The organism is Mycolicibacterium mageritense (assembly GCF_010727475.1).
In the GTDB taxonomy this organism is placed as follows: Bacteria; Actinomycetota; Actinomycetes; order Mycobacteriales; family Mycobacteriaceae; genus Mycobacterium; species Mycobacterium mageritense.
On sequence record NZ_AP022567.1, the window covers coordinates 7,897,604 to 7,954,506 of the forward strand.

Annotated in this window: 52 protein-coding genes and 3 tRNA genes (1 of these 55 cut by a window edge); 21 read left to right on the forward strand and 34 right to left on the reverse strand. The window is 67.0% G+C overall.

Features of this window, described 5'->3' with window-relative positions; genetic code table 11:
• Nucleotides 1-29: 29 nt before the first annotated feature.
• The gene (locus tag G6N67_RS38150; RefSeq protein WP_036443320.1) at nt 30-1,337 is read left to right on the forward strand and encodes a glycosyltransferase; all 1,308 of its coding nucleotides are present in this window, start codon (nt 30-32) and stop codon (nt 1,335-1,337) included.
• 79 nt (nt 1,338-1,416) lie between these two features.
• Here G6N67_RS38150 and G6N67_RS38155 read toward each other — a convergent pair whose 3' ends face one another.
• The 10 genes from G6N67_RS38155 to G6N67_RS38200 form a co-directional block, all read right to left on the reverse strand.
• Nucleotides 1,417-2,301, reverse strand: coding sequence for an ROK family protein (locus tag G6N67_RS38155; RefSeq protein WP_036442548.1), 885 nt, complete (start codon nt 2,299-2,301; stop codon nt 1,417-1,419).
• Nucleotides 2,298-3,287, reverse strand: coding sequence for an SIS domain-containing protein (locus tag G6N67_RS38160; protein WP_036442546.1), 990 nt, complete (start codon nt 3,285-3,287; stop codon nt 2,298-2,300). Before G6N67_RS38160 ends, G6N67_RS38155 begins: the two co-directional genes overlap by 4 nt.
• Nucleotides 3,287-4,804, reverse strand: a complete 1,518-nt coding sequence (locus G6N67_RS38165) for a GMC family oxidoreductase (protein ID WP_051579302.1) — start codon at nt 4,802-4,804, stop codon at nt 3,287-3,289. The genes G6N67_RS38160 and G6N67_RS38165 overlap by 1 nt, the downstream gene beginning before the upstream one ends.
• 10 nt (nt 4,805-4,814) lie before the next feature.
• Entirely contained in the window at nt 4,815-5,573 is a 759-nt protein-coding gene (locus G6N67_RS38170) for a DeoR/GlpR family DNA-binding transcription regulator (protein ID WP_036442543.1), read from the reverse strand.
• Nucleotides 5,574-5,597: 24 nt separating this feature from the next.
• Nucleotides 5,598-7,022 carry an APC family permease gene (locus tag G6N67_RS38175; protein ID WP_051579301.1) on the reverse strand — a complete coding sequence of 475 codons (1,425 nt, stop codon included), beginning with the start codon at nt 7,020-7,022 and terminating at the stop codon, nt 5,598-5,600.
• Between the two features lie 200 nt (nt 7,023-7,222).
• Nucleotides 7,223-8,503: an ATP-dependent Clp protease ATP-binding subunit ClpX gene (gene clpX / locus G6N67_RS38180; RefSeq protein ID WP_036442541.1), complete on the reverse strand. Its 1,281-nt coding sequence runs from the start codon at nt 8,501-8,503 to the stop codon at nt 7,223-7,225.
• Between the two features lie 244 nt (nt 8,504-8,747).
• Nucleotides 8,748-9,407 carry an ATP-dependent Clp protease proteolytic subunit gene (locus G6N67_RS38185; protein WP_036442539.1) on the reverse strand — a complete coding sequence of 220 codons (660 nt, stop codon included), beginning with the start codon at nt 9,405-9,407 and terminating at the stop codon, nt 8,748-8,750.
• Nucleotides 9,404-9,988, reverse strand: coding sequence for an ATP-dependent Clp protease proteolytic subunit (locus G6N67_RS38190; RefSeq protein ID WP_036442537.1), 585 nt, complete (start codon nt 9,986-9,988; stop codon nt 9,404-9,406). The genes G6N67_RS38185 and G6N67_RS38190 overlap by 4 nt, the downstream gene beginning before the upstream one ends.
• A gap of 121 nt (nt 9,989-10,109) precedes the next feature.
• Nucleotides 10,110-11,516, reverse strand: a complete 1,407-nt coding sequence (gene tig / locus G6N67_RS38195) for a trigger factor (protein ID WP_036442535.1) — start codon at nt 11,514-11,516, stop codon at nt 10,110-10,112.
• Nucleotides 11,517-11,557: 41 nt separating this feature from the next.
• Nucleotides 11,558-11,631 (reverse strand) — tRNA-Pro (locus G6N67_RS38200).
• A 126-nt stretch (nt 11,632-11,757) separates the two neighbouring features.
• Here G6N67_RS38200 and G6N67_RS38205 point away from each other — a divergent pair.
• The 3 genes from G6N67_RS38205 (at nt 11,758) to G6N67_RS38215 (ending at nt 13,363) form a co-directional block, all read left to right on the forward strand.
• Nucleotides 11,758-11,831 (forward strand) — tRNA-Gly (locus G6N67_RS38205).
• A 277-nt stretch (nt 11,832-12,108) separates the two neighbouring features.
• Complete coding sequence (locus G6N67_RS38210; RefSeq protein ID WP_036442533.1) at nt 12,109-12,981, forward strand: hypothetical protein; 873 nt, start codon at nt 12,109-12,111, stop codon at nt 12,979-12,981.
• Between the two features lie 52 nt (nt 12,982-13,033).
• Entirely contained in the window at nt 13,034-13,363 is a 330-nt protein-coding gene (locus G6N67_RS38215; protein WP_131524877.1) for a hypothetical protein, read from the forward strand.
• Nucleotides 13,364-13,444: 81 nt separating this feature from the next.
• Here G6N67_RS38215 and G6N67_RS38220 read toward each other — a convergent pair whose 3' ends face one another.
• Together G6N67_RS38220 and G6N67_RS38225 are read right to left on the reverse strand one after the other, a co-directional pair.
• Entirely contained in the window at nt 13,445-13,948 is a 504-nt protein-coding gene (locus G6N67_RS38220; RefSeq protein ID WP_163642461.1) for a hypothetical protein, read from the reverse strand.
• Nucleotides 13,949-14,105: 157 nt separating this feature from the next.
• Nucleotides 14,106-14,279, reverse strand: coding sequence for a hypothetical protein (locus G6N67_RS38225; RefSeq protein ID WP_163642463.1), 174 nt, complete (start codon nt 14,277-14,279; stop codon nt 14,106-14,108).
• Nucleotides 14,280-14,349: 70 nt separating this feature from the next.
• On the opposite strand from G6N67_RS38225, the gene G6N67_RS38230 reads away from it, so the two are divergent.
• The 4 genes from G6N67_RS38230 to G6N67_RS38245 all read left to right on the forward strand — a co-directional run bounded on the left by G6N67_RS38230 (nt 14,350) and on the right by G6N67_RS38245 (nt 17,863).
• Nucleotides 14,350-15,324, forward strand: a complete 975-nt coding sequence (locus tag G6N67_RS38230) for a helix-turn-helix domain-containing protein (protein ID WP_036442527.1) — start codon at nt 14,350-14,352, stop codon at nt 15,322-15,324.
• A gap of 99 nt (nt 15,325-15,423) precedes the next feature.
• Nucleotides 15,424-15,675, forward strand: a complete 252-nt coding sequence (locus G6N67_RS38235; RefSeq protein WP_081812865.1) for a hypothetical protein — start codon at nt 15,424-15,426, stop codon at nt 15,673-15,675.
• A 124-nt stretch (nt 15,676-15,799) separates the two neighbouring features.
• Nucleotides 15,800-16,984: a serine hydrolase domain-containing protein gene (locus tag G6N67_RS38240; protein WP_036442525.1), complete on the forward strand. Its 1,185-nt coding sequence runs from the start codon at nt 15,800-15,802 to the stop codon at nt 16,982-16,984.
• A 51-nt stretch (nt 16,985-17,035) separates the two neighbouring features.
• Nucleotides 17,036-17,863 (forward strand): DUF1542 domain-containing protein, encoded by an 828-nt coding sequence (locus G6N67_RS38245; protein ID WP_036442523.1) that lies wholly within the window; start codon nt 17,036-17,038, stop codon nt 17,861-17,863.
• Nucleotides 17,864-17,877: 14 nt separating this feature from the next.
• Here the strand turns inward: G6N67_RS38245 and G6N67_RS38250 are convergent, their stop codons facing one another.
• The 4 genes from G6N67_RS38250 to G6N67_RS38265 are packed head-to-tail and all read right to left on the reverse strand — an operon-like array spanning nt 17,878 to nt 21,467.
• Complete coding sequence (locus G6N67_RS38250) at nt 17,878-19,569, reverse strand: cation:proton antiporter (RefSeq protein ID WP_036442521.1); 1,692 nt, start codon at nt 19,567-19,569, stop codon at nt 17,878-17,880.
• 57 nt (nt 19,570-19,626) lie between these two features.
• Complete coding sequence (locus tag G6N67_RS38255) at nt 19,627-20,421, reverse strand: Fpg/Nei family DNA glycosylase (RefSeq protein WP_036442519.1); 795 nt, start codon at nt 20,419-20,421, stop codon at nt 19,627-19,629.
• A gap of 2 nt (nt 20,422-20,423) precedes the next feature.
• Nucleotides 20,424-20,903: a ribose-5-phosphate isomerase gene (locus G6N67_RS38260; RefSeq protein ID WP_036442518.1), complete on the reverse strand. Its 480-nt coding sequence runs from the start codon at nt 20,901-20,903 to the stop codon at nt 20,424-20,426.
• Between the two features lie 18 nt (nt 20,904-20,921).
• The gene (locus G6N67_RS38265; RefSeq protein WP_036442516.1) at nt 20,922-21,467 is read right to left on the reverse strand and encodes a TetR/AcrR family transcriptional regulator; all 546 of its coding nucleotides are present in this window, start codon (nt 21,465-21,467) and stop codon (nt 20,922-20,924) included.
• A gap of 86 nt (nt 21,468-21,553) precedes the next feature.
• On the opposite strand from G6N67_RS38265, the gene G6N67_RS38270 reads away from it, so the two are divergent.
• Nucleotides 21,554-22,480: an aldo/keto reductase gene (locus G6N67_RS38270; protein WP_036442514.1), complete on the forward strand. Its 927-nt coding sequence runs from the start codon at nt 21,554-21,556 to the stop codon at nt 22,478-22,480.
• Here G6N67_RS38270 and G6N67_RS38275 read toward each other — a convergent pair.
• The 4 genes from G6N67_RS38275 to G6N67_RS38290 form a co-directional block, all read right to left on the reverse strand.
• Nucleotides 22,433-23,392 carry an isopenicillin N synthase family dioxygenase gene (locus tag G6N67_RS38275; RefSeq protein WP_163642465.1) on the reverse strand — a complete coding sequence of 320 codons (960 nt, stop codon included), beginning with the start codon at nt 23,390-23,392 and terminating at the stop codon, nt 22,433-22,435. The genes G6N67_RS38270 and G6N67_RS38275 overlap by 48 nt on opposite strands.
• The gene (locus G6N67_RS38280; protein WP_036442507.1) at nt 23,389-23,829 is read right to left on the reverse strand and encodes a nucleoside deaminase; all 441 of its coding nucleotides are present in this window, start codon (nt 23,827-23,829) and stop codon (nt 23,389-23,391) included. Before G6N67_RS38280 ends, G6N67_RS38275 begins: the two co-directional genes overlap by 4 nt.
• On the reverse strand, nt 23,826-25,223 hold the full coding sequence (locus tag G6N67_RS38285) for a purine-cytosine permease family protein (RefSeq protein WP_036442503.1): 1,398 nt from the start codon (nt 25,221-25,223) through the stop codon (nt 23,826-23,828). The genes G6N67_RS38280 and G6N67_RS38285 overlap by 4 nt, the downstream gene beginning before the upstream one ends.
• 91 nt (nt 25,224-25,314) lie before the next feature.
• Nucleotides 25,315-25,992 (reverse strand): GntR family transcriptional regulator, encoded by a 678-nt coding sequence (locus tag G6N67_RS38290; protein WP_051579299.1) that lies wholly within the window; start codon nt 25,990-25,992, stop codon nt 25,315-25,317.
• Between the two features lie 209 nt (nt 25,993-26,201).
• Here G6N67_RS38290 and G6N67_RS38295 point away from each other — a divergent pair, with 209 nt between their 5' ends.
• Genes G6N67_RS38295 through G6N67_RS38320 form a run of 6 tightly spaced genes read left to right on the forward strand, consistent with a single transcriptional unit; the run spans nt 26,202 to nt 31,910 of the window.
• Complete coding sequence (locus G6N67_RS38295) at nt 26,202-27,014, forward strand: transporter substrate-binding domain-containing protein (RefSeq protein ID WP_036442500.1); 813 nt, start codon at nt 26,202-26,204, stop codon at nt 27,012-27,014.
• Between the two features lie 33 nt (nt 27,015-27,047).
• Nucleotides 27,048-27,710 (forward strand): amino acid ABC transporter permease, encoded by a 663-nt coding sequence (locus G6N67_RS38300; RefSeq protein ID WP_036442499.1) that lies wholly within the window; start codon nt 27,048-27,050, stop codon nt 27,708-27,710.
• Nucleotides 27,710-28,417: an amino acid ABC transporter permease gene (locus tag G6N67_RS38305; protein ID WP_036443305.1), complete on the forward strand. Its 708-nt coding sequence runs from the start codon at nt 27,710-27,712 to the stop codon at nt 28,415-28,417. The genes G6N67_RS38300 and G6N67_RS38305 overlap by 1 nt, the downstream gene beginning before the upstream one ends.
• Nucleotides 28,414-29,142 (forward strand): amino acid ABC transporter ATP-binding protein, encoded by a 729-nt coding sequence (locus G6N67_RS38310; RefSeq protein WP_036442497.1) that lies wholly within the window; start codon nt 28,414-28,416, stop codon nt 29,140-29,142. Before G6N67_RS38305 ends, G6N67_RS38310 begins: the two co-directional genes overlap by 4 nt.
• Before the next feature lies 1 nt (nt 29,143).
• On the forward strand, nt 29,144-30,733 hold the full coding sequence (locus tag G6N67_RS38315) for an N-acyl-D-amino-acid deacylase family protein (protein WP_036442494.1): 1,590 nt from the start codon (nt 29,144-29,146) through the stop codon (nt 30,731-30,733).
• Between the two features lie 40 nt (nt 30,734-30,773).
• Entirely contained in the window at nt 30,774-31,910 is a 1,137-nt protein-coding gene (locus tag G6N67_RS38320; RefSeq protein WP_036442491.1) for a mandelate racemase/muconate lactonizing enzyme family protein, read from the forward strand.
• A 21-nt stretch (nt 31,911-31,931) separates the two neighbouring features.
• Here the strand turns inward: G6N67_RS38320 and G6N67_RS38325 are convergent, their stop codons facing one another.
• Nucleotides 31,932-32,540: a mycothiol-dependent nitroreductase Rv2466c family protein gene (locus G6N67_RS38325; protein ID WP_036442489.1), complete on the reverse strand. Its 609-nt coding sequence runs from the start codon at nt 32,538-32,540 to the stop codon at nt 31,932-31,934.
• Between the two features lie 256 nt (nt 32,541-32,796).
• On the opposite strand from G6N67_RS38325, the gene G6N67_RS38330 reads away from it, so the two are divergent.
• Both G6N67_RS38330 and pepN read left to right on the forward strand, forming a co-directional pair.
• Nucleotides 32,797-33,180: a DUF732 domain-containing protein gene (locus G6N67_RS38330; RefSeq protein WP_036442487.1), complete on the forward strand. Its 384-nt coding sequence runs from the start codon at nt 32,797-32,799 to the stop codon at nt 33,178-33,180.
• A gap of 38 nt (nt 33,181-33,218) precedes the next feature.
• Nucleotides 33,219-35,792, forward strand: coding sequence for an aminopeptidase N (gene pepN, locus G6N67_RS38335; protein ID WP_036442485.1), 2,574 nt, complete (start codon nt 33,219-33,221; stop codon nt 35,790-35,792).
• 204 nt (nt 35,793-35,996) lie between these two features.
• Here pepN and G6N67_RS38340 read toward each other — a convergent pair whose 3' ends face one another.
• The 3 genes from G6N67_RS38340 to G6N67_RS38350 are packed head-to-tail and all read right to left on the reverse strand — an operon-like array spanning nt 35,997 to nt 37,399.
• A complete protein-coding gene (locus G6N67_RS38340; protein WP_036442483.1) occupies nt 35,997-36,482 on the reverse strand; it encodes a DUF5130 domain-containing protein in 486 nt (161 codons plus the stop codon).
• Nucleotides 36,469-36,702, reverse strand: a complete 234-nt coding sequence (gene ctaJ / locus G6N67_RS38345) for an aa3-type cytochrome oxidase subunit CtaJ (RefSeq protein ID WP_036442481.1) — start codon at nt 36,700-36,702, stop codon at nt 36,469-36,471. Before ctaJ ends, G6N67_RS38340 begins: the two co-directional genes overlap by 14 nt.
• Before the next feature lie 52 nt (nt 36,703-36,754).
• Complete coding sequence (locus G6N67_RS38350) at nt 36,755-37,399, reverse strand: HNH endonuclease (RefSeq protein WP_036442477.1); 645 nt, start codon at nt 37,397-37,399, stop codon at nt 36,755-36,757.
• A 142-nt stretch (nt 37,400-37,541) separates the two neighbouring features.
• Between G6N67_RS38350 and G6N67_RS38355 the strand changes: the two genes are divergently transcribed.
• Together G6N67_RS38355 and G6N67_RS38360 are read left to right on the forward strand one after the other, a co-directional pair.
• On the forward strand, nt 37,542-37,937 hold the full coding sequence (locus tag G6N67_RS38355; RefSeq protein WP_036442474.1) for a globin: 396 nt from the start codon (nt 37,542-37,544) through the stop codon (nt 37,935-37,937).
• Between the two features lies 1 nt (nt 37,938).
• A complete protein-coding gene (locus tag G6N67_RS38360) occupies nt 37,939-39,453 on the forward strand; it encodes an alpha-amylase family glycosyl hydrolase (RefSeq protein ID WP_036442471.1) in 1,515 nt (504 codons plus the stop codon).
• A gap of 87 nt (nt 39,454-39,540) precedes the next feature.
• On the opposite strand, the gene G6N67_RS38365 is transcribed toward G6N67_RS38360, so the two are convergent.
• From G6N67_RS38365 to G6N67_RS38405, 9 genes are all read right to left on the reverse strand, one after another.
• Entirely contained in the window at nt 39,541-40,197 is a 657-nt protein-coding gene (locus tag G6N67_RS38365) for a DUF8010 domain-containing protein (protein WP_036442469.1), read from the reverse strand.
• Nucleotides 40,194-40,631 (reverse strand): acyl-CoA thioesterase, encoded by a 438-nt coding sequence (locus G6N67_RS38370; protein WP_268951240.1) that lies wholly within the window; start codon nt 40,629-40,631, stop codon nt 40,194-40,196. The genes G6N67_RS38365 and G6N67_RS38370 overlap by 4 nt, the downstream gene beginning before the upstream one ends.
• Entirely contained in the window at nt 40,628-45,499 is a 4,872-nt protein-coding gene (locus tag G6N67_RS38375; RefSeq protein ID WP_081812864.1) for an NAD-glutamate dehydrogenase, read from the reverse strand. Before G6N67_RS38375 ends, G6N67_RS38370 begins: the two co-directional genes overlap by 4 nt.
• A 111-nt stretch (nt 45,500-45,610) precedes the next feature.
• The gene (ettA, locus tag G6N67_RS38380) at nt 45,611-47,284 is read right to left on the reverse strand and encodes an energy-dependent translational throttle protein EttA (RefSeq protein ID WP_036442467.1); all 1,674 of its coding nucleotides are present in this window, start codon (nt 47,282-47,284) and stop codon (nt 45,611-45,613) included.
• A gap of 86 nt (nt 47,285-47,370) precedes the next feature.
• Nucleotides 47,371-47,823, reverse strand: a complete 453-nt coding sequence (locus tag G6N67_RS38385; RefSeq protein WP_036442465.1) for a single-stranded DNA-binding protein — start codon at nt 47,821-47,823, stop codon at nt 47,371-47,373.
• 166 nt (nt 47,824-47,989) lie between these two features.
• Nucleotides 47,990-50,005, reverse strand: a complete 2,016-nt coding sequence (locus tag G6N67_RS38390) for a bifunctional copper resistance protein CopD/cytochrome c oxidase assembly protein (protein ID WP_051579298.1) — start codon at nt 50,003-50,005, stop codon at nt 47,990-47,992.
• Nucleotides 50,006-50,057: 52 nt separating this feature from the next.
• Nucleotides 50,058-52,403 carry a glycerol-3-phosphate 1-O-acyltransferase gene (locus tag G6N67_RS38395; protein ID WP_036442460.1) on the reverse strand — a complete coding sequence of 782 codons (2,346 nt, stop codon included), beginning with the start codon at nt 52,401-52,403 and terminating at the stop codon, nt 50,058-50,060.
• Nucleotides 52,400-53,968, reverse strand: a complete 1,569-nt coding sequence (locus G6N67_RS38400) for an HAD-IB family hydrolase/lysophospholipid acyltransferase family protein (RefSeq protein ID WP_036442458.1) — start codon at nt 53,966-53,968, stop codon at nt 52,400-52,402. The genes G6N67_RS38395 and G6N67_RS38400 overlap by 4 nt, the downstream gene beginning before the upstream one ends.
• Nucleotides 53,965-55,443, reverse strand: a complete 1,479-nt coding sequence (locus tag G6N67_RS38405) for a wax ester/triacylglycerol synthase family O-acyltransferase (RefSeq protein WP_036442455.1) — start codon at nt 55,441-55,443, stop codon at nt 53,965-53,967. Before G6N67_RS38405 ends, G6N67_RS38400 begins: the two co-directional genes overlap by 4 nt.
• A gap of 136 nt (nt 55,444-55,579) precedes the next feature.
• Here G6N67_RS38405 and G6N67_RS38410 point away from each other — a divergent pair.
• Both G6N67_RS38410 and G6N67_RS38415 read left to right on the forward strand, forming a co-directional pair.
• Nucleotides 55,580-55,652, forward strand: a tRNA-Arg gene (locus G6N67_RS38410).
• A 94-nt stretch (nt 55,653-55,746) separates the two neighbouring features.
• Nucleotides 55,747-56,235 carry a universal stress protein gene (locus G6N67_RS38415; RefSeq protein ID WP_036442453.1) on the forward strand — a complete coding sequence of 163 codons (489 nt, stop codon included), beginning with the start codon at nt 55,747-55,749 and terminating at the stop codon, nt 56,233-56,235.
• Between the two features lie 18 nt (nt 56,236-56,253).
• On the opposite strand, the gene G6N67_RS38420 is transcribed toward G6N67_RS38415, so the two are convergent.
• A protein-coding gene (locus G6N67_RS38420; RefSeq protein WP_036442450.1) for a bifunctional 2-methylcitrate synthase/citrate synthase crosses the window boundary here: on the reverse strand, nt 56,254-56,903 show its 3' portion. It continues 478 nt past the right edge of the window; only the last 650 of its 1,128 coding nucleotides appear in the window; its start codon lies off the right edge, out of view; its stop codon occupies nt 56,254-56,256.

The following is a 56,903-nucleotide window of genomic DNA, read 5'->3' on the forward strand; positions in this document are numbered from 1 at the left end:
TCACCGATCATCGCGAGGGAGCAGCCACGATGGCAGACATTCTGATTGCGTCACTGGGACCGTTGGGCCACATCGGCCCGCTGCTCACGGTCGCGCAGGGCCTGGTGAACCGAGGCGACCGGGTAACGGTTCTCACCGCAGCACGCCACGCCCCCGCGATTCGCGGTGTCGGCGCAACCCCGGTGGCACTACCCGTCGAAGCCGACCTCGACGAGACCACCCTGGACGCCGAGAACCCGGGCCGCGCCGAGACGTCGGGTATCCGGCGGGTCAACTTCGACATCGTCCGGTTCTTCGTGGCACCGATGGCACATCAGGACAGGGCCCTGGCGAAGCTCTTGACGCAAAAGCACTTTGACGCCGTCATCGCCGACTACGGCTTCTTCGGCATCCTGCCGTTCGTGCTCGGAGATCGGGCCGGCCGGCCGCCGATCCTGGCGTATTCGACGACGCCGTTGATGCTGACGAGTCGCGACACCGCGCCCAGCGGGCTGGGTTTGGCACCGTCATCCACCCGGCTCGGCCGGCTGCGCAATCGCGCCCTCAACACGCTGACCCAGCGGGTGCTGTTGCGCGAGGCGCAGCGCGCCGCCAACAAGCAGCTGGATCGGCTGAACGCTCCCCCGCTGCCGTGCTTCATCCTCGATGTCGGCATGCTGTGCGACCGGCTGATCGCACCGACGGTCACCGAGTTCGACTATCCACGAAGCGATCTGCCGGACACCGTGCGATACGTGGGCGCCGTCCATCCCGCCCCGACCCGGGATTTCCGGCCACCCCCGTGGTGGCCGCAGCTCGATCTGGACCGCCCCGTCGTCCACGTCACGCAGGGCACCGTCGACAACGCGGACCTGAGCCGACTGCTCGAGCCGACCATCGAGGCGCTGGGCGACGAGGATGTCACGGTCGTGGCGACCACCGGTGGCCGGGATGTCGGCCTCCTGAAGATGCCACTGCCGGCCAATACCTTTGTCGCCGAATATGTTCCACACGACGTGCTGCTGCCGAAGGTCGATGTGATGGTGACCAACGGCGGCTACGGTGCCGTCCAGCGCGCGCTGTCCTGTGGCGTCCCACTGGTGGTCGCGGGCGACACCGAGGACAAGCCGGAGGTGGCCGCGCGGGTGGCGCGGGCCGGGGCAGGCATCAACCTGCGCACCGGAACACCCTCGCCGGGCGCCCTCCGCAACGCGGTGCGTGCGGTGCTCAACGACGATCGTTATCTCGACGGCGCACGCAATCTGGAATCGGCCTTCGCCCGGCGAGACGGTGTCGCGGAGATCGCCGCGCTGGTCGACGAAGTCATCGCCGAACGCGGCCGCGTGGTCACCCGATGAGTTGCGCCGATCCGTTCTGCCGCCCGCCGCCCCCGCCGAGCAGACACTCCGGTACCCGGAACGGCGACGTACCGGGTACCTATGTGTCTGCTCGCGAAGAGGACGGAAACATCATCGCGGCGGCGCCGACCGCACCGGCCAGATTGCCCAGCTTCGATGCCACAATGACAGGCTCGCAGGCGAACTCAGCGCTCCGCTGAAGCTGCCGTCGCATCGCCGTGCCGTAGAGGTCCAGGTATTGGGCCACCGATCCACCGATGACGACGTCGTCAGGGCGAAACATGCTCAACAGCGTCGCCAGCCCCACGCCGACCCGCGCACCGAAGGTCTCGAACAGCGCACGCGCGTCGGCGTCCCCAACCCGGGCCGCCCGGGCGATCTCCTCGGGATCTCCGCCGGCCAACGCCTCCAGTGCGGTACGCGACGCGAGCTGCTCCCAGCACGTCGTCAAGCCGCAATAGCACTGCACAGCTGGACCGTTCACCGACAGGTGCCCCAGCTCGGGATGACTGCCGTCGGCCGCGCGGTACGGGTGGCCGCGCACGAGCATGGTCACACCGATCCCGGTGCCCAGGGTCACCATGAGCATCGCGGCACTGCCGGCCCTGGCGCCGTAACGATGCTCACCCAACGCCGCAGTGACAGCGTCGTTCTCGATGTGGCACGGCACCCCGAACCGATCAGCCATGATCGCGGCAATGGGCGTGCCGGAGTAGGCGGGCAGGGTCGCCGGGTTACGGATGATGCCGGACGAGTCGACGGGTCCGCTTGCGCCGATGCCGATGCCTGCGATCGGTGCGTCGACCAACGAGCCGACCGAATCTATCAGGGCAGCAACGGCTTCCGTGCCTTTGGCGCCACGCACTGTGGGTGTCGTCACATCGGCGCAGACGTGGCCCTCGGCATCGAGCACGACGATGCGCGTGCCCGTGCCGCCCAGGTCGACACCCACATAGCGACTCATAACGAGGCGGTGATCTTGCTGCCGTATGCGAAGGCTCCGGGGGTGATCCCGCGGGCACGGGCCACCGCTACCGTCAGGTGTTGCGCCACCAGTGCGCCGTGCGCCAATTGTGCAAGCAGCCCCGAGGGCCCGGGAATGTTCGGTGCCACACCGTCTGCCGTCCCCACGGTGACCACGGCCGAACCGGTCGCCAGCAGGTCAGCGGCGAGTTGGTTCAGTGGAGCGTTGTCCCGATCTCCGTTGAACAGCACGGCGGTCAGCCCAGGTCCGGCGAGTTCGAGTGGGCCATGCCTGAATTGACCGCCGGCGTATCCGTCAGCCGGGATCTTTGCACCTTCCTTGGTGATCAATCCCGCGTACAGCGACGTCGCGGCGTGGTCGTTGAATCCGACGTACACGAGCCGGCTGTCAGCCGCGGCAATCTCAGCGGCCAACTCGTCGAAGAACGTCGGCACGGCGAAGCCCGCCACCGCGTCCACCACCGCGACCGCGTCAGGCCCGGGGGCGCCGGCCACGATGTCGGCCAAGAGCTGATGTGCGGCGAGGGTGTTCAGGTAGCTCTTGGTGCTGACGGTCGCCTCTGATCCGCTGTGCAGGTCGACGACGACGCCGGCCTGGCGGCCCAGCGGGCTGTCGGAGTCGTTGGTCACGCCAACAAGGGCTTCGGGCGAGACGCTGTCGAGCAACGCCACCACCTCACCGCTCGCGCCGGATTGCGACGTCATGACCAGCAGGGTGTCGGGCGTGATCAACTCGGGCGAATCGAGCAACTGCCCGCTGTCCACCCACCAGGTGGGCCGCCCGGTCGCGACGATGCGCCGCCACGTCGGTAGCGCGGCGTAGTGCGATGAGCCCATACCGGTCAGCACGATTCGGCCGTAGTCGTGGCGCAGCACCTGCGCGAGCGCACCGGACACCGGCTCGGCCAGGAAGGCGCGCAAGGCGTCGGGCTGGTCGGCGATGTCAGATTCGAACGGGGTTGGCACTACTGCTCCTTGCTGATTTCGTTGTACACGGCGACCGCGTCGGCGGGTTTGAGACCGACGATTCCCGCCGCGATGCGGGCGCCGATCATCGCGGTCGGCAGGTTGATGTTGCCGCGGGTGATGCTCGGCATCACCGAGGCGTCGGCCACGTAGAGCCCGTCGGCACCGTGCACCGCGCCGGTGCCGTCGACGACAGCGGAGCGATCCTCGGCCGGGCCCATCTTGCAGGTGCCGGCCGGGTGGCAATAACTGGCGATGTGGCTCAGCGGATCACGCTCGGCGTTGGCCTGGGCACCGAGGACCGCGGCCAACTCGGCATCGGCGGTCATGGCGCCCAGCAGGTCAAGCGCCTCGCCGAGCACCGCGAGATCGTGGCCCGCGGCATCGGTGCCGTACCGGTGGTCGATGTGCAGTGTCGAGTCCGCGTCTGTTCCGGTAATGCGCACCACACCTTGCGATTTGGCCCGCATGGCGCCGCCGTAGAGGCTGATCGGCGGAAGTCCGGGATGGCCGCTGTTGGCTCCGGCGACCATGAAGACGTGCATGTCGTACGGTCCGTCGTCGCAGTGTGAGGACCGTGCCCGGCCGAGGCTCTGCTCATCCGGATTCCAGTCGAGTTCGGCGAGGTCATCGAGCAGGCCCTCCTTGCCGTGGAAGTCGAGTTGCACGCAGGCGTGGTCGAGCAGGTTCTCCCCCACACCGGGCAGGTCGAGCACCGGCGCGATACCGAGTTCGCGCAGGGGCGCCGCTGCACCGACACCGGAGCGCTGCAGGATGGCCGGCGAGTGATACGCCCCGCCCGCCACCACGACCCGGTTGGCGCGGACCACGGTGCCGCCGGTGAGCTCCACTCCGACAGCACGGGTTCCGTCGAACAGGATGCGATGCACCGGGCTGTCGCCGACCACGCGCAACCGGTCGAGATGACGCACCGGATCCAGGAAGGCGAACGCAGCGTTCCACCGCACACCATCCACGATGTTGACCGGCATCGGCCCGATTCCGGGCCCGGCCTCGACGTCGTCGAGGTCATCCGCCCACGGCAGCCCTGCCCGCACTCCGGCTTCGATGAATGCTCTTTGGGCGCTGGTCAATTCGTCGGTGCGGTAGCGCCGCACCCGGAAACTCTGGTGCACCCAGTCCAGCATCGGCACCACGAGTTCGGCATCCCAACCGGGATTGCCCTGCCTGGTCCAACCGTCGTAGTCCTCACGGGCGCTGCGCGCCGCTGTGCACCCGTTGTGCGATGAGCAACCGCCGATGATCCTGGCCCGCGGGAGGTCGAATCCCGCTCCGGCGCCGTCACGCAAAACCCAGTCGTGCGACAGCGGAATCGCCTTGGCACTGAGCATATCCGCGGGCCAGCGCCCGTCGGCGAAGCTGCCGTAGTCCGGCCCGGCTTCCAACAGCAGTACCGATTCGGTTCCCACGGCCGCGAGCATGCCGGTGAACGCGGCACCTCCGGTGCCGCCGCCGACCACGACGGTGTCGACTTCAGTGGGCAGGGTGTGGCTCATGCAGTTCCTTCTAAGCGATATGGGGGGTGATACCGATCACTTCGAGCCCGTGGCGCTGGTCTGTGGGCAGGTTCGCGTCGGTGTAGATCTGGTCGGCGGCGTCGACGGCCGCGACCCGTGCGAAGGCCGTCTGGCCGAACTTCGTGGAGTCGCAGGCGACCATGCATCGGGTGGACGAGGCCAAGGCAGCGCGTTTCACGGCGGCGTCATCCTCGTTCCATTCGGTGATCCCGGCGTTCAGGTCGATCGCAGACGCCGTCATCACGAAGGTGTCGAATCGGTAATCGGCCAGCATGCGTTCGGTGGCGGGACCGACCAACGACTGCTCGCCGTGCCGAATCAACCCCCCGGGCAGCATCACCCGCGTGGCGGGCGATGCGAGTAGCACGTCGGCGACGCGCGTGTTGAGGGCGCACACCGTGAGGTTTCGGCCGACGAGCTCCTCCGCGATGGCGACACCGGTCGTGCCGCCATCGAGGATGACAGTCTCTCCATCGGACAATGCACCCGCCACGCTGAGCGCGATCGCCTTCTTCTCCTCGGCGTTGAGCCTCGCCCGCATGGCGAACGGTGGCTCGAAATTGCCGCTCTGGGTGCGTGCCGCACCCCCATGGGTGCGACGCAACAGCCCCTCATCCTCCAGCTGTGCGAGGTCGCGGCGAATCGTCATGTCCGACACCGAGAACCGTGCGCTCAGTTCGGCAATGGTCAATCGACCACGGTTGTCGAGCAGTTCCAGGATGTGGCGCTGGCGTTCGGTCGCGTTCATGGGGGTTCGCCTATCTGTCGTCGTTCAGTTGACGTCGGGCAGTTCGCCGGCATTGGCCATCCAGCCGCGCTTGCCCGGTCGCAGATTACGGCCGAACAGCACGGCAACACCGAACAACAGGTAGGTCAGCGCGATGAACGGTGCGAAGGCCACCGGCGGGTCGGGCAACGGGACGATGCTCTTGTAGCCGATCGTCAGCAGTGCGGCGGTCGAGATCAGCGGGCACACCACGAACGGCAGAATCTTGAATTCCTCGGGGTGCTTTCGCCGGAAGAAGAGAAATGCCGCGATGTTCGCGAGGATGAAGATCGGGATGTAGACGAACGTCCCGGTGGTGCCAAGCATGTTGAACAGGTTGTACGGCCCCAGCGGCAACCCCACCAGCACCGTGATGACGATGGCGACGATCGAGGCCAGGTACACCGCGGCCACCGGAGTGCCATGGGACTCGCTGACGCGGGCCAACCGGTCAGGTAACGCCCCGGTGCGGGCCATCCCGAAGATGGTGCGCGTGGCGCTCGTGGTGCACGCGATGCAGACCCCGAGCCCCGAATTGACCAATGCGATCAGAATGATCAGCGAGCCACCGTGCCACAACCGGTCGGCGAGCACGAATGCCGGCGCGGTCGGCGAATCGGCCAGTGCGGCAAGGTTGTCAGTGCCCCAGCCGATTTGCAGACCCCAGGCGCACACGACGTAGAACAGTCCGATCAGGGCCAGCGAACCGCCGATGGCCTGCGGCACCAGCCGCTTGGGGTCGCGGGATTCCTCGCCGACCGCGGCTGCCGATTCGAATCCGGTGAAGGCGAAGATGGAAAGCACGATCGCGAGGAAGAATCCGGAGCCGGCACCGATGTAGCTCGGGTTGAAGCCGTCCAGGTTCACCCCTCCCGGCCCCGGATTGAACACTCCGGTCAACGAAAGACCCAGGCCGACTGCGATTTCGAAGATCGTCATGACGACTAGGAAACGGATCGAGATGACGATACCGCGGTACGCGCACGCGAAGCAGACCACCAGGATGGCCAGCGCGTACACCCACCACGGCACCCCGATGCCGTACTTGGCCGACAGTTCGTCATGCAGCACAGCGCCGGTGAAGGCAGCCAAGGCCGCGGGCACCACGGTGACCATGACGGCGTAGAGCCAGCCGGTGATGAAGCCCCAGCGAGGCCCGATGCCGTGGGAGATGTAGGTGTAGAAGCCGCCCGCGGACGGCAGGTGACGGGCCAGTCCCGTGATCGGCACCGCGATGGTCGAGCACACCAGGAAGGCGGCCAGGTACGTGAGCGGCGCGGATACGCCGGCCTGGCTGGTGGCGAAGCCGATGGTGTAGAAAATGCCGAGCGTCGGCGAGATCTGCGCGATCGACTGCATCAGCACGCCGGCGAGACCGATCGAACCTTTCCGCAGGTCGGTATGCACGACCCTTGCCTCCGTCGTTGCCATGTGGCCTCCAAGTTCACGGGATCGGTGTTCGCTCGAACACCATCAGTGATCATCTTCACGTGCTAGATGTTCGGAGTCAATAGTTTTGTTCGTAATCATGTTCGGAATGTGCGATCTCTGTGTGCACTTTCCTGCTCGCGCAGCATGCGCACACGAAAAAGCCCCCGCCGTAGCGGGGGCTTTTTCGACTGTCCTGGGGGTCAGGCGCTCTTGTCGCGGCGCTCGGACCGGGAAGGCTTGCGCGGCACGATGGTCGGCAGCACGTTGTCCTGCACGGTCTCCTTGGTGACGACCACCTTCGCGACGTCGTCGCGGCTCGGGATGTCGTACATCACCGGCAGCAGCACCTCTTCCATGATGGCGCGCAGGCCACGGGCGCCGGTGCCGCGGTGGATGGCCTGATCGGCGATGGCCTCGAGGGCGTCGTCGGTGAACTCCAGTTCCACGCCGTCCATCTCGAAGAGGCGGGTGTACTGCTTGACCAACGCGTTCTTGGGCTTCGACAGGATCCGGACGAGCGATTCCTTGTCCAGGTTGGTCACCGACGCGACGATGGGCAGCCGGCCGATGAACTCGGGGATCAGACCGAACTTGATCAGATCCTCGGGCATCACCTCGGCGAAGTGATCCTGGGTGTCGATCTCGGCCTTGCTGCGCACCTCGGCACCAAATCCGAGGCCGCGCTTGCCAACTCGGTCGGAGACGATCTTCTCCAGACCGGCGAAGGCGCCCGCGACGATGAACAACACGTTGGTGGTGTCGATCTGGATGAACTCCTGATGCGGATGCTTGCGACCACCCTGCGGTGGCACCGAGGCCTGCGTGCCTTCGAGGATCTTCAGCAGCGCCTGCTGCACGCCCTCACCGGAAACGTCGCGGGTGATCGACGGGTTCTCGCTCTTACGGGCGATCTTGTCGACCTCGTCGATGTAGATGATGCCGGTCTCGGCGCGCTTCACGTCGTAGTCGGCGGCCTGGATCAGCTTGAGCAGAATGTTCTCGACGTCCTCACCGACATAGCCGGCCTCGGTCAGCGCCGTGGCGTCGGCGATGGCGAACGGCACGTTGAGCATCTTGGCCAGGGTCTGCGCCAGATACGTCTTGCCGCAGCCCGTGGGCCCCAACATCAGGATGTTCGACTTGGTCAGCTCGACGGGCTCGGACCGCGAGTCCCGCGACTTCTCCTGCGCCTGGATGCGCTTGTAATGGTTGTAGACCGCGACGGCCAAGGTCCGCTTGGCGGTGTCCTGGCCGATGACGTAGCCCTCCAGGAACTCACGAATCTCCGCGGGTTTGGGGAGCTCGTCGAGTTTGACGTCGTCAGCGTCGGCGAGCTCTTCCTCGATGATCTCGTTGCAGAGGTCGATGCACTCGTCACAGATGTACACGCCGGGACCGGCGATGAGCTTTTTGACCTGCTTTTGGCTCTTGCCGCAGAACGAGCACTTCAGCAGGTCACCGCCGTCTCCAATGCGCGCCATGGTGGTGAGGCCCTACTCCCTGTTCGCAGTCGGTGTTGGTCTGGTCGGATGGGTCGCTTCGAAATTCCGTCAGGTGTTACCCCGACGCTACCCGCTTGTTCCGGCGTGATGCGACCGATAATGCCGAATCGCGTCGGTGGTATTTAACTGTGTTCGCGACAACATATCCCCTGACTCGCCGCGGCGCCGTGTGTACGGGCCACGAACTGCTGGCGTGTCGCGCCCCGACTCGCGATGCGCCGCATCAGGCAGACTGCGCGGACAACTTCCGGTATTCGAGCACCGTGTCGATGATCCCGTACTCCTTGGCCTCCTCGGCCGTGAGGATCTTGTCGCGGTCGGTGTCCTTGCGGATCTGAGCCGGATCCTTACCGGTGTGGCGGGCGAGCGTGCTCTCCATGAGGGTGCGCATGCGCTCGATCTCGGCGGCCTGGATCTCCAGGTCCGAGAACTGGCCCTGGATCACGCCCGACAACGCAGGCTGGTGGATGAGGACGCGGGCGTTGGGCAGCGCGAGCCGCTTGCCGGGCGTGCCCGCGGCCAGCAGAACCGCGGCGGCCGACGCGGCCTGACCCAGGCACACGGTCTGGATGTCGGCCCGCACGTACTGCATGGTGTCGTAGATCGCCATGAGCGACGTGAACGAACCACCGGGCGAGTTGATGTACATGGTGATGTCGCGGTCGGGATCCAGCGACTCCAGCACCAGCAGCTGGGCCATGATGTCGTTGGCCGAAGCGTCGTCCACCTGCACGCCGAGGAAGATGATGCGTTCCTCGAACAGCTTGTTGTACGGGTTGGACTCCTTGACGCCGAAGCTGGAGTGCTCGATGAACGACGGCAGGATGTAGCGCGCCTGCGGCTGGACGCGCGGATCCAACGACGGGTGGGTCATATCGGTCATGGCTTGACTCCGTTGATGTTGGCGCTGGTGATGATGTGGTCGACGAACCCGTACTCAAGCGCTTCCTGCGCGGTGAACCAGCGGTCGCGGTCGGAATCGGCCTCGATGCGCTCAATGGTCTGCCCGGTGAATTCGGCGTTGAGGCGGAACATCTCCTTCTTGATGACCGCGAACTGCTCGGCCTGGATGGCGATGTCGGCCGCGCTGCCCGTCACGCCGCCGAGCGGCTGGTGCATCAGGATCCGCGCGTGCGGCAACGCGTACCGCTTGCCCTTGGTGCCCGCGGCGAGCAGGAACTCACCCATCGAGGCCGCCATACCCATTGCGTAGGTGGCGATGTCGCACGGCGCCAGCACCATGGTGTCGTAGATCGCCATGCCGGCGCTGATCGAGCCGCCGGGCGAGTTGATGTAGAGATGGATGTCCTTGGTCGGATCCTCCGCCGACAGCAGCAGAATCTGCGCGCACAGCCGGTTGGCGATGTCGTCGTCCACTTGGGAACCCAGGAAGATGATGCGCTCGGAGAGCAGTCGCTCATACACCGAGTCGACAAGGTTGAGCCCCTGCCCGGCGCCACGCATGTCAGTCACGACTGGATACCTGCTTTCTTCTACGTCTTTGGTAAACGCATTGGTTCTACGACGACACTAACCACTCCGGGCGGCCGTGCACTCCCGTACACGGGCGCGTTCGCTCACAGCGTCACTTGGACGCGGTGTCGTCCGACTCATCGGCGTCGGCGGCCTCGTCGTCACCGGCCTCGGCAACCTCGTCGGCCTGCTCGGATGCCGGCGGGCCGAAGAACTCGGTGGTGTCGATCACAGTGCCGTCGGTGTCGCTGACGGTCGCGGCGTGGACCACCGCGGCGATGGTCAGCCCGCGCCGGACATCGGCGAACATCGCGGGCAGCTGGTTGTTCTGCGACAGGATCTGGATCAGCTGCTGGGGCTCGATGCCGTACTGACGCGACATCAGCACGAGCCGCTCGGTGAGGTCGTTCTGGCCGACCTGGATGTCGAGCTTGTCGGCGACCGCGTCCATCAGCAGCTGGGTCTTGACGGCCTTCTCGGCGTTGGACTTGTTGTCGGCGTCGAATTCCTCGCGGCTGCTGCCCTGTTCGGTCAGCGCCTCGTTGAACTTGTCCTCGTCGTGGTCGAGACCGTGGATCGCGTTGTGCAGGGTCTCGTCGATCTGGGCCTGCACGATCTTCTCGGGCAGCGGCACCTCGGTCTGCTCGAGCAGTTCCTCGATCGCCTTGTCGCGGATCTGCTCGGCCTGCTGCACGCTCTTGGCGCGCCGCACCTGATCGGTGAGGTTTTCCTTGAGCTCCTCGAACGTGTCGAATTCGCTTGCCAGCTGGGCGAATTCGTCATCCGGCTCGGGCAGCTCGCGCTCCTTGACCGACTTGACGGTCACGGTCACCTCGGCGTCCTTGCCAGCGTGCTCACCGGCGGCGAGCTTGGTGGTGAACACCTTCGACTCGCCGGCCTTCAGTCCCTTGATGGCGTCGTCGAGACCCTCGATCAGCTGACCGGAACCGACCTCGTGCGACAAGCCTTCGGTGGCGGCCTCGGGAACCTCTTCGCCGTCGACTGTGGCCGACAGGTCGATCGAGACGAAGTCCCCCTCCTGGGCCCCGCGCTCGACGCCGGTCAGGGTGCCGAAGCGCGCGCGCAGCGACTGCAGCTCGGCGTCGACCTCCTCGTCGGTCACCTCGATCGGGTCGACCGTGATCTTCAGCGACTCCAGGTCGGGCAGCGTGATCTCGGGACGAACGTCGACCTCGGCGGTGAACGCCAGCTCCTGGCCGTCCTCCAGCTTGGTCACCTCGATCTCGGGCTGGCCCAGCGGCTTGACGTCGGAGGCCGTGACGGCCTCGCTGTAGCGGCTCGGCAGCGCGTCGTTGACGACCTGCTCCAGCACCGCGCCGCGGCCGATGCGGGCCTCCAGCAGCTTGCGCGGGGCCTTGCCGGGCCGGAAGCCGGGCAGCCGGACCTGCTTGGCCAGCTCCTTGAAGGCGCGGTCGAAATCGGGCTCAAGCTCGGTGAAGGGCACCTCCACATTGATGCGCACCCGCGTGGGGCTCAACTGCTCGACCGTGCTCTTCACTGTTCTTGCTCCTAGATAGTTCTGTCGTACTGGCGGGCGAGTCGGGGTGACAGGATTTGAACCTGCGGCCTTCCGCTCCCAAAGCGGATGCGCTACCAAGCTGCGCTACACCCCGTGTGGCGTGACGATCCGCTGCGGCAAAACCCGCGAACGGACCACGCGAGATACTACGTGCTGACGACACGGAGCATTCAATTGGATTTGATTCGGGGCGTGCCGGTACAGTGCTGGTGCTGCACATGCGGGCGTAGCTCAATGGTAGAGCCCTAGTCTTCCAAACTAGCTACGCGGGTTCGATTCCCGTCGCCCGCTCCACGCGCTACCTGCGGAGACGCGGTAGCGGCCCGCCAGGGACTGAGTTCTTGTACCCCGGCTGTACCCCGAATCGGGGTGATACGCCCTCAGCCCGGTGTTGCCATTGGGGCTCCTGAGCAGGGAGTAACCCGTGTTGCGTCGGCTCAGCTCAACGCCACCCCGCACCCGCGTGTCGCATTGCATCGAACAGACGTTCGTCTACCGTGAATGGCAGTCGGGCTCGATTGCAGAGCCCTGAAAAAAATGCCGCCAAAAGGCGGACAAAAGGACTCGAAGAATGACGACGACCGACGACCAGTGGGCACCTCTCGAACTTGGAGAAGAAGAGGTCGAGGTGTTCACGGCGCTCCGCGAGGATGTGCCGGACTACCTCTACCGGTCGCTGTGGACATGGATCTTCGATCGGTTCTCGACGTCTGGCTCGACGCAGATGACTCGGATCTTCAATCCCCGCCTAGCGCGGGAATGTGAACGAGTGCTGAAGATCTCAATCGCAGACAGTGGCCCGTACGCCGACGAGAGTTTTCACGCCGTCCAGAACGCAGTCCGGGGCCCAGACCTTTTGACCTGGCGGCTGGTCGACTTTCTCGCGTCGCAACTTTATCGCCGGAACGGAGCGATTGACGAGCTCGGAAAGATCCTCGTCCAATCAGGAGCCGCTTGGGATATTGGTGACCGACAGGGCAAGTCCGGACTTGTCCGCCGAGTACCCCAGGGAGTCAAGGCCGCTGCCGAAGCGGCGTTCCAAAAGCCCAATGCCGGCAAACGGCTTGCCATCGCGTGGGAAGACGCGTTCGGAGTCAACCCCAACCCGTCGAAGGCGTACTGGTTCGCCGTAAAAGCGGTCGAGGATGCTAGTGCTCCCGTGGTCATCCCGAACGACCCAGGACCCACCCTCGGCAAGGTCATCAGTCGAATGGAACAGGGCGGCCAATTCAATCTGCCCCATCTCCGCGAAGATCCCAGGGCTGCCACTCATGAGGTGCTGATTGGCATGATGCGGATGCTCTGGGTCGGGCAGTACGACCGCCACGGGGGACTGCCACAGTCCCCACTGCCGGATGACGTCACGCAGAAGGAGGCTGAATCGGCGGTCCTGCTGGCGGTCAACCTGGTTGGTTGGTTCGAGAGCGGACACGTACAGCAGTAGTGCTTGACCGCAGTCTGACCCCGAAGCAGTGCGACGACCAACGGAGGTTCGGTTGACATCTTTCCCGGAAGAGCAAGTCGAGATGCACATCGCCGACGTCCTATCCGCCGGACCTGAAACGAAGGCAGCCGTCAGGGTGGTGCGCCTCAAGGCCCGCGACCTCAATGACACCCATATCGGCCAGTGGATCGGCGGCAACGAAAATGGCTACAACTTCGGCATGAAGATCTTGAAGGTCCAGCACGTCAACGAGGGCACGGCCCCAGGAGTCAGCGTGTGGTATCGGAAGTCTGAGCTGCCTGACGGTACGCCCGCAATGGACTCCAGGATGCACGTCCCGTTCGATACCGACCTCGAACTCATCGAAATGATGGCCTGGTAAACCCAGCTAGTCGCACCTCAACCCCACAGCGGCACAACATTTTCCCCGTACCTCGGCGCAGCTGCCATCGCGTCCAGAGCACTATTCCGCCTCGCAATCTCCCTCCGCTTTGCGTTCGTCGACGATCTGTTGGACCGGCTTACCAAGGTCTTCCGCGAACTCTGGCGTCGGAAGTAGTAGCCACTGGCCGTCTTGGTACTCAAGTTCCGCCGGAATCTTGAAGCCCATCACCTCAAGGCGGGTGATCGCCTTATCGGCTCCGTCGAGCCGTACAGGCACTGCCTTCGTCGGCATCTGAACGAGGGAACTCGTACACGTCGCGCTGAGGGTCACGTAGTCGTCTTGGGTGATACCGTCGCGAACCTGCTCGTTGAACAACAACCACACGCCCGCGTAGTCGCTAGCCGCTCGACGGTCGGCCCACTCTTGCGCCACCGCCGTTGCGGCCTCGAGGGTCTTCGGCTGCGCAGGTGTCGTCGTTGTCGTCGGACTGGCTGCGGCGCTCTGAGCGCTTTCGGTTGCGGTTGATCCGCAGCCGGTGAGTGCCAGGGCGATCAGAGCAGCAAGGGCGGTGGTGCGCGACATGACGGTGAGCATATGGGGTGCCGGTTTGCTGCCGACAAGTGATGCTGGCCCGGCTAAGGCCCCGTCATCAGCCGCCGATTGGTGAGCGCTTCGGTCAACGGCGAAGAACAACCGAAACTACGCCTGACAACGGTGAGCCCTATCGGGGATAACTCTCTTAAGTCGCTCGGCCGCGCCGATCGGCAGTGCGGCGGGCACGTGACTCGGGCGCGGGCACGACACCGTGCGCGATGCCGTTGCCGGCGTGGATTCCGGCGATGAAGGCAACGAGGCAGCGCACGGGCAAGTAGCGCTGGGCGCGGGTCCACAACGAGGTCTTCTGATGCAGCATGCCTCGATGCTGTCGCGTTGGGGCGCCCACCAACAGTGGCCCTGGTGCCGATGTTCGTTAAGATAGTGACATGCATTCGGTGGCGATCCTCGCCTATGACGGCATGTCGGGATTCGAGTCCGGATTGGCCGCCGAGATCTTCGGCATCACCGAGCTGTCGGAGCAGTTCTCGGCAGGCATCGCGCGGCCGTGGTACTCGGTCCGGCTGTGTGCCGAACAGCCTGAGCTCCGGATGGTCGGCGGCGCGACGGTGACGACGCCGTACGGGCTGGCCGACCTGGCGACCGCAGACACGGTCGTGATCCCCAGCGTGCCGGATGTGACCAGACCGCCGTCACCCGACGTGGTCGACGCCATCCGCTCCGCACGGGATCGCGGGGCGCGCCTGGTGTCGATCTGCTCGGGCGCGTTCGCGTTGGCCGCCGCCGGAGTGCTCGACGGCAGGCGCGCCACCACGCATTGGATCTACGTCGACCAACTCGCGCGACGCCACCCTCAGATCGTCGTCGACCCGGGCCCGCTCTACGTCGACGAGGGCGACGTGCTCACCAGCGCGGGATGCGCCGCAGGGTTGGATCTGTGTCTGCACATCGTCCGCACCGACCACGGCACCCAGGTCGCCAACGACGTCGCGCGGCGCCTCGTCGTCGCACCGCACCGCGCGGGCGGGCAGGCGCAGTACATCGAAAGCCCGGTCCCGGAACCGACGACAGACGGGCGCATCGCGGCCGGAATGGCTTGGGCGCTGGCCCATCTCGATTCCCCCATCACGCTCGACGAGCTCGCGGCCCGCTCGGCCCTGTCCCGGCGGAGCTATCTGCGGCAGTTCACGAAGGCCACCGGAACCACACCGATCAAATGGCTCATCGGGCAACGCATCCAGGCCAGCCTCGCACTGCTGGAGTCGTCGTCGCTGTCCATCGAGCAGATCGCCACGCGCGTCGGCTTCGACTCACCCGTCACGTTCCGGCACCACTTCGTCCGGCAACTGCGCACCACGCCCAGCGAGTACCGCAGTTGCTTCACGGGCGAGCGCTCGGGATAGCCGATTTCAGCGAAACCGCAGCCGGCCCACACCGCTCGGCGAGGTTCCGACCGTTCATAACCGGTAGGGCGCACAGGCGCGCCCGATGGAGGTAAGGAAATGAGGATCCGCCCAGTTGTGTTGACGGCGACCGCCGCCGCGGCAGCGTCGATCGCCCTGGCGCCCATTGCGCAGGCCGCCCCGACACCGACCCACCCGACCGACAGCCAGAAGATCGCTCCGGCCCCACAGCGGTGCACGTCGACGAGCGCCGGTAGCGAGTGCTTCTCGCCTGGAAACGCCCAGATCAACGACTCGCCGCCGGCCGTCCAGAATTTCCCGATGTACGGCGCTTTTCCGTGGATCTGGTGATTCGCGGCTACCGTTGAGCGTCACGACTCGGTTTCGAATCGCTTCCGATCGACTCGCAACCACAGCCGCAGGACCGTAACGCCCCTACATTCGGGTGGTCACGACCCGAACCCCCAGGAGCAGCATGCGCGCCACAGCCGTCCCGATCGCGGGCACATGCGCTCCGGAGTTCGCCAGGGTCGGCGCGGCTTTCGAACGCAATTTCACCGATCACGGCGAGATCGGTGCCGCGGTTGCCGTGTGGGTCGAAGGCGAGCTGGTGGTCAACCTGTGGGGTGGCCACGCCGACGCCGACCGCACGCGTCCGTGGCGGCACGACACCTTGGCCAGCGTGTTCTCCGGTTCCAAGGGACTGACCAGTTCGTGCGTGCATCTTCTTGCCGACCGCGGTGAGATCGACCTGCACGCGCCCGTGGCGCGCTACTGGCCCGAATTCGGGCAGGCCGGCAAACAGGACATCACGCTCGCGATGGTGCTCGGGCACCGGTCCGGTGTGATCGGGCCCCGTGAACCGATGGGCTGGCGTGAGGTGACCGACTGGGACGCGGTGTGCGCGCGCATCGCCGCCGCCGAACCGTGGTGGCCGCCGGACACCGCGCAGGGATACCACGTGGTGACGTTCGGGTTCATCCTCGGTGAGGTCGTGCGGCGCGTGACCGGCCGCACTCTCGGGCAGTATCTGCGCACCGAGATCGCCGAGCCGATGGGCATCGACGTCCACATCGGCCTGCCCGCTCCCGAACACCACCGGTGCGCGGACATGATCAACAAGCCCACCGTGCGCGGCGTGCTGGCCGACAACGGGGTGTCGCAGCCGCCCGGTGCGCTCGACGACCATCCGATGGCCGGGTTTGCCGTGTCGATGAACTTCGTCCCCGACGACGAGCTCGGCGTGCACGCGCTCGACGCCTGGCGCTCGGCGGAATTCCCCAGCACCAACGCGCACGTGTCAGCGCTTGGCATGGCCACGTTCTACAACGCGCTCGCCCAGGAGAAGCTGCTCAGCCGCGAACACATGGAGCTGTGCCGGGTTTCGCAGGGCGGGTTCGACACCGACGTGGTGCTGGGACCGCGCGTGGCCGACCACGGTTGGGGCCTCGGCTTCATGCTCAACCAGCGCGGCGTCGCCGGCCCCAACCGGCGCACGTTCGGCCACGGCGGGTCGGGTGGCTCGTTCGCATTCGTCGATCTGGAGCACCGGATCGGCTACGCGTACGTGATGAACTACTTCGACGCCACCAAGTGCAACGCCGACCCGCGCACAGTGGCGTTGTCCAACGAGGTGTACTCCGCTCTCGGCGTAATCTGAGCGTCCTTCACGCACCGGGAACAGCGGTTTCCTGTAGGTACGCTGGACGCCATGAACAGCTTCTTGCTGGTACTCATCGTCCTGGTCGTCGCCGCGATCGCGTTCGTCGTGTACAGCTCGTCGAAGGCCAACGGCAGGCGCTCGGCCGAATCGCTGGCCGACGCCAAGGCTGACGCGCGCCGCGTCATCGAACGCCTCGGCGGCCAGGTGCTCAACCTGACCGGCAGCGACGACGCGTCCAAGCAAGCGCTCGCCGACGCCTCCGAGCGCTACACCGCGGCGTCGTCACAGATCGACCAGGCGACCACGGCCAAACAGGCCGCCCTGGCCAAGGAGAGCGCCATCGAGGGGCTCTACTACGTGCGTGCGGCCCGGACCGCCATGGGCATGGATCCCGGCCCGGAGCTGGAATCGCTGGCCGGGCAACGCTCGGCGGGTGCGGTCACCGAGGACCGCAAGATCGACTTCGAGGGCAGGCAGATCGAGGCGTCGCCGACGCCGTCGCAACGCACGCCCAACTACTACCCCGGCGGCCGGGTAGCCGGGCGCCCGGTCCCGGCCGGCTGGTACTCCGAACCGTGGTGGAAGCCCGCGCTCATCGCAGGCGCGTGGGGCCTGGGTTCCGTGCTGCTGTTCGACGCTCTGTTCTCCGGAATGCACGGCGTCGACTACGGCGCGCAGGGCTTCGAAAGTGGTTACGGTGACGGCTATTCCGACGGATTCTCGGCCGGCCAGGACGCCGGCGCCGATGCCGGTGGCGCCGACGGCGGTGGCGATTGGGGCGGTGTCGACACCGGCGGCGGCTGGGACGGCGGCGGATCCGACGGTGGCGGCTTCGACTTCGGCGGCGGCGATTTCGGCGGCGGTTTCGACTTCTGATCCCGCCGCACGGACTAGAGGCGGCTCTCCAGCCGCGCTGACACTCCCGCCTCCTGCAGGTCGAGGCGTTCGAGCATGGCGCGGACGGCCTCGTCTTCGATGTTCCCGTTGTCGCGTTCGGCGATGAGCGCCGCCCGCTGCGCGGCCAGCACGTCGCGGTAGAGCGCGGAGAACACGCCGGCCAACTTGGTGTGAGCCTCGGGATCGGGCATCTCGTCGGCGTCCTGCGAGTGCCGTGCGATGGTGTTGGAGATCTGGACGATCAGTTCGGGATTCATGCCCGCCGGCGGATTGGCCCGGAACTCCCCCAGCACCTCTTCGGCGGCGTCGTGCACGACGCGCTCGGCCTTGAGTTCCTCACCGCGGTCGAACGCGTGGTCATCGGAGAACCGGGACAGGTGCAGGCGGCGGATCAGCCACGGCAGGCTGCCGCCCTGGATCAGCAGCGTGCCGACGCTGACCACGAAGGCGATCGCCTGGATGGTGGCGCGCTCGGGAAACGGTTCGCCACTGGCCGTGGTGACCGGGATCGCGGCGGCCGCCGCCAGCGTCACCACACCCCGCATCCCGGTCCACGACACCACGACGTTCTCGCGCCACGACAACGACCGGCGGTCGATCTTGGACCGCCACTTTCCCAGCGGCTTGTTTTTCGCTTTCGTACCGAGCGCACCGCGCCCGCCCCGTTCGGGTGCGGGGACGCTGAGTTTCGCCTCGACATGCTGAAACAGCTTGTTGCGGCCGAACATCAGGAAAACCGAGAGTGGCCGGATGGCCAGCACGATCAGCAACACGATCGCCGAGGCCACCGCCACCTCGGCCAACGATTCGTGTGCCTCGCGCAGATCCTCGAGCACGAACCGCAGGTGCAGGCCGATGTAGGCGAACACGAACGCCTCCAAGAGCACGTCGACCGAGTTCCACACGTACCGCTCCTGCAGCCGGGTCTGGTACCCGGCGCCGAGCGTTCCGTTGCCGACCACGAACCCGGCGACCACGACCGCCAGCACGCCTGACGCGTGCAACTCCTCGGCGGCGATGAACGCGCCGAACGGAACCAGCAGTCCCTGAACGGTTTCCAGCCCGGGGTTGGCCAAGCGCTCGCGCAGCCACAGCGTCACGTAGCCGAGCAACGCCCCGACCAGCGGTCCGACCACCGCGCTGTAACCGAACAGCAAGAACGGGTTCTCGATGAAGGTGTGGGTGCCTGCCACCTGAGCGACCGCGATGGTGAACAGCGTCAGGGCGGCCGCGTCGTTGATCAGGCTCTCGCCGGTGAGGATCGCCATAACGCGTTTGGGCAATCCGAGCTTGCGTCCGACCGCGACAGCGGTGACCGCGTCGGGTGGTGCCACGATCGCGCCGAGAACCAGCGCCACGCCAAAGGTCAACGGCACCACCACGAGCCACGCCGAGACCGCGGCAACCGTGAACGCGCTGACCACCACGAGCCCGACCCCGAGGCCGAGGATGGGTCGGATGTTGCGCAGGAACGTCGGAAACGAGAAGTCCAGCGCCGCGGAGTACAGCAGCGGCGGCAGCACGACCGTCAGCAGGATGTGCGAATCCATTTCCGGCGGCTCGAAATCCGGCATGAACGACACCGCGATGCCGACCACGACGATGATCAGGGCGGGTTCCATCCCACGCCGATGCGCGATAGCTGTGACGATGATGGCTCCGACAACGACGAGGATCAATTCCACCCCATGATTGTCCCGGCAAACCCGGCGATCCTCATGTCGGGGCGTGTTGCGCGGCGCCTAAGTCTGGCAGCTGGGGCACCAGAACAGGTTTCGGCCTTCCAGTTCCGCCGTGAGCACCTTCGTCCCGCATATCCGGCACGCCTCGCCTGCCCGGCGGTAGACGTAGGTGCGGGGCCGGCCGGGTCCATAGGCCGGCGCCCCGTGATCGTGCTCGGGCCGGACCACGACGATCTTGCCGCGCCGCACCCCGACCTTCATCAACGCGACGAGATCGGCCCACATCGCGTCGAACTCGGCCTCGTCGATCAGAGTTCCGGGCCGATACGGATCGATGCGATGCCGGAACAGCAGTTCGCTGCGGTACACGTTGCCGACCCCGGCGATCACCGACTGATCCATCAGCAGCGCACCGATGGGCCTGCGGGACTTGTTGATTCGTTTCCACGCCAGCCCTGGGTCGGCATCGCCGCGCAACGGGTCGGCACCCAGTTTGGCGACGACGTCGGGGATCTCGGACTCGGCGAGCACCTCACACACCGTGGGGCCGCGCAGGTCCGTGCCGTATTCCGCGCCGACCATGCGCATACGGACCTGGCCGACCGGCAGCGGCAGCGGGACCGGCGCCTCGGTGAAGGTTCCGTACAGCCCGAGGTGGATGTGCACGACGCGGCCGCCGTCGTAATGGTGGAACAGGTGCTTGCCCCATGCGTCGGCCTTCTTCAGCACCCGCCCGTTCACGTCCGCCGCGCCATCGGCGAACCGGCCCTGCGGGCTCGACACGATCACCGGGGCGCGGCCGAACCGGCGTTGGTGCAGCCGCGCCAACCGGTGCAGCGTGTGCCCTTCGGGCATGGTTAGGCAGGTGCGCCCGGGACGGGCGGGGCCACGTGGTCCTTTTCGTACTCGGCCATGATGTCGATGCGACGCTGGTGCCGTTCGGCCTCCGACCACGGCGTCGACAAGAACGCGTCGACGATGGCCAGCGCCTCCTCCTCGGTGTGCATGCGCCCGCCGAGGCCCATCAATTGCGCGTTGTTGTGCTCGCGGGCGAGTTTGGCGGTCTCGACACTCCAAGCCAGGGCACAGCGGGCGCCCGGCACCTTGTTCGCGGCGATCTGCTCACCGTTGCCCGAGCCGCCGAGCACGATGCCGAGGCTGCCCGGATCGGCGACGGTCTTGATGGCCGTGTCGATGCAGAACGCCGGGTAGTCGTCATCGGCGTCGTACGTGTACGCACCGCAGTCGACCGGCTCGTGGCCGGTCTTCTTGAGGTGCTCGATGATGGTCTTCTTGAACTCGAATCCGGCGTGGTCGGCACCGATGTAGACGCGCATGCCGGTAACCCTAGCCGGTCAGCGTTTCGTCACCAGACCGTCCACCAGGAGGTCGAGCAGGCGCGCAGCCTGCTCGGCCGACCGGCTGGCGAGGAAGATCCCGATCAGGCTCGAGACGACGTCGTCGGCGCCGACGTCGTCACGCAGGCTGCCGTCCTGGGCACCCGCGTCGAGCAGCGTTGTCACCGCACCGAAGACGCTGTCCCTGGTCTGGCTCGGCTGCACGACACCGGACGCGAACATCGCCTGCAGCGATTCCGCCATCCCCCGCTTCGCCGCGACGAACGCCGCGTAGCGGTCCATCCATCGGCGCAGGGCGATCACCGGCGGGTGACGGTCCAGCAACTCGACGGCCGATGCCGCCACTTCTGCGAGTTCGGCGGAGTACACGGCCTCGACGAGGGCCTCCCGATTCGGGAAGTGCCGGTAGAGCGTGCCGATGCCGACGCCGGCGTCGCGCGCGATGGCTTCCAGCGACACGGGCCCGTCGGCTGCGGCGAACGCCGCGGCGGCGCTCGCGAGCAGCCGTTCCCGGTTCCGGCGCGCGTCGGCCCGTTCGGCCATAGCGGAGGCTCCTCCGTTTTGCTAGCGTAGCAGAAGCGGAGGTTCCTCCGCATCGGTTTCGAGTATCGCATCCCCAGGAGCGCACCATGACCTCATCACCCCCAGGCGGCACCGGCACGCTCGGCGAGCACACCGTGGCCCGCATCGGCTACGGCGCCATGGGTCTCGGGCGCCAACTCCCGCAGCACGACGCGGCGGCCGTGCTGCGGCGGGCGGTCGAGCACGGCGTCAACCACATCGACACCGCGTCGTTCTACGACCACGGGGTGGTGAACCGGCGCATCCGCGACGCGCTCGCGCCGTACGCCGACGATCTGGTGATCGTGAGCAAGGTCGGGGCCCGGCCCGCGACGGGACCGATTCCGCTGGCCCTGGCGCAGCATCCGGCCGACCTGCGCGCTGCCGTCGAACTGGATCTCGCCGGTCTCGGCCTCGAGCAGATTCCCGTGGTGAACCTGCGGCGCGCCGACATCGGCCCGGGCGTCACGGCCACGGGCGACCAGATCGTCGACCTGGACGATCAGCTGGCCGAGATGATTGCGCTGCGCGACGAGGGCAAGATCGGCGCGATCGGCATCAGCACCGTCGACGCCGATACCCTGCGTCGCGCCCTGCCCGCCGGCATCGTCTGCGTGCAGAACGCGTACAACCTGCTCAACCGCACGCACGAGGACGAGCGGGCACTGTGCACCGAGCACGGGATCGCCTGGGTGCCCTACTTCCCGCTGGGGTCGGGCTTCCCCGGTTTTCCGAAGGTCGCGGAAAACGCCGTGGTGCAACGCATCGCGGCCGAGCTGGGTGCCACGGGCGCGCAGGTCGGGCTGGCCTGGCTGTTGGCGCACGCCCCCAACACCCTGCTGATCGCGGGCACCACTTCGGTGGCACACCTGGAACAGAACCTGGCCGCCGGCGAGATCCGCCTCAACCCAACACAACTCGCCGAGCTGGACGCGATCGAGACCGAGCTAGCCGACGGTGATGGCGTCGAGGCGTTCCTTGATGAACGCCGATGACGTCACGGGTTGCAGACCCGACACCTTGCCGATCGGCGGTTCCAACGGAATGACCAGCGCGTCGTGGTTGGCCTCGTAGAAGTAGATCAGCGACACCAGATCTTCTTCCGGGGCGTGCGGCTGCGGCGGCAGCACGCGATGCCGCCCCGACGGCCACCGTCGGCCGCTCCAGTACTCCAGCAGGTCACCGATGTTGACCGTGAGCGATCCGGGTTCCCACGGTGCGTCCTCCCAGCCCTCCTGATCGGAGTAGACCTGCAGCCCACCCGCGCCGGGCTCGCGGTCGAGGATGGTCACCGTGCCGAAGTCGGTGTGCGGACCGATGCGGAACTGGCCTGGTTCCGGTTCGCCCACCACGCTGACGGGCGGATAGTGGTTGATGTTCATGGTCCAGGTGGGCCGATCTGCCAGCGCCTCAAAGGGATTGGCGGGCAGCCCCAGCGCCTGCGCGAACAGCGCCAGCAGGTCGTCGGAGAGTTTCCGCATCGCCGCGGTGTACTCCTCGACCAGGGGCTGCAGGGCAGGCACCTCGGTGGGCCACACGTTGGGCGCGAACCAGATGCGGTCGACCTCGGGGTCACCCGTCGCGGTCTCGGCCCCCAGGCTGTAACTCTCCTTCAGGTCCGGCGGGGTCTCGGTGCCCTCGGCGTAGCCGTTGGCTTCCGCGCCCGGCCCGATCCAGCCGTGCCCGCCGACCGGAACCGAATATCGCCGCTTGACCTCGTCGGGCAGCGCGAAGAACTCCCGGCTCGCCGCACGCACCCGGGCCGCCAGGTCAGGGTCCACGCCGTGGCCCGTGACGACGATGAAGCCGGCCCGCTGCAAGCCCGCATCGACCTCGGCCGCCACCGCCTCGGCATCAGCACCGCCCGCATACCACCGGGAGATGTCAACTGTCGCAATGGCACTCATTCGCCGATATCCTCCGCCCACAGGTCAGGCCGTTCAGCGATGAATTCCTCCATCATCGCCACGCACCGCTCGTCGTCCAGCAGCGTAACCGCCACACCGTGTTCAGCGAGCCAATCGTGGCCGCCGGTGAACGTGCGGCTCTCCCCGATCACCACGGCCCCGATGTTGAACTGGCGCACCAGGCCGCTGCAGTACCAGCACGGCGAGAGCGTGGTCACCATGACGGTGGAGCGGTACCCGCGCTGGCGGCCGGCGGCCCGGAAGGCGTCGGTCTCGGCGTGGATCGACGGGTCGTCGTTCTGCACCCTCCGGTTGTGACCGCTGCCGAGCAGCGTGCCGTCGGCGCTGAACAGCGCGGCACCGATCGGAATGCCGCCCTCGGCCAGCCCTTTTCGCGCTTCGTCGACCGCGACCTCCAGCATCTGTTCGGGTGTCATGCCGTCACCGCCCGCTCGGCCGCGAGCTTGGACCGGCACAACACCAGGTAACAGCCACCCGCGATGAGGAAGCCGACGAAGAACGTGATGTCACCCAACTGGGGCACCTCCCGTGCGATGAATCCGACGAACTTCGCCTGGTTGCAGAACAACGTCACCGACACCACCAGGCCGATCAGGAACGACACCAGCCCGGGCCAGTTGGTGTAGGACCGGTCGTAGAGAAAGTGCGCGACAGGCTGGTCGCCGCGCAGGTACTGGTCGGCGAACACCACGCCCAGCCACGGCCCGATCCAGTAGGCGATGATCAGCAGGAAGGCCTCGTAGCTTGCCGCGGCGTCGGCCAGGGCCCACCAGGCGATGAGAAACCCGACGACGCCGAAGAACACCGTGGCGAGGGCGCGTGCCACGTGGTGCGGCAGCTTGACCCCGATGGTCACGAAAGCCATTGCGCCGGAATAGATGTTGATGGCGTTGGCGGCGATTGCCCCGATCGCGATGGCCAGTAGGGTCAGGTTGGCCAGCCAGGGCGCCAGCTCGGCGGTGAACGCCGCGGTCGGGTTGTCCGACACTGCCGGCCCGATGGTCACCGATGCGGCCCCGACCACTTGCAACAGCAGACATGAGACGAACAGCCCGGCCGCCGCGAAGAAGCCCGTCCGCGGGCCCGACTCCGAACTCGGCAGATAACGCGTGAAGTCCGCGGCGTACGGCGCCCAGCCTGCGACGTACCCGAACGCGGTGCCGACCGTGAGCAGAAAACCGCCCATGCCACCGACGCCTCCGGCGACGGCCGGGGCGCCCAGGTCGGCCTTGCTCAGGATCACCACCGACGTGATCGCGAAGATCACCGCCAGCACCGGGAAGGCCCACCGCTCGAAGGCCTGCACGAGGTTGTGGCCGAACACTGCGAGCGCGGTCTGGACCACGACGACCAACACCAGCGCGAGCACGGGCGCCACCCCGGCGAGGCTCGACAGCGCGAATGCTCCGCTGACGCTGTTGGTCGCGAACCATCCGATGCCCGCCGTCACCGTCATCAACAGCGACGGCACCGCGTTGCCCTTGAACCCGAAGGGCAGCCGGCCCAGCACCATCTGCGGGACGCCGTGCCGCGGACCGCGTTTGGAGAGGAAGTAGTGCGCAACGGCGCCGAGCCCGGTGCCCAGCGCCATGCCGGCCACCGCCTGCCAGAAGGTCATGCCGTAGACGGCGACCGCGAGCACGCCCAGGAAGATCGTGGCGAACTCCAGGTTGGGCGAGGTCCAGGTCCAGAACAACTGGCTTGGCTTGCCGTGCCGGTCGGCCTCTGCGATGAACTCGTTGCCACCCGGTTCGACGGCCGCGATCCGATCGCGATAGGTACCGTCGGTGCTCGGCTCGGCCGCCGTCATGCGGCGTCAACCACTGTCATGCGTACACCGTGGCGTGAACGACGGTGTAACGCAAGCCGAACACAGAGGTTGAGCCGCAATTCCCCGGCGCCTACTCAGGCTCGGCGACGGCGAGCAACTCCCTGGCGCTGGCGACGATATGGGTGTCGAGGGCCGAGCGACGCCCGTCGGGGCCGCCGGCCCGGATCGCCTCGAGCAGCGCACGGTGTTCGTCGGGGATCGCGAACGGACTTTCATGACGCTTCGCGAGGCGATAGATCTGCATCCGGATGCGTGGCTGCACGCTGGCCCACAGCTGCATGGCGTGTTCGGATCTCGCGCTCTTGACGATCGTCTCGTGAAACAGCACGTCGAGATCGTTGAGCTGCTCGAGATCATCGTCGCCCGCGGCCCTGTCCATGAGCGCCACCAGGCGCTCGAGCTCGGCCAGCACTGCGGGGTCGGCGCAGGCCGCCTCGACCGCGAACTGCTCGATGGCGAGCCGGACCGGGAGCAACACACCCAGCAACTCTTCGGCACTCACGGTCGCCACGAAGGCCCCGCGGTTGGGGATGTGGTGGACCAGCCCTTCACTTTCCAGCTGCCGCAGCGCTTCCCGCACGGGGCCCGGACTGGCACCGAGGTGCGCGGCCAGCACATCCTGTTTGAGCTGCGAGCCCGGCGGTAGCGCACCCTTCACGATCTGCTCACGCAGCCAGTCCGCGATCTGATGCCGCCGCGACGACGGTAACGGGGCGGCGGTAGCCAGAGGTTCCACGGACTTGGTCAACGATCCTCCGTCAATCGTCCTTCTCCCTTCACAAGGGTCGCCCGATGGCGCCAATCCTATGCAGCGCGGCCTGCCGATCAGCCTTCCGGACTTCGCCAGCGTCAGCCTGTTGCGTAGATTACAGATTATAGATAATCTCTGATTTACTCCAGCCGAGTGGCCCCTCCGCCCTCTCGGAAGCCGAATCACCCTCTGAACAAAGGAAACTCATGCGCACACGGATCCGCGCGGCGTTCGTCGCGCTGGCAGCCACGGCGGTGGTGCTGGCCGGTTGCACATCGTCCGGCCAGGCAGGAACGGCTCATGGCAGCGTCTTGTCGAAGGTGCTGAGTTCCAAGAAAGTGACGATCGGCGTCTTCGCCGACGCACCGCCGTACGGCGTGATGAACAGCTCCGGGGAATACCAGGGCTTCGACATCGACAAGGCCAGGGCGCTCGCCGATTCGCTCGGCGCCCAAGTCGAATTCGTCAGCACCACAAACGCCAGCCGAATCCCCATGCTGGAGACCGGAAAAGCCGACGTCATCATCGCCGCCCTGACCAACCTCGACGAACGTGCCCAGGTGGTCGCCCTCACCCGGCCGTATGCGTCCGAAGGACAGCTCGTCGTCGTACCCGCCAACAGCCCGATCCACGACTACGCCGACCTCGCAGGGCGCACCGTCGCCGCGACGCGCGGCAGCGTGCCTGCCACGATCCTGGAAAACGAATTCCCCGAGGCCAAACCCAACCTTTTCGAAGCCGTCGCCGACTCGATCCAGGCGCTGCGCAGCGGAAAAGTCGACGCACTGATGGAGAGCACCGCCGTGGTCGCAGGCATCCGTGCCAGCGAAGGCGCTGCGGTACGTGTCCTCGATGCTCCCCCGCTCGCGCCGTCCTTCGTGTCCTTCGGGGTCAAGATGGGCGACCAAGTCTGGCTGAACTACCTGAACAACTTCATCCTCAACTACAACATCAGCAAGGCCGCCAACGAGTCCTACAACAAGTGGCTCGGCATGGACGTCCCTGAGCTCATCAAGTAACCAGCTGCACGCCAGATCAATTCAGGACACACCATGCAGCTCTACTATGGCGACCTCGTTCCATATCTCGGCCCGTTGGCCAAAGGCCTCGCGGTCAGCATCGCAGTGAGCCTGGCCGCAACCGTCGCCGGTGGCGCCTTCGGCATCCTGCTCTATGTCGGGCGCACCGCACGCCCGGCGGTAGTGCGCGTCGCGTCGAGCACCTACATCGAGATCATCCGCAACACCCCACTGCTGCTGCAGCTCTATCTGGTGTACTTCGCGCTGCCGCAGGCCGGCGTGAACCTCGATCCGGTCGCAGCGGGCATCCTCACGCTGAGCATCAACAACGCGGCATATATGGCCGAGATCTACCGCGCCGGGTTTCAGTCCGTGCCCACGGGACTGCGCGAAGCCGGCGCTGCGCTCGGCCTCAGCCCGCGGGATACGTTCTGGCGGGTCATGTTTCCTCCGGCGATGCGAAATGTCCTGCCCGCCATCACCAACCAGACCATCCTGCTGTTCCTGGCCTCGTCGATCACCTCGGTGGTCTCACTGCCGGATCTGATGCACGTGATGATGGGGATCACGTCGACCACCTTCCGCACCATCGAGGCCTTCACCGTCGGCGGCCTGCTGTACTTCAGCGTCGCACTCCTCATCGCGACCACATCGCGTCTCGCCGAAACCCGACTGATCAAGTGGAAGGTGGCGTGATGTTCGAAGGACTCGGTACCCAGCACCTGGCACTGCTCTGGCAGGGCGCCCTGGTGACCGTACAAATCTGCGCTCTCTCAGTCCTTTTCGGAGGCGTGCTGGGCATCATCATCGGGTTGATGTCGACCGGGACGGTCCGCGCCCTGCGCTGGGCGGCTGCCCTGTACGTAGCCGTGATCCGTGGCGTGCCGGTGCTGCTGGTGATCTTCTTCGTCTACTTCGGGATTCCGCTGCTGGCCCCCGGCACCAGCCTCTCGGAGTACTGGGCCGCCGTCATCGCATTGTCGGTGTTCGCGTCGGCCTACATCGGCGAACTGGTACGCGGCAGCATCCAGGCGGTGCCCCGCGGGCAGTTCGAGGCGGCCGAGGCGCTCGGGCTTACCTACGCACAGCGCATGCGCCGGGTGATCCTGCCGCAGGCGGCGCGGGTCGTCGTGCCACCCGGTGTCGGGTTCCTGGTGGTGCTGATCAAGGACAGCTCGCTGGTCGCGGTGATCGGCCTGATCGAACTGACCAGGGCGGGCAACGTGGTCAGCTCGCTGACCGCCGATCCGATCACCACCTACCTCATCGTCGGTGCCGGCTATTTCGTCATCTGCTACGCACTCTCGGCGCTCGCGCGCCGCTACGAGCGCCGGCTCGGATTCCGGGTCAAGGCACCCGAAGTCGGCGAAACCCTCACCCTCACCACAGGAGCGAAGAAATGATCGAGGTCGACGGGCTGCGGCTGAGCTACGGCAATACCGAAGTGCTACACGGTGTCTCGTGCCATGTCGCGCGGCGTGAGGTGGTGTGCATCATCGGCGCCTCCGGTTCGGGCAAGAGCACCCTGCTGCGCTGCATGAACGGGCTGGAACGACCCTCGCACGGCCGGATCGTCATCAACGGTCACACGCTCGGGCCGCAGGAGCGGACCGCGGATCTCGCCGTGGTGCGCCGCGACGTGGGCATGGTGTTCCAGCACTTCAATCTGTTCCCGCACATGACGGTCATCGACAACATCTCACTCGCACCGCGGCGCGTGCTCGGCAGGGCTCAGAACGACGCCGAGGCGCGGGCCCGCACCCTGCTGGACCGGGTGGGTCTGGCCGACAAGGCAGAGGTCTATCCGGACTCGTTGTCGGGTGGCCAGAAACAACGGGTCGCCATCGCCCGCGCCCTGGCGATGGACCCCACGATCATGCTGTTCGACGAGCCCACCTCGGCGCTGGACCCCGAGATCGTCGGAGAGGTGCTCGCGGTGATGAAAGACCTCGCCGCCGACGGAATGACCATGGTCGTGGTGACGCATGAGATGGGATTCGCCCGCGAGGTCTCCGATCGGGTGATCTACATGGACAAGGGGAACATCGTCGAAACCGCGGTACCGACAGAGCTTTTCACCACACCGCGGGAAGCCAGAACCCGCGAGTTCCTGAGCAAGGTGCTCTGACGTGCCCGCCCTGGATTACCTGCTGACCGGCGCCCAGATCGTCGACGGTACAGGCGCACCCGCGCGCCGGGCCGATGTCGGCCTGCGCGCCGATCGCATCGCGTTCGTCGGGCTGGCGTCCGATGTCCGGGCGATCACCACGCTGGACTGCACCGGCATGGTCGTCACGCCGGGGCTCATCGACCCGCACAGCCACAGTGACTGGTCGGTGCTGGGTAATCCCGAGGCCTTCAGCACTATCCACCAGGGTGTCACCACCGAAGTGGTCGGCAACTGCGGCGTCACCCACGCCCCGACAGCAGAATCCGACGTCGACGCGACAGCGGGCGCCCTGCGCGCGATGGGTTACGACGGCCCGGTCGACTGGCGCTCTTTCGGCGACTTCGTCCAACACGTGCACTCGGGCCGGACAGCGCAGAACCTCATGTGGTTCGTCGGGCACACCGCGATCCGCTCTGCGGCGTGCCAGGCCACCGACCAGTTGCGGGAACAGGCCCGCCTGCTCGAAGAAGCCATGGACGCGGGTGCGATCGGGTTCTCCAGCGGTCTCGAATACGGCTCGGGACGCTTCGCCTCGACCGAGGAACTCGTCGCGCTGGCCCGCGTCGCAGGCAGGCGTGACGGTATGTACGCCAGCCACATCCGTAATCGCGATGTAGATCTCGACACCGCGGTCGCGGAATTCTTCGATGTCGTCACACGCGGCGGCGTGCGTGCCCAGCTCTCGCATCTCAACGTCCGCCACGGCACCGGAGCCCAGCCGGGCGCGTGGGCGCGGGCCGCCGAACGCGTCGTCACCGAACGCCGGCGCGGGACCGACGTGTTGGCCGACATGACGCCCTATCCCCACGGCATCGGCATGGCCACCGGGCTGCTGCCCGCCTGGCTGGCCGAGCGGCCCGCGGTCGAGGCCGCCGCACTGCTCGCCGACCGCGAGATCCGGGATCAGGCGCGGGCCGACAGTGACCGCTACTGGCGCTTCGTGCACCGCGGCCAATGGCACCGCGTGCGCCTGGGCGTCAGCGCGACCCATCCCGAGTGGGAAGGCCTGTCGTTTCCCGAGATCGCCGAGAAGCACGGCGCCGACGAGTGGGAGTGTCTGTTCGACATCCTCACCGCGGCCGGGGCCGACATGGGCAGCGTCCAGTTGATCGGCGAGTTGTTCACCCCGAGCCACCTCGCCGAGGCGATCGCCCACAACCACTTTCTGCTCGGGGTCGACGCGTTCACCACGTGCCGGCACGGTCCACTCGCCGGCCGCACGCGCAATCCGCTGTTCTACCACGGGCATACGCACTACCTCGCGCACCACGTGCCGGCAGGCACCCTGTCACTTGAGACCGCGATCCACAAGATGACGGGCATGGTCGCCGAGCATTTCGGCATGCCCGACAGGGGCGAACTGCGCACCGGCGCGTTCGCGGACGTCGTCGTGTTCGATCCGGCGATCATCGAACGCACCGACACCTGGAGTCTTCCGCAGCGATACGCCGACGCGGCCCGCCACGTCTGGGTGAACGGCGTACCCGTCGTCAGCGACGCGACGCACACCGGCCGCAGGCCGGGTCGCATGCTCACCCACCGGCCGTGACGTCCACGGCATCAACACCATCCGAGGAGCACCAAAACCAATGAAAATCAGCGGCATTCAGACGTGTGGCCTGCGCGGCGCCACCCCAGAAGGCGGTTGGTCCAACGAACTGCGTCCCGACGACGTCGTGCACACCCTGGTCGCCGTCCACACGGACAGCGGGCACGTGGGGGTCGGTAGTGCGTTCACCACTGAGGGTTTGGTGGCTGCCGCCGTGGATGTGCTTGCGCCGCAACTGATCGGGCAGAGTGCGCTGGAGGCCGAGCGGCTCACCGAGACGTTGCACCAGAGTGCGTTCTGGATGGGGCGCGGCGGCTCACTCACGCACGCCACGAGTGCGATCGACATCGCGCTGTGGGATCTGGCCGGCCAGGCCCTCGGTCAACCGGTCGGGCGACTGCTCGGTGGCCGTTACCGGGACCGGGTGCGGCCCTACGCATCGGTGCTCATGGACGAGGCGCCGATCATGACCGAAAACCTGTCCGCGCTCGTCGACGAAGGCTTCACCGCGTTCAAGATCGGCTGGTGGAAGTTCGGCCGAGTGGACACCGCAACCGACGAGCGCACCGTCGCCGCGGCCCGCGAAGCCGTGGGCGAGCGACTGCTGGCCGTCGACGCGGGCGGCTCTGAGGCGTTCTTTCCCGGAGGCTTGTCGTGGGCCAAACGCACCGCGGACATGCTGGCGGACTATGGCGTCGCATGGTTCGAAGAGGCGCTGGCCCCCGACGATGTCGACGGATTCGCCGAGTTGAGAAGGCATTCCAAGGTGCCGATCAGCGGCGGTGAGGTGCTGACCCGGCGTCAGGCGTTCATGCCGTTCCTCGATGCGGGCGCCTTCGACATCGTGCAGCCCGACACCACCAAGGGCGGAGGCCTGAGCGAATCACGCCGGATCGGCTGGGCTGCCCAGGACCGCGGCATCCGGCTGATCCCGCACGGCTGGAACACCGCGATAGGCCTGGCCGCCGATCTGCACCTGGCCTCTGCGCTGGCCGCGACCGACCTCGTCGAATACAAGACCGGATCGGCCTACATCGACGAACTCGTGTGCGGCGGATGGGATCTCGACAGCGACGGAATGCTGGCCGTGCCGGACGGGGCCGGCCTGGGGGTCACCCTCGATGCGGAGGGGCTGCATCGATACGGCACCAACCCGGCCTTCGCCGCACCGTGCTGACGCCGGCACGGCCAGATCCGCTCAGTCGAATTCCGGCGCCTCGGTGCGACTGCGCTTGAGCTCCCAGAAATGCGGGTAGGACGCGAAGGTCACCGAGGCGTCCCAGAGCTTGCCGGCTTCCTCACCGCGCGGGATGCGCGAGAGCACCGGGCCGAAGAAGGCGACGCCGTTGACGTGGATGGTCGGGGTGCCGACGTCGTCGCCGACCGCGTCCATGCCCGCGTGATGGCTCTTGCGCAGCGCCTCGTCGTACTTGTCCGACGTGGCGACCTCGGCCAGTTCGGCGGGCAGGCCGGTCTCCTCCAGCGACTCCCTGATGACGGCCTCGAAATCCTTGTTGTCCTGGTTGTGGATTCGCGTGCCCATCGCGGTGTACAGCGGACCGAGGATCTCGGGGCCCTTGAGTTCCTCGGCCGCGATGGCCACGCGGACCGGTCCCCACGCCTGCTTCATGAGTTCTTGGTAGTTCTCCGGGAGGTCACGCCCTTCGTTGAGGACCGCGAGGCTCATCACGTGGAACTGCACCTCGATGTCGCGGACCTTCTCGACTTCGAGGATCCAGCGCGATGTGATCCAGCACCACGGGCACAGCGGGTCGAACCAGAAACCTGCAACATCCTTCTGAGCCATCAACGTGTCCTCTCGATGTGAGCCGGGTCAGTCCTCCGTCCAGCACAACTCTGCTCCCTGCGCGGTATGTTCCCGTAGTCGGTAACCATCTTGACGTTCGGTGCGATAGGCATGTCGAGGTCACGGCAACGCCACAGGAAACGCATAGTGTGCGAACTTTTACCGAATCGTGTTGTCAATGTGACCAACGTCAACCACTGTTGCCCAAGTGAGCAGAGCGCGTGAAGCGTTCTGCGTGACAGCTGAGGAGCTGAATATGGCCGCTCGATCCATCCTCGCCGCCGTCGGCGCCGCTGCGGCCGCCCTCGCGCTGGCCGCTCCGGCCCAGGCCGACCCGGTGGACGACTCGTTCCTGGATGCGCTGAACAGCGCGGGCGTGGGCTACAACGACCCGGGCGCGGCGGTCCAACTCGGGCAGGACGTGTGTCCGATGCTGGTCGAGCCGGGGAAGAATTTCGCGTCGGTCGCGTCCCAGATGCGCGGTAACAGCGGGATGTCGCCCGAGATGGCGTCGTTCTTCACGGGCATCGCGATCCAGATGTACTGCCCCCAGATGATGTCGTCGATCAGTGACGGATCGATCCTGAACAACCTCGGCGCCCTCAACGGACTCGCCGGAATGGCCGGCTTCCCCCAGTAGCCGAAGCCCGCCGAACGCCCAGCCACTAGGTTGGACGGGTGGCACTTCCCAATCTCACCCGCGAACAGGCCGTCGAGCGCGCCGCGCTGGTCACCGTCGACAATTACCGCATCGTTCTCGACCTGACCGACGGCGAGGGGCACCCGAGCGAGAGCACATTCCGCTCCACCACGACTGTGGAGTTCGACGCCCTCCCCGGCGCCGACACCGTCATCGATCTCGCCGCCGAGCGCATCCGCAGCGCGACGCTCAACGGTCAGTCGATCGACGTCTCCGAATACGACGAGTCCACCGGCATCCCGTTGAAGGGCCTGGCCGAGCACAACGTCGTGGTGATCGACGCCGACTGCCTGTACTCCAACACCGGTGAGGGCCTGCACCGCTTCGTCGACCCGGTCGACGACGAGGTGTATCTCTACTCGCAGTTCGAGACCGCGGACGCCAAGCGGATGTTCGCGTGCTTCGACCAGCCGGATCTCAAGGCGACGTTCGACGTCCAGGTCACGGCGCCGGCGCACTGGGAGGTCGTCTCCAACGGGGCGACGGTGTCGGTGGACTCCGCCGTGCACACGTTCGCCACCACTCCGAAGATGAGCACCTACCTCGTGGCGTTGATCGCCGGGCCGTACGCGGTGTGGCGTGACGAATACGCCGACGATCACGGCAAGATCCCGCTGGGCCTGTTCTGCCGCAACTCACTCGCCGAGCACATGGACGCCGAGCGACTGTTCACCGAGACCAAGCAGGGCTTCGGCTTCTATCACAAGAATTTCGGCACCCCGTACGCGTTCGGCAAGTACGACCAGTTGTTCGTCCCGGAGTTCAACGCGGGCGCCATGGAGAACGCAGGCGCCGTGACCTTCCTGGAGGACTACGTCTTCCGCTCCAAGGTGACCCGCTACTCCTATGAGCGCCGCGCCGAGACCGTGCTGCACGAGATGGCGCACATGTGGTTCGGCGACCTGGTCACCATGCAGTGGTGGGACGACCTGTGGCTCAACGAGTCGTTCGCGACGTTCGCGTCGGTGCTGTGCCAGGCCGAGGCCACCGAATACACCGCGGCATGGACCACGTTCGCCAATGTCGAGAAGTCGTGGGCCTACCGGCAGGACCAGCTGCCCTCGACGCATCCGGTGGCCGCCGACATCCCCGACCTCGCCGCCGTCGAGGTCAACTTCGACGGCATCACCTACGCCAAGGGCGCCTCGGTGCTCAAGCAGCTCGTGGCCTACGTCGGGCTCGAGCAGTTCCTGGCCGGCCTGCGGGACTACTTCCGCGACCACGCCTTCGCCAACGCCACGTTCGGCGACCTGCTGGGCGCGTTGGAGAAGTCGTCGGGCCGCGACCTTTCGGGCTGGGGCAGGCAGTGGCTCAAGACCACGGGGCTGAACACGCTGCGGGCGGATTTCGACGTCGACGAGTCCGGCGCGTTCACCCGGTTCGCCATCACGCAGTCCGGCGCCGCGCCGGGCGCAGGCGAGACCCGGGTGCACCGCCTGGCCGTCGGCATCTACGACGACAGCGGCTCCGGCAGGCTGACCCGCGTGCACCGCGTCGAACTCGACATCGAGGGCCCCGTCACGGAAGTTCCCGCACTGGTGGGCATTCCACGCGGCAAGCTCATCCTGGTCAACGATGACGACCTGACCTACTGCTCACTGCGGCTGGATCCGGAGTCGCTGTCGACGGTGCTGACCCGCATCGCCGACATCGCCGAGCCGCTCCCCCGCACCCTGGCCTGGTCGGCCGCATGGGAGATGACGCGCGAAGCCGAGATGAAGGCCCGCGACTTCGTGGCCCTCGTGACCGGCGGCGTGCACGCCGAGACCGAGGTCGGCGTGGCCCAGCGCCTGCTGCTGCAGGCCCAGACCGCACTGAGCTCGTATGCCGATCCGGAGTGGGCCGCAACCGAGGGCTGGCCGGCATTCGCCGACCGGCTCGTCGAACTCGCCCGCGCCGCCGAGCCCGGCTCGGACCACCAGCTGGCGTTCGTCAATGCGCTGACCACGTCGGTGCTCTCGACACACCACGCGGTGCTGCTGGGCGATCTGCTGGACCAGGATCCGTCGTCGTTGGGACTGGCCGGCCTGGTCATCGACACCGATCTGCGGTGGCGGATCGTCACAGCGCTGGCGCGCTCCGGGCAGATCGACGCCGATGGTCCGGAAACCCCGTTCATCGATGCCGAGGCCGAGCGCGATCCGACCGCGGCGGGCAAGCGTCAGGCCGCGGCCGCATCGGCGGCCCGCCCCCAGGATGTCGTGAAGTCGGCCGCCTGGGAAGAGGTCATCGAGGACGACACGCTGGCCAACATCACCACGCGCGCGATCGTCGGTGGTTTCGTGCAGCCCGGTCAGGCCGAACTGCTGGCACCGTTCACGACGCGCTACTTCGCGGCGATCTCCGGGGTGTGGGAACGCCGGTCGAGCGAGGTCGCGCAGACCGTAGTGATCGGGCTGTACCCGTCGTGGGACATCAGCCAGAACGGCTTGGACGCGGCTGACGCGTTCCTGTCCGACCCCGAGGTGCCGCCCGCGCTGCGCCGGCTGGTGCTCGAAGGCCGCGCCGGCGTGGAGCGGTCACTGCGGGCCCGCGCGTTCGACGTGAGCTAGTCCCCTTGCACCGCGAGCGTGCGTGTCTGCTCCGCGACACGCGGCGAAGCGCACGCTCGCGGGCAGCATTCTGCGCACGCTCGTGAATCACTGGTGGGCATCGACGCACCAACGCGAAAGTCCCGGTATCGAAGCTGAGCGCTTCAATACCGGGACTTCACGCACGGGTGTCGGGCAACAGACCCGCACGGCCGCGGTGAAAAGCTAGGCGGGCGAGACGCCGGCCGACAGCACGCGCACCGCGCTGATCAGACCGTCGATCAGATTGCCTTCCTTGAACGACGCGGCCGCTGCCGAGACACCCAGCGGGGCGGCCTCTTCGATGCCGCGCCCCTTGACGTCGGCCCCGTAGACCACCTCGATGGCGTGCTGATCGGGCGAGACCGCGAGCAACACGGCGTTGTTCGGCGTGGGCACCTTTGCCAGAATCTCACGCGCCGTCGCAGCGGTGTCGTCGCCCAGCGGGCCGATGTACACCGCGAAACGCGCCTTGGCCGCGCGCGAACCGTACTTCAGCGCGTCGTCGAGGACCACGAGATCCATCGTCGGGAACGGGTAGTGCACCGAGAGCTCACCGGGCTCGGTGACCCCGGAAATCCGCCCGCTCGACGTCAGCGCATACCCGTAGGGCAGGTCGACGTGACCGGGCGCGACAGTCGCGACCGCACCCGTTTGGCTACCACTTGCCACTTGCGCCCCCTCCGATGGTGACTCCATGCGAATCGTGTCCGCCGTGCCCATGGTCGGCCGGTTCTTCGGCGGCCCACAGGATCGGCTCGTGCGTCCACGGGTCCGACATCTTGTAGGTGTCCGGATGTGGCCCCTTGCGGGTCAGGTAGATCAACGCCAGGACCACGAACAACACCAGCGGAACCCCTCCGAGGAGGGAATGAGTAAGTGCTGTGCTCACGCGCAAACCGTATCAGCCGCGCATCGTCCGCGCGCCGACAGTAAAGACTCCGTCACGCAGCGCCTTCTCCGAGATAGCGCACCCAGGCCGGATCGAGCTCCTTGATGGTCGACAGCAACCGCCAGTGCTGGCCTTTTGGGGGCATCGGCACCGCACGCAACGTCCATCCGAGCTCCGCCAGCAGGCGGTCGGCCTTGCGGTGGTTGCACGCGCCGCACGCAGCCACGCAGTTCTCCCACGAATGCTCGCCGCCCCGGCTGCGCGGCACCACGTGATCGACGGTGTCGGCCCGCCCGCCGCAGTAGGCACAGCGAAACCGGTCCCGGTGCATGAGGGCGGCACGCGTCATGGGGATCCTGGCCCGGTACGGCACCCGAACGTAGGTGCGGAGCCGGATCACCGAGGGCACCGCGATGGTGCGGGTCGCGGAGTGGATGAGCGGGCCCGCCGGATCGTCGTGCACGACGTCGGCCTTCCCGCACATCAGCATGATCACCGCGCGCCGCAATGGCAGCGCCGTCAACGGCTCGTAGGTCGAGTTCAGCAACAGCACCCGCCTGCGGCCCCAGATCGACGGCTCGTGCGCGGTCTGCGGCAGCGGCTCCACGCTGTGCAGGGGGCGATTCGGCGCGTGCGGCCCCGATGGGCCGGTTCCGTGACCGGTCCGTCGTGTATGGCTTTTTTTGCTGTGCGCCATAGAGCCTCCGGAGACACAGTCCACCACGGATCCGCGGGGAGCGCACGATAATTCTTCGGGTGTTCGCAGGTCAGTCGAATGAACAGCAGGTGACGACACCGCCCGTGAGGAGCGCGCCCGCAGGATCGGCCACAATGGAGACGTGACGCAGGCGCAGCGATCCTTCTACGACGAAGTCGGCGGCCACGACACGTTCCACGCCATCGTGTCGCGGTTCTACCAGTTGGTCCGTGAGGACGAGATCCTGCTGCCGCTCTACCCCGAGGACGACATCGACGGCGCCGAGGAACGCCTTCGGATGTTCCTCGAGCAGTACTGGGGCGGGCCGCGCACGTACTCCGACCAACGCGGCCACCCCCGGCTACGCATGCGGCACGCCCCGTTCCGGATCGGCTTCCTGGAACGCGACGCGTGGCTGCGCTGCATGCACACGGCGGTGGCGTCGATCGATTCGCAGACACTCGACGACGAGCATCGGCGGGCGCTGCTGAACTACCTGGAGATGGCGGCCGACTCGATGGTGAACTCGGCGTTCTGACATGACGCGGTGGTGGTCACGCGCAGTCTTCTACCAGGTCTACCCGCGCTCGTTCGCCGACAGCGACGGTGACGGCGTCGGTGATCTGGACGGCGTGACGGCCCATCTCGATCACCTGGTCCGGCTCGGCGTCAACGCAATCTGGCTCAACCCGGTGATGGTGTCGCCCATGGCCGATCACGGCTACGACGTCGCAGACCCGCGCGACGTGGATCCGTTGTTCGGCGGCATCGACGCCCTCGACCGGCTCGTCGACGCCGCCCACGCCCGCGGCATCAGGGTGACCATGGATCTGGTCCCCAATCACACCAGTTCGGCGCATCCGTGGTTCGTCGAGGCCCTGGCCGACCCACGCCGCCGTGACCGCTACATCTTCCGCACGGGGCGTGACGGCAAGCCGCCCAACAACTGGGTGTCGGTGTTCGGCGGGCCGGCGTGGACGCACGTGGGCGACGACGAGTGGTACCTGCACCTGTTCGACCCCGGACAGCCAGACCTCAACTGGGACAACCCCGAGGTGTTCGAGGATCTGGAGAAGACGCTGCGGTTCTGGCTGGACCGCGGGATCGACGGCTTCCGGATCGACGTCGCGCACGGCATGGCCAAGCCACCCGACCTGCCGGACATGACCGTCACCGACACCGCACTGCTGCGCAACAGCGACGACGACCCGCGCTTCGACAACGCCGAGGTGCACGAGATCCACCGGTTCATCCGAGGCGTGCTCGACGACTATCCCGACAGCGTGGCCGTCGGCGAGGTGTGGGTGCACGGCAACGAACAGTTCGCCAAATATCTGCGCCCGGACGAACTGCACCTGGGCTTCAACTTCCGGCTCGTCCAGGCTGAGTTCGACGCCACCGAGATTCACGAGGCGATCGACAATGCCATGGCCGCAGCGACTTTGGCCGGCGCGACACCCACCTGGACGCTGTCCAATCACGATGTGGTGCGCGAGGTCACGCGCTACGGCGGCGGCGCACGCGGCCTGGCAAGGGCCCGCGCGATGGCCCTGGTGATGCTGGCGCTGCCCGGTGCGGTGTTCATCTACAACGGTGAGGAACTCGGCCTGCCCAACGTCGACCTGCCCGACGCGGTGCTGCAGGATCCGGTGTGGGAGCGCTCGGGGCACACCGAGCGCGGCCGCGACGGCTGCCGCGTACCGCTGCCGTGGTCGGGCGAGGCGCCGCCGTTCGGGTTCTCCGCCACGGCCGACACCTGGCTGCCGATGCCCGCCGACTGGGCCGCGTTGACGGTCGAGCGCCAACTCGCTGACGCCGCGTCGACGCTGACGTTCTACCGCCGTGCCCTCGAACTGCGCAGCAGCCGTGGCGAATTCGGCGGCGACGGCATCGAGTGGCTCGACCAGTCGACCTACCGACTGCCGGGCGGGCTGGTGTGCGCCCTCAATGCCGGAGACGAGCCCGTACCACTGCCCGCAGGCACGGTGCTGCTGGCCAGCGGGCCGCTCGCCGACGGCATGCTGGGCCCCGACACCGCCGTATGGGTGGTCTAGTTCCCATCACCCTTTCCCGCGAGCAGACGCGCCGGTACCCCGGAACGCGCTTTCCGGGGTACCTACGCGTCTGTTCGCGAGAGAAAATCAGCCCAGGACCACCGCGGGGTTGCCGCGGCGGCGGTACACCGACCCGAACCGGGCGTCGATCCGCAGCCACAACGGATGCACGCGTACGCGCACGATCTCGTCGGCGCTGACATCGTCGCCCGAGTTGGGCAGGAAACCCATTGCGGTCAAAGCGAATACGCAGCGCATCGGGATGCCGACCGACACCTCCTCGGCGCTGACCGCGATCACTTCCTGATCCAGCAGCGAAGCCGGTGGTCCGTGTGCGCTGCTGTGTTCGCGGGCGAGCGCCAAGCCCTGTTGTGCGAGGTCGAGCATCACGCGCGCCGGAATGTCGTCGAGATGGACGAATCCGGACTCGGGCGGCAGCCCGCCGCGCCACGCCGAATCCATCGCGAAGCCCGTGTCGACATATCCACCGCCGACCGACGACAACCCCGACGCGAGGGCGTCGGCCCCCGCAGACAGATCGGCCGGGCGTACCGCACCTGCCACCACGCGACTGGCCAGCACATCGAATCCGGTTGCCGCCCAAGCGACCACCAGTCCCCCGTCCCGTTCGCGCAGCCGGACCACCGTCGCGTCGTCGAGCCGAAGCGCACGGTCGACGAACGTGGCCAGGTCGTCGCGATGCCGTGGATCGTCGAGCCACAGCCCGCGTTCCGGGATGGTCATCGCAGATAGCGCTGCAGGTACTCGCGTTGCGCCTGCGACAACCGCTGCAGCCGTTGCTCTTCGATGTGCACCGCGGCCAATTGGGTTTCGGCGATCACCGCGGGCTTGCTGTCCGGCGGGGCGGCGACCGAGCGGACCTCATACCCGATGTTGAAGTCCACGGCCCGCACCCGCTTGGACCACATCGTCACCTGCAGCGGTGAATCCACGAGCCGCAGTTGACCTTTGTAGACGATGTTCACCTCGGCGATGAGCAGCCCGATGGTGGTGATCTCTTCACCGAACGGCTCACGCAGGAACGGTATCCGGGCCTCTTCCAGGATGGTCACCATGGTCGCGTGGTTGATGTGCTGGTACATGTCGATGTCCGACCAACGCACGTGCACCGGTGCGATGAAGCCTGGCACCTTCGGCCCCGAAATACTCTGTGTCACCCAGTCGTTCCCGTTCCGCTCGTTCGAGTCATGCTGCGAATCTGACGTGCCGCGACCGAGAGCGTCGCGATGTCCTGATCCTCATCTTGGTATATCTCGGTCAGCGTGCGGCGGGCACGTGTCACGCGGGAGCTGTTGGTCATCTCCCACTCCTCGATCTTCTGCTCGCCGGTCTCGTCAGGTTCACCGACCGCCATCACGTCGAAGCACAACGCGCGCAGCGACCCGTAGATATCGTCGCGAATGGCCAAACGCGCCAGCGAATGCCACCGGTCGTCGCGCCCGAGCCGGGACACCGCGGTGAGCAGGCCGTCGGCGCTGAGGTGATCCATCAGCGCGAAGTAGGCGTCGGCGACCTCGACCGGATCCCGCTCGATGATGTCGGCGATGTCGATGACGTCGAGCAGGCTGTACTGGTAGAGCCCCGTTGCCACCCGGTAGGCCAACTCCTCCGGAACGCCCTGCGCCACGAACTCGCCGGCCTCCTTGGCGACGATCGCCTTGTCGTCACCGCGCAGCCACTCGGGCATCCGCGGCCGCAGCATCGCCACCTGCTGGGCGAACCGGTTGATCTCGGCACCGACCGCCAACGGCTGCGGCCGGTAGTTGAGCAGCCACCGACCCGCCCGGTCGACGAGCCTGCGCAGGTCCAGCGTCATGCGGTCGGTCACCTGGGCCGACACGCCGTTGTCCCCGGCAGCACGGATCTGGCGCCACACGTCACCGATGCCGAAGATCGCGTTGGTCGCGACGTAGCTGCGCACCGCGTCGACCGGCCCGACCCCGACATCCTCGGTGATGCGGTAGGCATAGCTGATCCCGCTGGTGTCGACCAGATCGTTGACCAGCATGGTGGTGACGATCTCCCGACGCAGTTGGTGCGAGCGGATCTCGGGGTAGAACGGTTCGCGCAACTTGGCCGGGAAGTACCACGGCAGCCGTGACGCGAACACCTCCTGGTCGGGCAGGTCGCTGGCCAGCACGTCATCCTTGAGCGCCAGCTTGACGTGCGCCATGAGGGTCGCGAGTTCCGGTGAGGTCAAACCGATTCCGGCTTCCGTGCGGCGACGGATCTCCTTCTCCGACGGCAGCGCCTCGAGCTCGCGGTTGAGCCCGCGATCGGCCACGAAGTCCTTGATCATGCGGGCGTGCACCGACAGCATGCTCGCCGCGTTGGCGCGGCTCGTGCCCATCAGGTCGTTCTGGTCCTTGTTGTCGGCGAGAACCAGGTCACCGACCTCGTCGGTCATCGACAGCAGCAACTCGGTGCGCTGCTCAGGGCTGACCTTGCCCGCGGTGACCAGCGAGTCGATGAGGATCTTGATGTTGACCTCATGGTCGGAGCAGTCCACACCGGCCGAGTTGTCGAGCGCGTCGGTGTTGATGCGACCACCGGCAAGATCGAACTCGACACGGCCCAGTGAGGTCACGCCGAGGTTGCCGCCCTCACCGATCACCTTGGCCCGCACCTGGTTTCCGCAGACCCGGATCTGATCGTTGGCCCGGTCACCCACGTCGGCGTCCGCCTCGGTCTCGGCCTTGACGTAGGTGCCGATGCCGCCGTTCCACAACAGGTCGACCGGCGCCTTGAGGATCGCCTTCATCAGCGCAGGCGGCGTGAGCTCGGTGATGCCGGCGTCCAGCCCGAGCGCCGCGCGGACCTGCGGGCTGATCGGAATCGACTTCTGCTGTCTGCTGTACACCCCGCCGCCCTCGCTGATCAGCGACTTGTCGTAGTCCTCCCAGCTGGACCGGGGCAGTTCGAACAACCGCTTGCGTTCGTGCCACGAGGTGGCGGCGTCGGGATCGGGATCCAGGAAGATGTGCCGGTGGTCGAACGCGGCCAGCAACCGGATGTGCTGGGACAGCAGCATGCCGTTGCCGAACACGTCGCCGCTCATGTCCCCGACACCCACCACCGTGAAGTCCTGGGTCTGGGTGTCGACGCCCATCTCGCGGAAGTGCCGCTTGACCGACTCCCACGCGCCCTTGGCGGTGATGCCCATGGCCTTGTGGTCGTAGCCGATCGAACCGCCCGAGGCGAAGGCGTCGCCCAGCCAGAAACCGTACGACTTGGCCACCTCGTTGGCGATGTCGGAGAACGTCGCGGTGCCCTTGTCGGCTGCAACCACCAGATAGGCGTCCTCGCCGTCCCGGCGCACCACGTCGGGCGGGGTGACGACGGCTCCGGTCGCCTTGTCGACGTTGTCGGTGACATCGAGCAGCCCGGAGATGAACAGCTGGTAGCACGCCACGCCTTCGGCGCGCGTGGCTTCGCGGTCGACGGCTGCGTCGCCGGTCGCGGCAGGCGGTTGCTTGACGACGAACCCGCCCTTGGCGCCGACCGGGACGATCACGGCATTCTTCACCGCCTGCGCCTTGACCAGGCCCAGGATCTCGGTGCGGAAATCCTCGCGGCGATCCGACCAGCGCAGACCACCGCGCGCGACGAACCCGAACCGCAGGTGCACACCCTCGACGCGCGGCGAATACACGAAGATCTCGAACTTGGGCCGCGGCAACGGCAGTTCGTTGATCAGGCCGGGGTTGAGCTTCATCGACAGCACGTTGCGCTGCCGCGCCGAATCCGGGTTCTGCACAAAGTAATTGGTGCGCAGCGTGGCCTCGATCAAGGTCGCGAAGGCACGCAGCACCCGGTCGGTGTCGAGGCTGACCAACGCGTCGATGTCGGCCGCCACCGCCGCGGCGGCACTCTGGGCGTCACGCGCCTGCCCCGTGCCGTCGCCGGTCGCGGGGTCGACCGTGGTGGGATCAAACAGTGCCTCGAACAACTCGACGAGCGAGCGCGACGTGTGCGGGTTGTCGTTGAGCGTCGCCTCGATGTGCGACTGGCTGTACGGGAAGCCCGCCTGCCGCAGGTATTTCGCGTACGCGCGCAGGATCATCACCTGCTGCCAGGTCAGGCCGGCCCGCAGCACGAGCTCGTTGAAGCGGTCGACCTCGACGCGACCGTGCCAGATCGCGGTCACCGCGTCGGCGAACCGCTGCGCGGTCGCCTCCCTGGCCGCCGCGTCGGGCGCGTCCGGAATGCTGCGGTCGATCGCGATCTTGAACTGGTAGATCCACACCGGCAGGCCGTCGGCCCTGGTGACCGTGAACGGCCGCTCCTCGAGCACCACCACGCCCATGGACTGCAGCATCGGCAGCAGCCGGCTCAACGATGCGGACTGCCCGCCGAGATACCAGGTCAGCTGCGAGATACGGTCCTCACCGCTGCCCTCGGCGAAGACCAACTTGACCGAATTGTCCTGCAGCTGTTCGATGATCGCGATGTCGGCGATCGCGTCGGCCGGGGCGACCGCCTGCTTGTAGTCGTCCGGGAAGGCCGTCGCGTAGTGCTCGATGGCGGCCGCATTCATGTCACTCGACGACGCGCTGATCATCCGGTCACCCCAGTTCCGGGTGGCCTCGGTCAGCAGGTTCTGGATACGGGTCTCGTTCTCCAGCGACGTGTCGACGCTGTGCGCCTGCGTGCCGTCGGGCAGCCGCACCGTGAAATGCACCACCGCCCAGGGCGATTCGCTCACGCGGGCCGAGTAGTCGATGCTGACCCCGCCGAGTTCGCGGACCAGGATGTCCTGCATCTCCAGGCGCACCGCAGTGGTGTACCGGTCACGCGGCAGGTACACCAGGCACGACACGAAGTGCGCGAGCTGGTCGGCGCGCAGGAACAACAGCGTGCGGCGCCGCGACCCCAGGTCCACCACCGCCATCGCCATCTCCAGCAGCTGCTTGGAGCTCAGCGCGAACAACTCGGGCCGCGGGATGGTCTGGATGATGTCGCGCAGCAGCTGGCCGGGATGGCTCGGATCCCGGTGTGCCAGCGCCAATGCCTCGTCGACGCGCCGCGAGATCAGCGGGATCTCCAGCACGTTGGCGTTCATCGCCGCGATGGTGAACAGCCCGACGAAACGATGCTCCACGGCACCGGAGGCGGTGTTCTCCCGCACCACGACGATGTACGGATAGGCGCCGTAGCGCAGATAGCTGGGAATGGTCGCCTGCGCCAGCACCAACAGGTCGTCGGCGTTGGTCAACGGTGGCAGCACGTCCTGGCGCAGCCGCAGCACGCCGAGCCGGGTCGACGGGTCCACCGAGGCCACCCCGTCGCCGACCGCGCACTGCTGATACCCGAGCAGCACGAAGTGCCCGTCGGACAGCCAGCGCAGCAGGGCCGCCACGTCCTTGCGGTCCGCATACGGGAAATGGCCTTCGACGTCGGTGGCGAGGTCGTTGGCCAAACCATGCAGTGCGGCCGCCATTGCCCCGGTGTCCAAACCGATCTGGCGCGCGTCGGCGAGAATGCCCGGCACCAGCCGCGTCGCCTCCGTCAGCGCGGCACCGTCGGCCGCGCCGGTCACCGGAACCAGGATCCAGCATTCGTCGACACCGTCGCCGGGGGCCGCCTCGGCGGCCGGCCGGATGTCGATCAGCTCCCCGTCGGCGCCCCGGCGCACCCGGAACACCGGGTTCATGATCGCGCTGTAGGCGATCCCCAGCCGGTGCAGCAGCACCGTCACCGAGTCGACCAGCATGGGCGCCTGGTCGGTCACGATCAGCAGCGCCGGACCGGATTCGGCGTCGCCCGGATACACCGCGACGTTGGTCTCCCCGGCCGCCCGCTTGCCGCCCAGCCGATAGTGGGCGGCCACCGCGGCATCGGAGACCAGCCGCTCGGCCGCGGTGACGGCAAGCGGTCCCGTGGCGGCCGAACCGGGAGCATCGGCCTGCGGGCTCCGGTACGTGGACAGGAAAGCCACCGCGAGTTGGTGGACCACGTCCGGTGTCGGCTCGTGGCCGCCCCAGTCGCTTACCTGTTCACCCTGGAACCGCGGATACGCCGTCATACGGACCACTCCTGACTCACGCCCGCGCACCGGCACTGGTGCGCAGGAGTTGACCTTAGTCGTACCCGGAGACGCATTCGGCTGAACCTCACCGGTTCAACGCGCCAGGCGTCAGTCCCGCGTGAGCTTGCGGTGCGTCACGCGGTGCGGACGCGCGGCCTCGACTCCGAGACGTTGCACTTTGTTCTCTTCGTACGCACCGAAGTTGCCCTCGAACCAGAACCACTTGGCCTCGTTGTCGTCGTCGCCCTCCCACGCCAGGATGTGCGTGCAGGTGCGGTCCAGGAACCACCGGTCGTGGCTGATCACGACGGCGCAACCCGGGAAGCTGTCGAGCGCGTTCTCCAGCGACGACAAGGTCTCGACGTCCAGGTCGTTGGTCGGCTCGTCGAGCAGGATCAGGTTGCCGCCCACCTTGAGGGTCAGCGCGAGGTTGAGCCGGTTGCGTTCACCACCGGACAGCACCCCGGCCGGCTTCTGCTGGTCCGGCCCCTTGAACCCGAACGCGGAAACGTAGGCGCGAGAAGGAATCTCGTTGTGGCCGACCTCGATGTAATCGAGCCCGTCGGACACCACCTGCCAGACGGTCTTGTTCGGGTCGATGCCGCCGCGGGTCTGGTCGACGTAGGACAGTTTGACCGTCTCGCCGACCTTGACGGTGCCGCTGTCCGGTTCCTCCAGGCCGACGATGGTCTTGAACAGCGTGGTCTTGCCGACGCCGTTGGGACCGATGACGCCGACGATGCCGTTGCGCGGCAAGGTGAACGACAGATCCTTGATCAGCGTGCGCCCGTCGAAACCCTTGTCGAGGTGCTCGACCTCGACCACGACGTTGCCCAGCCGCGGCGGTGCCGGGATCTGGATCTCCTCGAAGTCGAGCTTGCGGGTCTTGTCGGCCTCCGCCGCCATCTCCTCGTAACGCTGCAGGCGGGCCTTGTTCTTCGCCTGCCGGGCCTTGGCGCCCGAGCGCACCCACGCCAGCTCGTCCTTGAGCCGCTTCTGCAGCTTCTGATCCTTCTTGCCCTGGACTTCGAGGCGCTCGGCCTTCTTCTCCAGGTACGTCGAGTAGTTGCCCTCGTACGGGTAGGCGCGGCCGCGGTCGAGCTCGAGGATCCACTCCGCGACGTTGTCGAGGAAGTACCGGTCGTGGGTCACCGCGAGGATCGCGCCCTTGTAGTTGGCCAGGTGCTGCTCGAGCCACAACACGCTCTCGGCGTCGAGGTGGTTGGTGGGCTCGTCGAGCAGCAGCAGGTCGGGCTTGGACAGCAGCAGCTTGCACAGCGCGACGCGGCGGCGCTCACCACCGGACAGATGCGTGACGGGCTCGTCGGGCGGCGGGCACCGCAGCGCGTCCATGGCCTGCTCCAGCTGCGAGTCGATGTCCCAGGCATCGGCGGCGTCGAGCTCCTCCTGGAGCTTGCCCATCTCTTCCATGAGCTCGTCGGTGTAGTCGGTGGCCATCAGCTCGGCCACCTCGTTGTACCGGTTGAGCTTGGCCTTGATGGCCACGCCGTCCTCGACGTTCTCGCGGACCGTCTTGGTCTCGTCCAGTGGCGGTTCCTGTTGCAGGATGCCGACCGTCGCGCCGGGTGCAAGCATCGCGTCGCCGTTGTTGGCGACATCCAGGCCCGCCATGATCCGCAAGACGCTCGACTTACCGGCCCCGTTCGGACCGACGACGCCGATCTTCGCACCGGGAAGGAAGTTCAGCGTGACGTCGTCAAGGATGACCTTGTCGCCGTGCGCCTTGCGGACCTTGCGCATCGTGTAGATGAATTCGGCCATGCCGTGATGTGCCTTTCTGCAGCTATCGAGGTCGATCGGAATCGACGGAAATGCTCGCGGCCCATCCTAGGCGTGACCGGATACCGCTACGCCGACAGTGGCAGTGCCTCCTCGTCGGGCACGGTTTCCGCGGCGTCCGCCGCCGCGACGGGCTGAGGCTCGGGCACCGGACCGGCCACGGGTTTGGGCAGCGGCGTGACCTTGGCGGTGCACCGAGACAGGTCAGGGCCGACCGCGGTGGCCCGCACCTCCACCGACGACCGGCGCACACCGTCCTTGTCGTCATACTCGCTGGTGTAAAGGTGCCCCACCACGACGACCGCGTCGCCCTTCATGAGTGACGCGCCCGCGCCCGTGGCCAGGTTGCCCCAGCAGTTGACCGTCACGTACAGCGAGTTGCCCTGCTCCCAGGTGCCCTCGGGCGTGCGCCGCCGCGAATTGCTGGCCACCCGGAACTTGTACAGCTCCTGCTCGCCGAACCGCAGCCGGACCGGGTTGGTGATGATGTTGCCGACGATGGTGAACGGTGTCTCGAACATTTCTGGTTCCTTTCGCTTCATCTCTTCCGGCGCCCGCACAACAGGTTCGCGACCGCCTTACGCAGCCATTGACCGTCGGAGCCCCGACAACGGCCGGCGTCGGGCGCGCGGGCGCACGCCGGCTGTGGATGAAATACGAACTGGGGATAACCCGGCGTCGGGCCGGCTAGCCCGTCGGGTTGTTGCGCCGCGCCAACTCGGCCAGCATGGCGTTGTAGGCCGCCAGATCGGCGTCGTCGTCGCGGTCGGCCGCCCGGTCCAGTCGCTTGGCGGTGCGTTGGTCGCTGCGCCGCCACTGGATGAGCAGCGCCAGCATCACGATCACCAGCGGGACTTCACCTGCCGCCCAGGCGATCCCGCCGCCGAGCTGTTGGTCGTCGAGGAGATTCTGGTGCCAGGGCAGTTGCAGTGACCGGTAGAAGGTCTCCCCCAGCACGTTCTGCATGCCCATCATCACCACGCCGAAGAATGCGTGCAGCGGCAACGACGCGAACACCATGCCGATCTTGACCAGGTGCGGGATCGGGCGCGGCGTCGGGTCGATGCCGATGACCACCCAGTAGAACAGGTAGCCCGACAGCAGGAAGTGCACGTTCATCAGGACGTGCGCCGCGTGGTTGCTCACGGCCGCGTCGAATATGCCACCGAAATACAGGCCGTAGAACCCGGCGACGAACAGCACGGTCGCGATGATCGGGTTGGTCAGGAACTGCGACACCCGTGAATGCAGCGCGGCCAGCAACCATTCGCGCGGCCCCGGCGGGGTGCCCCGGCCCGCGGCGGGCAGCGCGCGCAGTGCGAGCGTCACCGGCGCACCGAGCACCAGCAGGACCGGCACCAGCATCGACAACAGCATGTGCGCGATCATGTGCATGCTGAACATCGCCGGCATGTAGCGGCCCAGGCCCGACGACGTGGTGAACAGCAACACGGCACAGCCCAGCAGCCACGCGAAGGTCCGTCCGACGGGCCACGCGTCGCCGCGCCGTCGCAGCCTGCGCACGGCCATGAGGTAGACCAGTGCGCCAACGATCGCGACCGTGCCGAGCAGCAGGTCGAACCGCCAGTCGAACAGCACCCGTGCCACGGTCGGCGGTCCGGCGAAGTCGTACCCGATGGCCACCTCGGTCGCGCTGGGCTGGGTGCGCTCGGGTGGCGGCGGGGTGCGGCCCAATCCGACGGCGATCCCGAACGTCACGCCGAACAGGGCGGCTTCCGTGAACGCCAACCTGATCAGCGGGCCGCGCGCGGTGGGGTCGGCCTGCAGCGCGGCCACCCCGCTGCGCCGCTGTCGCCAGCCCAGGACGCCGAGCAGGCCGAGCGCGACCATCTTGCCGACGATCAGCCAGCCGTACGGCGTGCGCACCAGGTCCGTGGGCTGGATGCGCACCAGGGCGTTGAGCACACCGCTGACCGCCATCGCGACGAAGCACCACAGGGCCAGGGCCGAGAACCGGCGGGCCGCCAAATCGGCGTGTTCGCCGCCGCGCAGGGCATGCGCTAGCAACGCCAGCAGGCCACCGGCCCACAGTGCGCCGGCCATGAGATGGACGAACAGGCTGTTGGTGGCCAGATCGTGGGCGCCGCCCGCCGACGAATGGCCGGTGAGCGCCAGCGGCACCAACGTCAGCATGGACCCGGCGAGCAGCACCGGTGTCCAGCCCCACCGCAGCACCGGCAGGCTCGCGAGGGTCACGGCCGCGGCCAGGATCGCGGTCCAGCGCCACGCGCCTGCGATGTCCACCAGGCTCGTCGCCGACCACACGTCGACCGGGTTGAGGTGGTCGAGCAGCGGCTGGCCCGAGACATCGGAAATGGTCAGCGGCACCAGCACGGCCGCGCAGACCGTCCACACCACCGACGCCGCGGAACCGAGGCGCAACGCCCGGTAACCGGCCGCGTCGAGCACGCCGTTGTCCTGGGGCGGCACCAGAAAGGCCGCAAGCAGGAACGACCCGACCGCGATGACCGCCGCGATCTCGCCGGCCGCGCGGACGAACGGCAGACCGTAGGTCGTGACGGGCCCCGGGTCCGGCAGACCGGTGGCGGTCAGCGCGTCGGCGAGCGACAGCGCACCGATGGCCGTCGCGACACCACCTGCCAGTACCGCGACACCGACCAGCACCGGCCACACCGCGCTGTTGCGCACGCTGGTTACGGCCGACCGGCCCGTGGAAGTCATGCTCCCAGCGTATGGCGTGGCTCAGCCCACACTCGAGCACGTCCCCGGTGCGCTATCCGCCTTCGAGCAGTTGGCGCCGCCGCCTCTCCTCGGTGAAGAACCGGTCCCGGGCGATGTGCTCGACCTTGTCCATGTCGCTGAGGATGCGGCGGATCTCGCGCAGGAAATCCTTGCGGCGGGATGTCAGGTCGGGTGCGGGCGTCAGCAGGTTCTGGTCGGCGGCCACCTGACGTGCGGTCGCGAACAACAGCGCCGACACCGACTCGTTGCTGCGCACCCGGCCTTGGGCCACGTACTGCCGACCGACCCCGAGCGCCCGTTTCGTGAGTTCCTTCTCGCTGATCTCGGCGGGCGCGTCACGCAGCACGTCGGCGACGATCTCGTCGGCCTCGAAGAACGGCCGCAGCATCGCGCCCGCGATGAGGGGGCGTTTGGCCCGTAGCAGCTGGAAGATCTCCTCACCACCGGCGGAGATGTGCTTCTCCCAGTTGTCGTGCCACGACATCTCTTCGGTCACGTTCTCCCGGAACGCCGCCGAGTCGGCGAAGTAGAAGTCGAACTTGAGCAGGTCGCGCAGCCTCATCACCTGCGTCCAGAACGCCTGCAGCGGATCCTTTTCGGCGTGCGCGGCGTGCACCAGCGCGAGCTCGACGATCGAGGTCTCCAGGAACGCATGGATCAGTGAGTTGCGGTAGAACGCGGCCTCGAGTTCGTCCTCGGGCGCGATGCGCCACACGGGCTCGCGGCCCCCGTCGACCAGGGTGACCGGGTGCCCGTTGGACAACGCGTCGACGGCCGACCGGACGCCGTCGAGGGTCCGCAGGCGCAGCGCACTGTTGGTCACCGGGGTGTTCTTGCGTTCCAGGTAGTCCAGCGAGTCCTGCAGCGTGTGGTGCAACTGCTCCAGCGTGAGCGCGGTGCCACGCGTGGTGAGCAGCAGCGCCGAAACCAGACCCGTGGCGTTGACCGGGGTGACCCGCAGGATGCGCCATGCGACCTCGAAAGCCATCTTCTGCATCGCGAGCCGTTTGGCCGCCTCGTCATGGGCCATCTCGCCGTGCGGCTCGCCGAGGTACTGGCGCATCGAAACCGCTTCCGGGAAGCGGACATAGATCTTGCCGTAGTTGCGGTCCCCCTGGGCCTTGATGAAGCTGTAGAGCCACTTGAGTCCCTCGGGGGTCTTCTCCCCACCACGGGCATAGGCCGCGTACTCCGCGGTCTCGTGCAGCTGGTCGAAACTGATCGACACAGGCTGCAGCAGAATGTCGTCGCTGCGGCCGTCGAGATACGCGTCGGCGACGTAGGACAGCAGTCCGAGCTTGGGCGGCAACATCTTTCCGGTCCGCGACCGCGTGCCCTCGATGGACCAGTTCAGGTTGAACCGCTTCTCCACGATGTAGCCGACGTACTGCCGCAGCACGTACTTGTACAGCGGGTCGTCGAGCTTGCGGCGGATGAAGATGACGCCCGAATGCCGGAACAGCGGCCCCATCAGGCCGAACGACAGGTTGATGCCGGCGAACGTGTACACCGGCGGCAACCGGTTCTCCTGCATCGCCACTGGGACGATCACGCCGTCGAGGTAGGACCGGTGCGAGAACAGCAGCACGGCCGGGTGCGTTTCCAGGGCGTGCCGCATCGACTCGATCTCGGCGCGGTCATAGTCGATTCGCGGATCGAAGCCCCGGCTGAAGATCGCCCGGCCCAGCGTCGGGATGAGGTCGACGGAGAAGCGGCTCCACCCGGTGGAGAGCTCGTCGAGCATCTCCCCGGCCTTCTCGACCGTGGCTCCGGGGATCTGCTCGAGCCCCTGCCGGAAGCGCGCCGAGTCCAGCATCTCGGGTTTGACCAGCCGGGGCGACTTGTATTCGGGGCCGAGCAGTCGCAGCTCCACCCGCTCGATCGCAAGAACCGCCCGGCGCAGCACGAATCGCGCGAATTCCCTGGGGTTTTCGGCGACGGTGTTCTCACTCCACTGCTGCCGCAGCTCGGAAACCTTGGCAGGTTCGCCGGCCACGACCCTGGCGCGCGACGGATCCTTGCGCAGGATGCGCCGCTGCAGGATCTCCGGCGGCCGGTAGGTGTCACGGCCGGAGATCAGCCCGACCAGCTTCAGCCGCGTGGGCAGCCCCGCGGGCACCCAGAACACCCGCACGGGTACCACGAGGCGATCCTGGTCGGCTTCCAGTTCCTCGACGAGGCTCGCGAGTACGCCCGGCGACGGTTCGCCGTCCTCAGGCAGTTGCAAGACCTCGATCGACGAATCGGGGTGTTCCTTACGGTGGGTCTTGAGCCAGTCGTTGAGCAGTTCGAGTTCGGCGGGCGAGGACACCGACGCCAGCACAAGGGCATCGTCGGTCGTGCTGAAACTCGCGAAGAAGTCGGTCGGCGCGGTCACGGCCGACCCTTCACGCTGCGTCCGGTGGATTTGGCCGGCGCCTTCTTCGCGGCCTTCCTGACCTCTGCGGCCCGTTTGTACAACGGGAATTCCGGCAGCTCGTCCTCCGGCCAGTCGATCAGGGTGTCGAGGAAGATCTGACGGACCTCATCGATGCGTTCGGTCAGGTTGTCGAGGGTCCAATCGTCCACCGGGATGGGCGGATACACCGCGACATCCACCGTTCCGGGATTGAACGTGCTGGAGTCGCGGGCCGCGATCACCTCGGCGTTCCGGATGACGATCGGGACGATCGGGATGCCCGCGGCCATGGCGATCCGGAACGGCCCCTTCTTGAACGGACCGACCTCGGTGGTGTCCAGCCGGGTGCCCTCCGGCGCGATCAGCACCGAAAGTCCCTTGCGCGCAAGTTCTTCGATCTTGTGCAGGCTTTCGATGGCTTTTTCCGGATCGTCCCGGTCGATGAACGCGGTATCCATCACCTTGCCCAGGGTGCCGACCAGCGGGTCGTTGGCCAGTTCCTTCTTGCCCACACCCGTGAAGTTGTCGCTCACCAGCGTTCCGGCGATCACGGGATCGGCCTGGTTGCGGTGATTGAAGATGAAGACCGCAGGCCGCTGCTTGGTGAGGTTCTCCCGGCCCAGCACGTTGAGGCTGACGCCGGTGGCGCCCAACAGAACCCGGCCCATCATCGAGGTGAACAGGTTGACGCCGCTGCGCTTGCTGCGGTTGAGCAGCCCCCAGCCGATGGCACCGGCGGCCAGCGGCATCATCGAGGCGAACCCGGCCGCCGTGCGCAGTTGCGACACCGGGCTGCTGCCACTGCGGCTGCTGAAGCGCAGGATGGGCCAGCCACGCTTGGCCGCCACGGCGGCCAGTTTGCCGCCGGGGTTGGTCGGGCGCGGATTGCCCACCAGGTACATCAGCGCAACGTCCTCGTCGCCGTCGGCGTAGAAGTAGCTCTTGGTGAGGTCGACCCCGTTGGCAGCCGCGAACTTCTGCACCGCATGGGCTTTGCCCGGTCCCCAGATCACCGGCCGCGCTACCTCACCGGTGATCAGGCCGTCGTCGTCGGTCTCGAACTTGTTGCTCAGCACGTTCTCGATACCCAAGAACCGTGCGACGGGTTCGACCTGCACCGTCAACGCCGACGAACTCAGCACCACGGTGTGGCCGCGGGCCATGTGGGCGCGCACCATGGCGCGCATCTCGGGGTAGATGCGGTCCCGGACATGTTGGACGAACAGCCGCTCTCCCAGTTCGTCGAGGTCGCTCTCGGAGTTGCCCCGCAGCATGCGCGCGCCCTTGCCGATGAGATCCTCGAACTCCGAGCGGCCGAGCTGGTGGTTCAGGCCGGCCTGCACCATGCCGATGAACTCGCCGACGCTCATCTGCCCGCGCCGCAACCGATCCTGGGTCATCAGCACGCCGGTGAAGCCGGCCACCAGAGTGCCGTCGAGGTCGAAGAACGCCCCGATCTCCGGGCCTTCCGGGCTCGCCTCGATCTCGGCCAGTGAACCCGGCAGCCGCTGCTTCGACTTGCCTGACTGCCCCGGTGATGTCACTGTGCGGCACTCCCGTTCGACGCGGATTCGGCCGTCGCGGGCACGTCGGCCGTGAACGTTGCCCCGGCGGCACGACCATCGCCACCGAGCGCGAGCACCTCGTTGAAGCCGTCGATCAGGCACTGCGCAAACAGGGGTTCGTTGGTGATCGACGCCCGGTCGTACCGCGTGGTGACGGTGACGTATCCCGACCGCGAGATCAGGACCGCCATGATCGCCACTCCCGGCAGCGGGCCAATGCCGTAGTGCCGCAGGATTTTTGCCCCGGCGATGAACGTGTCGCCGGCATACATGGGCACGTTGCTGGCCTGCACGTCGGAGTGCACCACCGATCCCGCCACCGACTCCAGGAACGTGTCCGGCAGAAAGCTCAGGACGGGGGCGATTGCGCCGACCATGTCGATCGCGCGTTCTTCGCGCTTGCTGGTCATCTGCGCACGCACCGCCTTGATGCGCTGTTCGGGATCGACGATGCCGACCGGCGCGGCCAGATTGACCCCGGCGAACCGGTTGCCGCCTGCCGGATCATCCTCGGACCGGAGGTTGACCGGCACCGCCATCGGCAGATTCTGGATCGGGATTCCCATCGCATCGTGGTACAGCCGCAACGCACCGCACAGGCCCGCCAGATACGCGTCGTTGATCGAACCGCCCGCGGCCTTCGAGGCCTTGTGCAGGTCGCTGAACTTGATGTCGATGGCCTCGGTCCGCGACGACAGGCTGCGCCTGCGCAGCAGCGGAGACGGATCCGCCGCCGGTCCCATGACACGTGCGCCCGACATGGCGTAGTCGACCACACCGCTGACCGCCGAGACCGGGTCGCGGACCACCCGGGTCGCGGCGCGCGCCGCTCCGCCGAGCGCACCCAGCAGACCACCGGCGATCGCGCCGGGCAGCCGGTTCAAGCCTTCCCGCATGAGGTCGTTGGGCGAGAGATCCTGCGGGATGGGCAGGGGTGGGGTCTGTCTGGGTTCGGGATCACGTTCGAGGTCGTAGATGCTGGCGAACATCTCGACCCCGCCGACGCCATCGGTCACCGCGTGGCTCAGGTGAAGGATGGTGGCGGCCCGGTCGCCTTCCAGGCCCTCCACGAGGGTCGCACTCCACAGGGGCCGCGTGATGTCCATGGGCGACTGCATCGCGATCTCCGCGAGGTCGATCAGGTCGCGGACGGTGCCCGGAGCGGGCACCCGGACCCGGCGCACGTGGTAATCGAGGTTGAAGTCCGGGTCGACCACCCATCGCGGCGCCACGGTCGGCAGCGTCGGCATGACGACTTTCTGACGTAACCGCAGAACCTTGCGCGACGCGTTCTCGAACCGGGTGCGGAAACGCTCCCAGTCCGGGGTGGTGTCGAGGATCTCGACGCCCATGATGCCCGAGCGAGTGCGCGGATTTGCCTCCCCACGGTGCAGGAGCGTGTCGACCGCACTCAATTCTTCGGATAACACTGCCGTATCCGGCACGTCGCTCATAGCGTTGACCTCTCCTCCCCCTGGCTGCCCAAGTGCAGCGTCCACGCTAGTCCGCTGCCGGTGGCGGCGGGATGGCTTTGCCGGCTGCCACGGTGAGTGAGTCGGCCGGGCACTGCAAGATACACTCAGCGGCGCTGCCTCCGTAGCTCAGCGGATAGAGCAGCCGCCTTCTAAGCGGTTGGTCGCAGGTTCGATCCCTGCCGGGGGCGCTCTGTGCCTGTTGACCGGCGCAAGATCAGTGTGCGCCGGGCTGACACGCGCTACTGTCCTGATTGTCCTCGCAACCGGCAGTTCGGAGACGACATGGGCACCTATCGGACGGTAATTGTCGGCACCGACGGTTCGGAATCGTCGTTGCGGGCGGTCGACCGGGCAGCGACCATCGCGGCTCAGGAGAACGCGAAACTCATCGTCGCGAGTGCGCACCAACCCGTCGTCGAACGGGGCAGCTGGTCGAGGGCGCCGTCACACGATCATGTGGTCGACACCCGCGCTGCCGACTCGCTCCGCGAGGAGGGCTACAAGCTTCACGGCGCCGCACCCATCTACGAGATTCTCCGGGAGGCCCGCGATCGCGCGAAGGCCGCAGGCGCCGGCGACATCGACGAGCGCGCGATCGAGGGCGCACCGGTCGACGCGTTGGTGAAACTGGCCGACGACGTCAAGGCCGACCTGGTCGTGGTGGGCGACGTGGGGCTCGACTCGGTTGCCGGGCGCCTCTTGGGCTCGGTGCCCGCCAACGTCGCCCGCCGGGCCAAGGTCGACATCCTCATCGTCCATACCGCGGGCTAGGGCCGCCCGCCCGGTCGATCAGCAGGGCAGGGTGCGCTGAGGCCTGCCGCTGTACTCACTCAGCGGCCGGATCAGGGCATTGGCGCCGGCCTGCTCCATGATGTGGGCGGTCCACCCGGTGATCCGGCTCATCACGAAGATCGGCGTGAAGCTCGGGATCGCGAAACCCATCAGGTAATAGGCGGGGCCGGTGGGAAAGTCGAGGTTCGGCTTGATCTTGGTGGCCGCATACATCGCACTTTCCAGCACGTCGTAGATGTCGAGCCAGCGCTGTCCGCCACGAACGGCGGCCACGCTCACCAGAGCCGCCTTCATGGTGGGCACCCGGGAATCACCGTTGCGGTAGACCCGGTGTCCGAATCCCATCACCTTGTCCTTGCGGGACAGCTTGCCGTGCAACCACTCTGCCGCACGGTCGGCAGACCCAATCTCGAGCATGTCGTGCATGACGGCCTCGTTGGCGCCGCCGTGCAAGGAGCCCTTCAGGGCACCGATCGCCGCCGTCACGGCGCTGTAGATGTCGGACTGCGTCGACGTCACGACCCGGGCCGCGAACGTCGATGCGTTGAAGCTGTGCTCGGCGTACAGGATCATCGACTGTTCAAAGGCCTTGACCACGGCCGGTTCTGGCACTTCGCCGAAGCACATGTTCAGGAAGTTCTCCGAGT

Excerpts from the sequence above, each read along its gene's own strand:
- G6N67_RS38405 (WP_036442455.1), bottom strand. The coding sequence starts at position 55,443 with ATGAGCGACGTGCCGGATACGGCAGTGTTATCCGAAGAATTGAGTGCG.
- G6N67_RS38360 (WP_036442471.1), top strand. The coding sequence starts at position 37,939 with ATGACGCGGTGGTGGTCACGCGCAGTCTTCTACCAGGTCTACCCGCGC.
- G6N67_RS38365 (WP_036442469.1), bottom strand. The coding sequence starts at position 40,197 with ATGACCATCCCGGAACGCGGGCTGTGGCTCGACGATCCACGGCATCGC.
- ettA (WP_036442467.1), bottom strand. The coding sequence starts at position 47,284 with ATGGCCGAATTCATCTACACGATGCGCAAGGTCCGCAAGGCGCACGGC.
- G6N67_RS38265 (WP_036442516.1), bottom strand. The coding sequence starts at position 21,467 with ATGGCCGAACGGGCCGACGCGCGCCGGAACCGGGAACGGCTGCTCGCG.
- clpX (WP_036442541.1), bottom strand. The coding sequence starts at position 8,503 with ATGGCGCGCATTGGAGACGGCGGTGACCTGCTGAAGTGCTCGTTCTGC.
- G6N67_RS38240 (WP_036442525.1), top strand. The coding sequence starts at position 15,800 with ATGCGCGCCACAGCCGTCCCGATCGCGGGCACATGCGCTCCGGAGTTC.
- G6N67_RS38325 (WP_036442489.1), bottom strand. The coding sequence starts at position 32,540 with ATGGCTCAGAAGGATGTTGCAGGTTTCTGGTTCGACCCGCTGTGCCCG.
- G6N67_RS38245 (WP_036442523.1), top strand. The coding sequence starts at position 17,036 with ATGAACAGCTTCTTGCTGGTACTCATCGTCCTGGTCGTCGCCGCGATC.
- G6N67_RS38280 (WP_036442507.1), bottom strand. The coding sequence starts at position 23,829 with ATGACACCCGAACAGATGCTGGAGGTCGCGGTCGACGAAGCGCGAAAA.
- G6N67_RS38170 (WP_036442543.1), bottom strand. The coding sequence starts at position 5,573 with ATGAACGCGACCGAACGCCAGCGCCACATCCTGGAACTGCTCGACAAC.
- G6N67_RS38320 (WP_036442491.1), top strand. The coding sequence starts at position 30,774 with ATGAAAATCAGCGGCATTCAGACGTGTGGCCTGCGCGGCGCCACCCCA.
- G6N67_RS38260 (WP_036442518.1), bottom strand. The coding sequence starts at position 20,903 with ATGCGCGTCTACATCGGTGCCGACCACGCCGGATTCGAGTTCAAGAAG.
- G6N67_RS38310 (WP_036442497.1), top strand. The coding sequence starts at position 28,414 with ATGATCGAGGTCGACGGGCTGCGGCTGAGCTACGGCAATACCGAAGTG.
- G6N67_RS38300 (WP_036442499.1), top strand. The coding sequence starts at position 27,048 with ATGCAGCTCTACTATGGCGACCTCGTTCCATATCTCGGCCCGTTGGCC.
- G6N67_RS38210 (WP_036442533.1), top strand. The coding sequence starts at position 12,109 with ATGACGACGACCGACGACCAGTGGGCACCTCTCGAACTTGGAGAAGAA.
- G6N67_RS38270 (WP_036442514.1), top strand. The coding sequence starts at position 21,554 with ATGACCTCATCACCCCCAGGCGGCACCGGCACGCTCGGCGAGCACACC.
- G6N67_RS38390 (WP_051579298.1), bottom strand. The coding sequence starts at position 50,005 with ATGACTTCCACGGGCCGGTCGGCCGTAACCAGCGTGCGCAACAGCGCG.
- G6N67_RS38350 (WP_036442477.1), bottom strand. The coding sequence starts at position 37,399 with ATGGCGCACAGCAAAAAAAGCCATACACGACGGACCGGTCACGGAACC.
- G6N67_RS38235 (WP_081812865.1), top strand. The coding sequence starts at position 15,424 with ATGAGGATCCGCCCAGTTGTGTTGACGGCGACCGCCGCCGCGGCAGCG.
- G6N67_RS38230 (WP_036442527.1), top strand. The coding sequence starts at position 14,350 with ATGCATTCGGTGGCGATCCTCGCCTATGACGGCATGTCGGGATTCGAG.
- G6N67_RS38330 (WP_036442487.1), top strand. The coding sequence starts at position 32,797 with ATGGCCGCTCGATCCATCCTCGCCGCCGTCGGCGCCGCTGCGGCCGCC.
- G6N67_RS38165 (WP_051579302.1), bottom strand. The coding sequence starts at position 4,804 with ATGAGCCACACCCTGCCCACTGAAGTCGACACCGTCGTGGTCGGCGGC.
- G6N67_RS38225 (WP_163642463.1), bottom strand. The coding sequence starts at position 14,279 with ATGCTGCATCAGAAGACCTCGTTGTGGACCCGCGCCCAGCGCTACTTG.
- G6N67_RS38375 (WP_081812864.1), bottom strand. The coding sequence starts at position 45,499 with ATGACGGCGTATCCGCGGTTCCAGGGTGAACAGGTAAGCGACTGGGGC.
- G6N67_RS38190 (WP_036442537.1), bottom strand. The coding sequence starts at position 9,988 with ATGCGTGGCGCCGGGCAGGGGCTCAACCTTGTCGACTCGGTGTATGAG.
- G6N67_RS38155 (WP_036442548.1), bottom strand. The coding sequence starts at position 2,301 with ATGAGTCGCTATGTGGGTGTCGACCTGGGCGGCACGGGCACGCGCATC.
- G6N67_RS38275 (WP_163642465.1), bottom strand. The coding sequence starts at position 23,392 with ATGAGTGCCATTGCGACAGTTGACATCTCCCGGTGGTATGCGGGCGGT.
- G6N67_RS38385 (WP_036442465.1), bottom strand. The coding sequence starts at position 47,823 with ATGTTCGAGACACCGTTCACCATCGTCGGCAACATCATCACCAACCCG.
- G6N67_RS38295 (WP_036442500.1), top strand. The coding sequence starts at position 26,202 with ATGCGCACACGGATCCGCGCGGCGTTCGTCGCGCTGGCAGCCACGGCG.
- G6N67_RS38150 (WP_036443320.1), top strand. The coding sequence starts at position 30 with ATGGCAGACATTCTGATTGCGTCACTGGGACCGTTGGGCCACATCGGC.
- G6N67_RS38305 (WP_036443305.1), top strand. The coding sequence starts at position 27,710 with ATGTTCGAAGGACTCGGTACCCAGCACCTGGCACTGCTCTGGCAGGGC.
- G6N67_RS38415 (WP_036442453.1), top strand. The coding sequence starts at position 55,747 with ATGGGCACCTATCGGACGGTAATTGTCGGCACCGACGGTTCGGAATCG.
- G6N67_RS38255 (WP_036442519.1), bottom strand. The coding sequence starts at position 20,421 with ATGCCCGAAGGGCACACGCTGCACCGGTTGGCGCGGCTGCACCAACGC.
- G6N67_RS38175 (WP_051579301.1), bottom strand. The coding sequence starts at position 7,022 with ATGGCAACGACGGAGGCAAGGGTCGTGCATACCGACCTGCGGAAAGGT.
- G6N67_RS38220 (WP_163642461.1), bottom strand. The coding sequence starts at position 13,948 with ATGTCGCGCACCACCGCCCTTGCTGCTCTGATCGCCCTGGCACTCACC.
- G6N67_RS38185 (WP_036442539.1), bottom strand. The coding sequence starts at position 9,407 with ATGACCGATATGACCCACCCGTCGTTGGATCCGCGCGTCCAGCCGCAG.
- G6N67_RS38285 (WP_036442503.1), bottom strand. The coding sequence starts at position 25,223 with ATGACGGCGGCCGAGCCGAGCACCGACGGTACCTATCGCGATCGGATC.